Below are 55426 nucleotides of genomic sequence, written 5' to 3'. Positions count from 1 at the left end.
GATCGTCGACGTCGACGAGACCCGCCTGCGCCGCCGCGCCGGCAAGCGCTACCTCGACGAAGTGGAAACCGACCTCGACGCCGCCATCGCCAAGGTAATGAAGGCCAAGGAAGAGCGCCGAGGGTGGTCCGTAGGCTACGTGGGCAACGCTGCCGAGGTGTTCCCCGAAATCCTGCGCCGGCACAAAGCCGGCGAGCTGACGGTGGACATCGTCACCGACCAGACCTCCGCCCACGATCCGCTCTCCTACCTGCCCGAGGGCATTGCTGTGGAAGAGTGGCACCGCGAAGCCGAAGCAGACCCCGAAGGCTTCACCAAAAAGGCCCAGGCCTCCATGGCCCGCCACGTTCAGGCGATGGTCGAATTCCAGGACGTTGGCGCCGAGGTCTTCGACTACGGCAACTCCATCCGGGACGAAGCCCGGAAGGGCGGCTACACCCGGGCGTTCGAATTCCCCGGCTTCGTCCCGGCCTACATCCGCCCGTTGTTCTGCGAGGGCATGGGCCCGTTCCGCTGGGTAGCGCTCTCCGGCGATCCCGAGGACATCGCCGTTACGGACCAGGCCATCAAGGAGCTCTTCCCGGACAACAAGCACCTGCACCGCTGGATCGACGCCGCCGGTGAACGCGTAGAGTTCGAAGGACTGCCCGCCCGCATCTGCTGGCTCGGCTACGGCGAACGCGCCAAGGCAGGCCTGCTGTTCAACCAGCTCGTCAAGGAAGGCAAAGTCAAGGCACCGATCGTCATCGGCCGCGACCACCTGGACTCCGGCTCCGTCGCCTCCCCGTACCGTGAGACCGAGGCCATGGCGGACGGCTCCGACGCCATCGCCGACTGGCCGATGCTCAATGCCTTGCTCAACACCGCCTCGGGTGCTACCTGGGTATCCCTGCACCACGGCGGCGGCGTCGGCATCGGCCGCTCCATCCACGCCGGCCAGGTCTCGGTGGCCGACGGCACCGACCTCGCCGCCCAGAAACTGGAACGCCTCCTCACCAACGATCCCGGAATGGGCGTCATCCGGCACGCCGACGCCGGCTACGACCGCGCGCTCGACGTCGCCAAGGAACGCGGCGTCCGCATCCCGATGCAAGAGAACGCACCCAAGACCCGCTAAGCACTCATCGATTGCTCCATAACGGCCGTTTTCAGTCCCGAAAAGTGCACCTACGGAGCAATCGATTCCCCACCAGCCCTAGAAAAGAAGTGACCATGACCATCACAACCCACGAACCGCTGACCGTCACCCTCGGCTCCAGCGGCGTTACGCCCGAGGATGTCGTGGCCGTCGCGCGCCACAACGCCAAGGTGACAATCTCGCCGGAAGCCCTCGAGACGGTAGCGAAGGTCCGCGCCCACATTGACGACCTCGCCGCCAGCGACGTTCCGGCCTACGGTATCTCCACCGGCTTCGGCGCCCTGGCCAACCGCCACATCCCCAACGAGCTGCGCACCCAGCTGCAGAAGAGCCTGATCCGCAGCCATGCCGCCGGGATGGGCCCGGCCGTGGAACGCGAAGTGGTGCGGGGCATCATGTTCCTGCGCGCCAAGACCCTCGCCTCTGGCCGCACCGGCGTCCGCCCTGTGGTCCTGCAGACCATGGTGGACGTGCTCAATGCCGGCATCACCCCGCTGGTGCGCGAGTTCGGTTCGCTGGGCTGCTCCGGTGACCTCGCCCCGCTGTCCCACTGCGCCCTGGTCCTGATGGGCGAGGGCGAAGCGGCCGGGCCCGACGGCGAGCTCTACGGCACAGCCGGCCGCCCCGCCGTCGCGGAACTCTTGGCCCAGCAGGGCATCGAGCCGGTCACGCTCGCCGAGAAGGAGGGCCTGGCACTGGTCAACGGCACCGAGGGCATGCTGGGCATGCTCCTCATGGCTATTGCGGACCTTCGCCAGTTGCTGACGACGGCGGACATCACCGCCGCGCTGAGCGTCGAGGCCCTGCTGGGCACCGACCAGGTGTTCCTGCCGGAGCTTCACGCTGCGCTGCGTCCTCACCCGGGGCAGGCGGCAAGCGCTGACAACATGCTGCGCGTGCTGTCAGATTCACCGATCGTGGCATCCCACAAAGTGGGGGACTCCCGCGTGCAGGATGCCTACTCGCTCCGCTGCGCCCCGCAGGTAGCCGGTGCCGTCCGCGACACACTGGACCATGCAGCCCTGGTGGCTTCCCGCGAGCTGGCCGCGGCGATCGACAACCCGGTGGTCCTGCCCGACGGCCGGGTCAGCTCCAACGGCAACTTCCATGGCGCCCCGGTGGCCTACGTCCTGGACTTCCTGGCCATCGCCGTTGCGGACCTGAGCTCCATCGCAGAGCGGCGTACGGACAGGATGCTGGATCCCGCCCGCTCCCACGGCCTGCCTGCCTTCCTCGCTGCTGACCCGGGCGTGGACTCCGGGCTCATGATTGCCCAGTACACCCAGGCGGGGCTGGTCTCGGACAATAAACGGCTGGCTGTCCCTGCCTCCGTGGACTCCATTCCGAGTTCGGCCATGCAGGAAGACCACGTCTCCATGGGCTGGCACGCCGCCCGCAAGCTGCGGAAAGCGGTGGAGAACCTGCGGCGGGTGCTGGCGATCGAGCTGGTGACGTCGGCCCGTGCCCTGGACATCCGCACGCAACTCTCCGGTGGAGTGCTGACACCGGGACCGGCGGGCACCGCCGTCGTAGCTGCCCTGCGAGGGGTGGTGGACGGGCCGGGAACGGACCGCTACCTTTCCCCGGAACTTGAAGCGGCGGACCGGCTCGTCAAAGCAGGGGAGGTGCGCCGGGCAGCCGAATCTGCGGTTGGTCCGCTCGTCTGAAAACGAAGAATCTTCAGCACAGAAGTACAGAGCGTCCGCCTGGTGAAATTTACGACGACACGGTCATCGGGGGGACGAGGAGTGTAGTAGAACTGAAGGTGTAGTAAAAGTCACATCAAAGAGGCTGTGGCGCGGAACGCATACAAAGGGGTAGAAGTTCAAATGAAAGCACGTGGGGCAGTCTTATCGAGGCGCAGTGCCCATTCCGCCGCGGTTTCCGACTGGAGGACTCTTCAGGCCGGGGAACGCGTCGAGATCATCAAGCAGGCGCACGTGGTAGCCACCGGGGAGGTGGAAGAAGTATCCCAGAGCGGGAACGTTCTGTGGCTCGTGCCGGCTGGTCCGTCCGAGAAGGAGCTCTTTTTGAAGTCCGACGGCGTGCAGGTACGCCGCGGCTGACAGTCTCAGCAACCGCAAACAAAAGTCCCCGCCACTGCTCGACGCAGGGGCGGGGACTTTTGTTTGTGCGCGGAGAGGCATCCGTCGCAAACTGTCAGGCGGCGATGGCCTCGTAGGTCTCACCGAAAGGCACTGATTCATCCAGCGCTACCGTGTAGCGTCCCGGACGGAGCCGGGTGACAAGGATGCCGCATGCGGCGTCCTTGGCAGCTACCTCGATCAGCTCAGCGACTGCCTCTTCCAGGCCAGCGTGCATTGCGCCTGCAGTGGAAAACTCCAGGTCGATGGTCTGGCTCAGCGGCTCTTTCGTGGAGACGAAAGAGGCCGGAACGCGTTCCAGAGTGGCTGTAGACATGTACTGAACTTTCTGTGGTTTGTCCCCCAGGGCCTACCAAGTCTACCGGGTGCCCTGCCTAATGTCAGATGACTGCCCAATGGAGGGCAGGGAATGGCGCACGCGGAGCCTGCCTTCCGGAAAGCAGCACAGTCACAAACGGTGCGGTGGCGTAAGCGCTGCCGCCTCCGCCACGATGGTGGTAACCCATCAAGAGTCGGACTTCAAAAAGAAGGAAATCCTGTATGAAGATCATGCGCCTGGGGGACAACGGCAAGGAACAGCCCGCGGTCCTCACGTCATCCGAAGACGGAGCCGAACAGTACTTCAGCTTGCTGCCACTGACCCGGGACGTGGACGGCGCCTTCCTTGCAGCGGGAGGGTTGGGCAAGGTTCGGGCGGCGCTGGAGGCAGGTACCCTGCCAATCCTTCCGGAAGCGTCGGCCCTCCGCGTCGGCGCTCCGTTGGTCCGCCCCGGAGCAGTGGTAGGTATCGGCATGAACTACGCCGCCCACGCGGCCGAGTCAGGCTCCGCGCCGCCTGAGATTCCCGTGGTGTTCCTCAAACCGACCAACACCGTGACGGGACCTTACGACCCCGCCCCGCTTCCGCCGCACTCCAGCAAATATGACTGGGAGGTGGAGCTCGGCGTCGTGATCGGCAGGGAAGCGAGCTACCTCCGGTCAGTTGACGAGGCCGAGGACTGCATCGCGGGCTACGTCACCGCCAATGACTTCTCCGAGCGGGAATACCAGATCCCCGGGGCAGCCGGCCAGTGGACCAAGGGCAAGACCCTGCCCGGCTCCACACCCCTGGGGCCTTGGCTAGTTCCAGCGAACGCTGTTGACGGCGGGAACCTCCCGCTGCGCAGCTGGGTGAACGGTGAGCCGCGCCAGGACTCCTCCACCGCGCAGCTCATCTTCGACGCCCCCACCCTGGTCCACCACTGCAGCCAGTACATGCGCCTGGAACCCGGGGACGTGATCCTTACCGGAACGCCCGAGGGTGTGGCGCTCAGTGGCCGCTTCCCCTACCTCCAGCCTGGAGACGTCGTGGAGGTGGAGGTAGAGGGGCTGGGCCGCCAGCGCCAGGAGCTGTTTTGCGCCTAGCCGGCCTTAACAGCCAGGACGGGGCAGTCCGCCTCGAGCAGGATGCGCTGCGACACGCTGCCCATGATGAGCTTGCCCACCGGCGTGCGGCGGCGCAGCCCGATCACGATCAGTTCGGCGTTGTGCTCCTCCGCGGCGTCCAGGACCTCGGCGGCGGCATCGTGGCCACGGACGGGCTGCTTGATCACGTGCTGGATGCCCTGGGTGGCCAGCCGGTCCTCGATGCTCTGGATTTCCGGCTCCTGGGCGTAGCGGTTGTCCACCAGCGCGTCGCCCTTGGACGAGTTGATGACCAGCAGTGTTGTGTTGCTCTTCCTGGCTTCGGCGATGGCCTGGGTGAGGGCTGCTTCGCCCTCGGGGGTTGGGACGTATCCCACCACGATGGTCATGGTGTCTCCTTGTTCTGCTTGTCGTGAGTTACTGAATCCCGTATAGCCGTGCCGGCGGCTTCCTGGTCGACGCCGTCGCCATCCGCCTCGGTGGGGCTGTCGGCGCGGTGGCTGCCGTGGCTGACGCTGCCGCCAGCCTCCCTGGGTACGCTTGCCACAGAGCCGTTGCCGGGCACAACAGCAGCCGGACGGTTCCGCCGGACCAGCTTGAACAGCAGCGGCCACAGCAGGATGATTCCCACAATGATGTAGATAACGACGGCGATCGGCTCGCTGAAGAGCCCGGCCGGGTCGCCGGCACTAAGCTGCAGCGTCTGCCGGAGCTGCTTTTCGATGCGCGGGCCGAGGATTACGCCGAGGATCAGTGGTAGCACCGGAAGTCCGAAACGCCGCATCATAAAGCCCAGCGCGCCGAGTGTCAGCAGGAGCACCAGGTCAAACGCCTGCAGGTTCACCGAGTAGGCGCCCAAGGTGGCGAAGAACAGGATGCCGGCGTACAGGTATGGGCGCGGGATTTGCAGGAGCTTCGCCCACATCGGCGCCAGCGGCAGATTGATCAGCAGGAGCAGCAGGTTGCCGATGAAGAGGCTGGCGATGAGGGCCCATACCAGCGGTCCCTCGCTTTCGAACAGTTGCGGCCCGGGCTGGATGCCGTACTGCGTGAACGCTGCCAGCATCACCGCGGCCGTGGCGTTGGTGGGCAGGCCGAGGGCCAGCATGGGGGTCAGTGTGCCCGCGGCTGCAGCGTTATTGGCTGCTTCGGGTCCTGCCACACCCTCGATGGCGCCTTTGCCGAACTCTTCGGGGTGCTTGCTGAGGCGCTTTTCCGTGACGTAGGAGAGGAACGTGGGAATTTCGGCGCCGCCGGCGGGGAGTGCACCGAACGGGAAACCGTAAGCGGTGCCGCGGAGCCAGGGCTTCCACGACCGCTTCCAGTCCTGTTTTCCCATCCACGGGCGTCCCACGGGAATGACCTGCAGGGGATTGCGGCGCAGGTGCGCGGCCACCCAGAGGGCTTCGCCGACGGCGAAGATGGCCACTGCTACCACCACGATGTCCAGGCCGTCCGCCAGGAGCGGCACGCCGAAGGTGAGCCGGGCCTGGCCGGTGACCACGTCAAGGCCCACCAGGCCGATGGCGAGACCGAGGCCCAGTGATGCGAAGCCCCGAAGCCGAGATGAGCCCAGGACGGCCGTGACCGCCAGCAGGGCCAGGACCATGATGGCGAAGTAGCTCGGCGCACCCAGGCTGACGGCGAAGTCCACCACGATCGGCGCGCAGACTGCCAGGAGGGCCGTACCAATGGTGCCGGCAACGAAAGAGCCGATGGCCGCCGTCGCGAGCGCCTGTGCCGCACGCCCCGCCTTGGCCATTTTGTTGCCTTCAATCGCCGTCACCACTGACGACGATTCACCCGGCGTATTAAGCAGGATGGAGGTGGTGGAGCCGCCGTACATGCCGCCGTAGTAGATGCCGGCGAACATAATGAACGCGCTGGTGGGTTCCAACGCGTACGTGACCGGAAGCAGCAGGGCCACGGTCATGGCAGGGCCGAGGCCCGGGAGGACGCCGACGGCGGTGCCCAAAATGACACCGATGACGGCGTACATGAAGTTCATGGGGGTCAGGGCGGTGGCAAAACCGTCCATCAGGGAGGAAAAGACATCCATCAGAGAATCCCTTCCAGGAGCCCGGCGGGCAGGTTAATGCCAAGGCCCAGGTAGAAGCCATAAAAGGTCAGGAGGGACAAGGCAACGGAGATGAGGCCGTCACGGATGTAGTTCCGGCCGCCCAGCGCCCAGACGCTGCCCCAAAACAGGACGGTTCCCGAAATCACCCAGCCTGCCCAGTCGATCAGCAGGATGTTGGCGACGAAGGCTCCCACCAGCGGCAGGACGGTCTTCCAGTCGGCAGGGTGGGTCAGGTCCACGTCCTCGCCGCCTTCCGCCTCGCCCTGGCCGCCGCGAAGTACGTTGACGGCCAGGAAAACAGCGCAGACCAGCAGTAGGCCGCCCACAATGAACGGCAGTGTCTTTGGCCCTACGGGATCAGACTGGGAGTAGGGCGTAACGATGCGGGCCGCGTCCGCGATGACCAAGGCCCCGGCCGCCCCGAGCAGGAGGACAACCCCCAGCTCGGAGCGGCCTTTGAGCCGTGAGGCCAGTGTTGGTGAGGAGCTCACGCCAGGCCAAGCGTCGTGAGGACGTCCGCCACCCGCTTGTCCTGCTCGGCAAGGAAGCTTTCGAACTCAGCTCCGGTGCTGAAGGCGTCGGACCAGCTGTTGGTCTTCAGGGCTTCCTTCCAGGCCGCTGTGCCGTGCATCTTCTCCAAGGCGGCGATCAGGGATGCCTTGTCCTCTTCGCTGATGCCGGGAGGTGCCACAATGCCGCGCCAGTTGGTGAACACCAGGTCGATGTTGGATTCCTTGAGCGTGGGAGCATCCACGCCTTCCAGCCGCTTCTCGCCGCTGGTGGCCAGGACGCGGACTGCGCCTGACTCAATCTGCTTGAGGTACTCACCCGCACCTGAAGCGGCGAAGCCCACCTTGTTGCCCAGGATTGCGGGGAGAAGGTCACCACCGCCGTCGTAGGATACGAAGTTCACCTTGGTGGCGTCGATGCCCAGGGCTCCGGCCAGCTGCATCGGCAGCAGATGGTCCGGGCCGCCCGGCGAGGAGCCGCCGCCAACACTGATGGAACCGGGGTCGGCCTTCCAAGCAGTAACCAGGTCGTCGATGGTCTTGTAGGGCGAATCCTTGCTGACCATGATGGCGCCGGGCTCTTCGATGAGCCGGGCCAGGGGAGTGGTGGCCGTCAGCTTGGACTCGGACTTGTTGGTGTAGCTTGCGCCCACCACGCCCAGGCCCATCAGCATGGTGAGGTCGCCGTTGCCCTTTTCATTGACGATGCGGGCGAGGCCCACCGTGCCACCTGCCCCGGCGAGGTTGAAGACTTCGGGGTTCGTAGCGATCTTCTCGTCTTCGAGGACCTTGGCCGCAACGCGGGCGGTGGTGTCGTAGCCGCCACCCGCGGTGTTGGGGACCATTATCTGGAGGCCGGAGATTGGCCCGGCAGCAGCGCTGGAGCTTTCCGAACCAGTGGAGCTCTTTCCAGTGGCACCGCAGCCGGTGGCCATCAGGGCGATGCCGGCGGCGACGGCGGCGACTCGCAGTGCGCGGATCTGGCGCATGGTGTTCCTCTTCTCAGTGATGCAATTCATTACAGAATGACCAGCGAAACCTGATCTGTCCTTCGATGCTAGGCCCGGTGGTGATGGCCATCACTCTTGTGTACGCAGAGAAAGTTAAGTTCATTGCGTTCACGTTTCCGGCGCCCCAGATGGCTGGCCGAACCGGGATCGCGGCGGTATAGGTGGGATATAGTTCCCGGTACTGCCGCGGTCCGGTGCCGGCATCAGAAACAAAAGGAATCCACGCAGTGACTCGACGAAGAGGAATGTCCCTCGCCGGGCAGTACCTTGTGCTGCAGTTGCTGATAGTCCTGGCCGTCCTGGTGGCAGTCGTGGCTATCTCCCTTGCCCAGTCCGCCGCGGCGTTCGAACGGACCGAGGGCCGCCGGGCACTGTCCGCCGCCGAAGCGCTGGGCAACAACCCGGCCGTGCGGGCCCTGCTGCCGGATGCGCAGCCGCGCGGAGGCGCCGCCCTTCCCGCAGTTGCCGAATCCGTCCGCACCGTCTCCGGATCGTCGCAGGTGGCGCTCGCAAGACTCGACCTGACTGTGGTCGCAGCCAACGATCCCGGCCTGGTGGGTAATCCTTTGGAACTTGGGGCCAGCAGGGTGATGGAAGGGCGCGCCTGGACCGGCGTGCTGGGTGGGAGCGGCACTGCCGTCCTGTCCGCGCACGTGCCCGTACTTGACGACGCCGGAAAGATGATCGGCATCGCCTCCGTCAGCCGCGACTACCCCTCAACCCTTGAACGGCTGGGCGATGCCGTTCCCAACCTCCTGACCTACCTCGGCGTCGCGAGTGTCCTGGGTGTGGCGGGGTCCCTGCTGCTGTCCCGGCGAGTCAAAAGACAGACCCTCGGCATGGAGCCCAGCGAAATCACCGGGCTGGTGGAAAACCGGGAGGCCATGCTGCACGGCCTGAAGGAAGGTGTGGTGGCGCTGGACCCGCATGAGCGGATCACCGTGGCCAATGACAGCGCACGGAAACTGCTGGGACTCCCGCCGGACTGCGTTGGCAGGAGACTCGGTTCCCTTCCCCTGGATCCCGCGCTGAAGGCAGTGCTGACCCGCGAGCAACAGGACCCGGACCAGCTGGTGCTGGTAGGGGAGCGCCTGGTGGTGGCCAACCGCGTCCCCATCCGTTCGCGTGGCCGCGACATCGGCTCGGTGACCACACTAAGGGACAGGACGGAGCTGTCCTCGCTGGAGCGTGAGCTGGGCGCCACCCGCACTGCTACGGACACACTGCGCGCCCAGGCCCATGAGTTCGCAAACCAGTTGCACGTCATCTCCGGCCTGATCCAGATCGGCGAATACGATTCCGTGGTGCAGTTTGTCAACGGTGCCACCGTGGACCGCACCAGGCTTAATGATGAAGTCACCAGCCGGATCCACGATCCTGCGCTCGCCGCATTGCTGATCGCCAAATCCAGCCTCGCCACCGAGCGGGGCGTGGCACTGCAGCTCGATCCCGAATCCGTTTTGCGTCCGGTCAGCGATGACCTGTCCCGCGACCTCACCACGGTGGTGGGTAACCTCGTGGATAACGCGTTCGACGCCGTCACCGGACTTCCGCGCGCCGCTGTCCGGGTGCTGGTGGAGGACAGCCCGGACCACGTCACTGTCACGGTCAGGGACACCGGCGCGGGCGTCCCCGCGGAGGCTTTGGAGGATATTTTCCGGCAGGGGTTCTCCACCAAGGAAGCGGCACCGGCGGACGGCCGTGGCTTCGGCCTGGCTCTCTCGCGGGTGGTCTGCCGGCGGTCCGGCGGTGACCTCACGGTGGCCAACGATAACGGGGCGGTCTTCACCGCACGGTTCAAGAGAGGTACAACGCAGTGATCAAGGTGCTGATCGTCGATGACGACTTTATGGTGGCCAAGGTCCACGCCGGGTTCATCCAGCGCACGCCCGGGTTCGGTGTGGTGGGGGTAGCCCATACCGGCGCTCAGGCCGTGCTTGAAACGGAACGGCTGCAGCCCGACCTGGTGTTGCTGGACATCCACCTTCCGGACATCAATGGGCTGGACCTTATGCAACGGCTGCGGGACGTCGCCCCGGAGCTCGACGTGCTGGTGATCAGCGCTGCCCGCGAGGTGGAAACAGTTCGAAAGGCCCTGCGGGGAGGGATCGTCCACTACCTAATCAAGCCGTTTTCGCAGTCGGACCTGCAGGAACGCCTGGAGCATTACCGGAGCGCGTACCAGGGCCTGGATTCCGCCAAGGACGTGGCAGAGCAGTCGGACGTGAACCGGGTGTTCGGCCTGGACCGGACAGAGCGGCCACTTCCGAAGGGGTGCAGCATCGAGACGCTCAAGCTTGTGGAAGCCACGCTCAATGCGGCCGACGGTGATCTCTCCGCTGCCGAGGTGGCGGAACAGTTAGGGACATCGCGGGTCAGCGCCCGCCGGTACCTTGAATACCTGCATGACGAAGGAACGCTGGAGGTCCGGCTCAAGTACGGGGTGGGGCGTCCGGAGCGGCGCTACGTCCTCAAGGGCCAGTAAATTCAGCGCATCAGCGTGTTTATCAGGCGCGCGGCGACTTTTGCGGTCCTGCCGTCGATATCAAACGTAGGGTTAAGCTCTGCGACATCCAGGTGCAGCAGCTTCCCGGAATGGGCCACCTGCCGGCACACGGCGCTGATGACTGGCAGCGGCACGCCGTACGCTGCGGGTGCACTGACGCCGGGCGCCACCGCTGCCGGCAGCACATCAAGGTCGATGGTCAGATACAGGACGTCAATGTCGGCCAGGAATCCTGCCACGAACTCCCGCACGCGCTCCGCGCCGCAGTCCTCGTCCAGCAGGTACCGCACGCCCAGTTTCTGCGCGGTGTCGAAGAGGGCGCGTGTGTTGTTGGGTTCAGAGATTCCGACGACGGCGTAACGGAAGTCGCGGCCGGCGGCGGCTTCTGCCCGGGCCATCTGGAGGAACGGCGTGCCGGAGCTGGCTTCGGGCTCATCGCGCAGGTCGAAGTGGGCGTCGAGGTTCAGGATGCCCAGCCGCCGGCCGCCCTGTACAGCGGCAGATCCGGCTACGCCCAAGTAGCTGGCGTAGGCGGTTTCGTGGCCGCCGCCCAGCACTACGGGAAGGCGCCCGCCGTCGAGCATTGCCGCAACTGCCTGGCCGGTGCGCTCCTGGCCGGCCTCAAGACCGGTGCCGGAAACCACCACATCCCCGGCATCGGCAACGGGGCGGTCCAGGTGGAACGCCAGTGGGCCGAGGGCGGCGCGCAGTGCAGCGGGAGCGGCGGCCGCTCCCGCCCGGCCCTTGTTCCGCCGCACGCCCTCGTCGCTGCAGAAGCCGAGCAGGACGGCGGTCTTTCGGGCGGCCGGTGTTGGAAGTCCAGCGTCGTACGGCGTTACCGCCTGCCACCAGCGACGGTGCTCGGCGCTATCGCCGTCAAACCTTCCCGTCCAGGGCTTCGGCGGGACGTCGACGGCAGGGAGGAACGCAGGCATGCTCCAAGCTCACCGCATGCCGGCGGCGAAAACCAGCAACGCCGCCGTCGTAATGTCTGGCATCCAAGAATCCGCGCGGGGAAACCGAAGGGGCTATGGTGGATCAATCCCTTCCCGGGACTGATATGCCATCTTGCCGCGCCAGCAGGGCGCAACGACGATCCAGGCCGGAGAACAGAACGTGTTTGAAGCTCCCAACATCCTGTTTGCGGCCGCGGGACTTGCGGTGTTCACCGCCGCAGTGCTCCCCAAGCTGCTGCGAAATATGCCCTTTTCCATGCCAATGGTGTTCCTAGGGGCGGGGATGGGGGCGTTCGCCCTGATTCCCACCCTTCCCGACCCCGACCCGATAGCCAACAGCGACTTCGTTCTGCACCTCGCGGAAGTCTGCGTGATTATCTCCCTCATGGGCGCGGGGTTGGCCCTGGACCGGCCCGTGGGGCGCAAACGCTGGTCCACCACGTGGCGGCTTCTGGGGATCGCCATGCCCCTGTGCATCATCGCGCTGACCCTGCTAGGGCTGTGGTTCCTCGGTTTGGGCCTCGGCGCCGCCCTGCTGGTGGCCTCCAGCCTTGCACCCACGGACCCGGTCCTGGCGTCCGAGGTGCAGGTGGGTGAGCCGGCAGACAACGACGACGGCACCAACAAAGAGGACGAGGTGCGGTTCGGGCTCACCTCCGAAGCCGGCCTCAACGATGGCTTGGCCTTCCCGTTCGTCTACCTTGCCATCGCCATCAGCATCGCCGGGTCATCCCCATTGGCCTGGTTCCCGGAATGGTTCGGGGTGGACGTGCTGTGGCGGCTCGCCATCGGGCTCCTCCTGGGCGTCCTCACGGGCAAGGTGCTGGCCAGGCTTTTCTTCTCCGCCCGCGCCGAAAGCCTGCGGTTGTCGAACCATTCTGAAGGGTTCGTTGCGCTCGCGGCCACGTTCCTGGCCTACGGAGTCACCGAGATGATCGAGGGTTACGGGTTCATCGCTGTGTTTGTGTGCGCTGTGACTATCCGCGCCGCTGAACGCACCCACGGCTACCACCGGGTGCTGCACTCCTATGTGGAGCAGTTGGAGCGGCTCCTGACCGTGGTGATCCTGGTCCTGCTGGGCGGTGCAATTGCCCGCGGGCTGCTTGAAGGCATCGGCTGGGCGGAGGTGCTTGTTGCCCTGGCGTTCCTGCTGGTGGTCCGGCCGCTGGCGGGGTGGCTGGGGCTGCTGGGCGGCAAAACCGGGCCCCGCGAGCGGATCGCCCTTTCGTTTTTCGGCATCCGCGGGATCGGCTCGCTGTACTACCTCAGCTATGCCCTGGGCAAGGGCAAGTTCGCGGACGAGGCGGAGTGGCTGTGGGCCTTTGTGGGCCTGGTGGTGGCGCTGTCCATCGTGATCCATGGCGCCACCACCTCACCGCTGATGAACCGGCTGGACAGGCTCCGCGAGAGAAAGGCCCGCGCGGTGTCCGGTGATGAAGGACTGGCACCCAACACGCCGGTGTAGCGGTCCGGCAATCCGGCCAGGCCTGGGTTTATCCCGGGCCTGGCTACATGCCGATGGCAGCCTCGATCGGGCCAATCGCGAAGAACAGCAGGAATGCGCCGGCCACGGCCCACATCAGTGGGTGGATCTCCTTGATCCGGCCCTGCACGGTGCGGATCAGCACGAAGGCGATGAAGCCGGCTCCCAGGCCGTTGGCAATGGAGTAAGTGAACGGCATCAGAGTGAAGGTCAGGAAGGCCGGAATCGCGATGCCCCAGTCCTGCCAGTCGATCTTGCCCACCTGGGACACCATCATGAAGCCCACCACCACGAGCGCCGGGGCAACGGCCTCGAACGGAACCAGGTTGATCAGCGGGGTGAAGAACATGGCCACCAGGAACAGGAGGCCCGTGACGATCGAGGCGACGCCGGTGCGGGCGCCTTCGCCGATGCCGGCGCCGGCCTCGACGTAAATCTGGTTGGAGGAGACGGAAGCGCCGCCGCCGGCGATTGCGCCGAGCGCGTCCACCTGGAGGACCCTGTCGACGTCGGGAATGTTGCCGTGCTCATCCACCGTGCCCGCCTCGTTCGCCAGGCCCACCATGGTGCCCATGGCGTCGAAGAAGATGCTCAGCAGGATCACGAAAGCCAGCAGCGTAGCGGCCACAAAGCCCAGGTGTTCGAAGGCGCCGAACGGGTTGGCCTTACCGATTAGTGACAGATCGGGGGCAGCCCATTCGGAGAACGTCGGAGCCACCAGGGACCAGCCCTGCGGGTTGAAGGGTTTGCCTGGCTGGACGCTGGGGCCGATGTGCAGCGTCATTTCCAGGATCACGGCAATGACTGTGGACGTGATGATGCCGATCAGGATGGCACCCTTGACCTTGCGCACAACCAGGGCGATGGTCAGGATCAGGCCAAAAATGAATACCGCGGTGGGCCAGCCCAGGAGCTTGCCCTCATAGCCAAGTCCAACCGGGACAGTGGTGCCGGCCATGTCCGGTATGCGGCGGACAAAGCCGGCGTTAACCAGGCCGATCAAGGCAATGAACAGCCCGATGCCCACCACGATCGCCGTCTTGAGCCCTTCGGGTACGGCCTTGAACACGGCGGTCCGGAAGCCGGTGAGCACCAGGATCAGCATCGTGACGCCGGACAGGACCACCAGGCCCATCATGTCCGGCCACGTGAGGCCCGGGTTGGTGGCGACGGTGACCGCCACAAATGCGTTGACCCCCAGCCCGGTGGCCAGCGCGAAGGGATGCCTGGCCCATGCCCCCATCAGGATGGTGAGGATGCCGGCAACAAAGGCCGTGACGGCGGCGACCGCCGGGAAGCCCAGCGTGTTGCCGCTGGAGTCCGGAACGGAAAGGATCAAGGGGTTCAGCACCACGATGTAGCTCATGGCGAAGAAGGTGGCGAAGCCGCCGCGGATCTCCCGGGAGAGATTGGAGCCGCGCTCGGTGATCATGAAATACCGGTCCAGGGCAGAGCCTTGCTTAAGCATTAGTCCTCCGGGGGAGTCTGTGGGGATACCTGAATCCTATGGGGGCTCCGGCAGGGTCACCGTCAATTTCGCCTAGTCTGTTAGGAAGCCAACACAGAGGGAGCAGTCCAAGCATGCGTTCCATCCGCCGCCACTTACTGAGCTTTGTACTCGGGTCCTTCGTTTTTGCTGCCGCTGCCCTCGGCCTGGCCGGACCAGCCGCGGCGCACGACGCCGTCGAATCCAGCACCCCTGCCGAGGGCGCTTCGGTTGCGGTGCCGCCGGAGCAGGTAACAGTGACCTTCAGCAACAACCCGCTGGGCATTGGCTCATCCTTCTCAATCAAGGACGCCTCGGGAGCGGAGTGGGCGGACGGTCCGGTGGAAATCGTGGACAACGTGGCCAGCCAGAAGCTTAAGGCGGGCGGCCCGGACGGGCAGTACACAGTTGCCTGGCGGGTTGTCAGCTCCGACTCGCATCCCATTGAGGGAACCTTCACGTTCACGGCCTCCGCAGCAGCGGAAGGGGCTGGTCCGGCAGCGAGTCAGACGGCGGGCGCTACAGTTCCCGGAATGGGAACCGCTGAGCCCGGAGTGACAGCGGCGCCCGAGACCGTCGGTTCCGGGGAACCGTTCCAGTGGAGCATCGTTATTTTCGCTGCTGCCGCAGTAGGTTTGCTTGCCACCCTCGCCATCCTTGCCCGCCGCCGGCTCGCAGCGGGCGCCGACGACGAGGGCTGACAGGAGTTAGCAGGGCAGGATCGCCAGGCTTCGTGTGTACGGGGGAGCCTCGGCGTCCGGGTTGACCTTTGCGGAAATCGCATGGCCCACCGTCTTGGCCTGGCGCAGGACCTCTTTGGGGGATGGCGTGATCAGCTCTCCCACGCCCACCAAGTAGATGCCGATGGCGCGCATGGCGGCGACGAGGTTGCGGCCCACCGAGATGCCGAAGTCGTTAATCATCCGCCGCAGCTGGCTGTGGGCGCACCGCGTGAGCACAATATTGTCGGCAACCAGGATGCCCGTGGGCGTATGCACCTCCCATTGCCGGACGGCCGCTCCGGTGGACTTGCCGTCCACCATGGTCAATTGAACGGCCCGGGTGGTGTTGCGGACATCCACATCGTGACTGGCGGCATAGTTACGCAGGTGCCGGAGGATTTCGTTCCGTTCCCGGAGCGTTGCTGAGTCCGCCGCGTCGCAGCGCTGCAGCGAAGCGGTGTTGGCCGGCTGTGCGGCCCCCAGGAGGTCCAGCCCGTCCACCACTATCGAGTCCACCCCGCGGCGGCACAGCTCGGCGGCCACGGCCAGGCCGGACAAGCCGGTGCCAATAATCACAGTGGTGGTCTGCTCGGTCCCGGCATTCCCAGGCATGCTTGACACTACAGTTTCCTCCTTCGAAGCTTCGGCGGGTGCGGGCGTCCTCGCCCACGCGCGTCCCGTTACCCCCAAAGTCCGGCCGCAGTGCGTTGCCGGGCAGCTCTGACAGGAAGAGGCAGTAGGCGTCCCGGACCAACAATGTCCTGAAGACTACAGAAGATTTGCGGCGCTGGATAGCCCAATGCGTAAAGATTCCCCTGCTGGTGAACACGCTTTCCAGAGCTCCGCCCCGAGGCTGTGGATAACCGCCGCTTCCTGCCCTGGACAGGCTTGCTAAGCAACGGGGGACGGAGAATAGTGAGAACTGGAAGCGGGCCTTCCTGAGCAGCTGCGGTTGCGATACGGGTGCGCGGGGAACGGCCTGCTTTCTGGCAGAATAGCCGCAACATCAGGCAGTATCGCGAGGAGGCGGCCCCATGGGCGCACAAGAGTTGCATCCGGACCCGGCGCGGGACAGCGGTGGCTCCCATGCCGCCCCCGACGGGATCGTTGTTGGCGTGGACGGGTCGGACCACGGCCAGTGCGCCTTGGTCTGGGCGGCCAGGGAAGCCCAGCGCCGCCGTCGTCCACTGCATATCGTTACCGCTTACTCCGTGCCAATCTTCGCTGCGTCCGGCCTCGACGGCGGATACGCCACAGTAGATGACTCAGTGATCCGTGAAGGCGCCGAGGCCGTGGTGAAGCAGGCCCTCGAGAAGGTGTCGGCCTATGACATCGACGTCAGTGCCTCCGTCGAAAACGGGGACGCGTCCGGTGTGCTGTTGGAGATGTCCCAAACGGCAGAGCTTCTGGTCTTTGGCACCCGGGGCCGCGGCGGCTTCGTCGGGAGGCTCCTCGGTTCCGTAAGCAGCGCACTGCCCGCGCACGCGAAGTGCCCCACAGTCACAGTGCCTCTGGTCTGCTCGGACCGGCTGGGCGAAACCACGGAGGACCGGCGGGTCAAAGCCGAACAGGCCAAGGCCGGGCACCAGCGAGTGGAGAACGTGGTGGTGGTGGGCGTGGACGGTTCGGAACAGGCCCGGGTTGCTGTGCTCGAAGCCGCGGACCAGGCTGTACGGCTGGGTGCATCGCTCCGGGTGATCTGTGCGGTTCCACAATACAGCGGCTCGCTGGCGTGGGTTCCTGCTCCAATGGACCGTAAGGCGCTGTTCGCGGACATCCAGTTGACACTGGACGCAGGCATGGCCTGGCTGCGGAGCCACTACCCCAACCTGTCAGCAGAATCCGAACTGCTGGACGGCTCTCCGGTGGACGTTCTGGTGGACGCAAGCCGGCACGTGGAGCTGGTGGTAGTAGGGACGCGGGGGCGCGGCGGCTTCGCGGGCATGCTCCTGGGATCCACCTCGGACGGCGTCCTCCATCATGCCAAGGGCCCCGTTATGGTGGTCCCGGACCGTGAGGACCCGCGACTCGCCGACCGTGCCCGCTTCGGGCCGATCCTCGGCGCAGCCTGACAAACCCTGCCGGAGGGAGCGTCACGATGGCCGCCTACCCACCAGGAAAGACCGGAGGGAGTTCCCGCCAGCCGGACGGGAACACCGGTCCCGCCTTGATCCTGCGCCTCAGCCATGTTGACGGCAGCATGCTTCCGCTGGTGGGAGGCAAGGCGGCCAACCTTGGTGAGCTGATAGCAGCGGGGCTGCCCGTGCCCGATGGCTTCTGCCTGACCACTGAGGCCTACCAGGAGGCCGCCAGTGCGGTCCAGGACGGGGTGCTCGCAGAGCTCGGCGCCCTCCAGGCCGCACTGCCACCGGGAAGCCCCAGCCGGGCCGCGGAACTGGCGGTGGTGGCGGGCCTGGCACGGGAGGCCATCCGCGCCATCCCGGTTCCGCCGCGGATAGTTGCCGCCGTTGGGCTGGCGTACGCAGCGCTGGGGGAGTCGACTCCCGTGGCGGTAAGGTCCTCGGCCACGGCCGAGGACCTTCCGTTTGCGAGCTTCGCAGGCCAGCAGGACACGTACCTGAATGTCATCGGCATCGACGCCGTCCTCGAGGCCGTGCGCAACTGCTGGGCCTCACTCTGGACGGACCGGGCAGTGGCTTACCGAGCAGCCTTGGGCATCGCCCCGCACGAGGTAGCCCTCGCCGTCGTCATCCAGCGGATGGTTGATGCCGCGTCGGCCGGGGTGATGTTCACGGCCAACCCGCTGACCGGCAGGCGCCGGGAAGCTGTTATCGACGCCGCGCCGGGGCTTGGTGAAGCCGTGGTATCCGGGGCCGTCAATCCGGATCACTTTGTGGTGGACACAGAAAATGCCCAGGTCCTTGAGCGGAAGCTGGGCGATAAGCGCGTTATGGTGCGTCCCCTTCCGGGCGGTGGAACGGAGATTCAGGACCTGCCCGGCAGGCCGGAGGCCTCCAGCCTCACAGACGCGCAAGCCGTTGAACTCGCGGCCCTCGGCGTTCAGTCCGAACGGCACTTCGGCTCACCGCAGGACACCGAATGGGCTATTGACACCGGCGGAGCACTCTGGCTGACCCAGTCGCGGCCCATCACCACCCTGTACCCGATCCCGCAGAGCCGGCATCCAGTCACCGGGAGCAGGGTCTACCTGTGCTTCAGCCTGGCCCAGGGTCTCACCCGTCCCCTCACGCCCATGGGCCTGGCGTCGCTGCGGCTCGTTGCCTCCTCTGTAGCCAAGGCTGCCGGTTTTGCCGTCCCCGAGCCCCGGCACGGCCCTTCGCCGTATGCCGAGGCAGCCCAGCGCATCTACTTCGACCTCACCACGCCGGTCAGGAGCAACGTTGGCCGCCGGATCCTGCCACGGGTTTTTGACGTGATGGAAGCCCGGTCAGCCATGGTGTTGCGCCAGGTTTTCGACGACCCCCGGTTTTCGGTGACCCGCAGGACCCCGCTCGGACTGGTGCGCCATGTCCTGCCGGCAGCGGTGCGGGCCCGCGCCCCGGAATCGGTAGTCCGGGGACTGGTCCGGCCCAAGGCGGCGCTGCGCAGGCTGGACCGCTTCACCCGGCAATTTGCGGAGGATTTGGAGCTGGGGCCAGGGGCAGGACCGGTTGAACGGCTTGACCACGCCGAGCGGCTCCTGGAAGGCCGGCTCTTTGCGATCGTACCAGCCATTTTGCCCTTGCCCGCGCTGGGATTCGCGATGCTTTGGCTGGCGGGAAAGCTGCTGGGAGGCACAGATCGCGGGGAGGACCTGCAGAAGGTGCTCCGGGGCCTGCCGCAGAATGTGACCACCGAGATGGACCTCGAGCTGTGGCGCCTCGCATCAGCACTAAAGGATGACCGCGAGTCGCGCACGGTTTTGGAGGCGCGGCAGCCGTCCGAGCTGGCAGCGGAGTTCGACGCCGGGCGCCTGCCACCTGTCCTGCACGCAGGCCTGGTACGGTTCCTCGAGCGTTACGGGCACCGGGCTGTGGCCGAAATCGATGTGGGCATGCCCCGGTGGTCCGATGACCCCACCCACATCCTGGGTGTGCTGGCCAACTACCTGCGCCTCGCCGATCCCGCCATGGCACCGGACGCGCAGTTCAGCCGGGCAGGTGCAGAGGCAGACGCCGAAGTGGAGCGGCTGGTAGCCGAGGCGCGCCACCGGGGCCGGGCGCGTGCGCTCGTGCTGGGTGCCGCGTTGCGACGCACCAGGCTTTTCGCCGGGCTGCGGGAGCTGCCCAAGTACCAGCTGGTCCTGGGCCTCGCTGAAGTGCGGAAACAGTTAGCCCACGTGGGAACTGCGCTTGCAGCTGACGGCCAGCTGGAGAGCCCGGACGACATTTTTTTCCTCGACTTCGAGGAGGCCAGGCAAGCCCTGGCCGGCGGGAGCGTCAACGGTACCAGCCAACCCCGCAAGCTGCGCGAACTCGTCGTGGAGCGGCGCGCGGCCTATGCCAGCGAACTCGGCAGGCGGCATATCCCCAGGGTCCTGCTCTCGGACGGCACCGAGCCTGAGGTGCTGCACGCCGCGGGTGCCGGGATGGCCGACGGCGCGCTGTCCGGCAGCCCGGCGTCGGCGGGTTCGGTCACTGCTCCTGCCCGGGTCATCCTGGACCCCGTGGGCGCCCACCTTGAACCCGGAGAGATCCTGGTTGCGCCTTCCACCGATCCCGGCTGGACTCCCTTGTTCCTGACAGCCGGCGGACTGGTGATGGAGATGGGCGGGCCCAACTCGCACGGTGCGGTGGTGGCGCGGGAGTACGGCATTCCCGCCGTCGTGGGCGTTCCAGGGGCCACCGCCCGGCTTGCCACCGGGCAAAAGATAACGGTCGACGGCGGCGCAGGAACCGTCGTGTCCGCGTAGAGCCCCGGGGTACGCCGTTGGGCACGTGTAGGGAGCGGTCCGGAGGCGTACCCTTGGACTATGGGCTCCAGTGACGGAGACGGCAGGACTACGAACGGCCGGAGTATAAACGACCCGAACACGAGCAGGCTCGTGGGGAGCGGCATGAACCGTGCCTGGTTGCGATGGGTTCCTGCGGTGGCGGTGCCTGCAGTGATCGCCACCGGGGTACTAGTGGGATCCATTCCGGCGAGGGCCGGTGATCCGCTGCCTGACAAGACCCCGGCCGAGGTGATCGCTTTGCTCGCCGGCCACAGGACGCACACGTTTTCGGGCACCATTGAACAATCCTCGGAGCTCGGTTTGCCGGAGCTGCCGGCAACGGGACCCACATCCGGCCCGGCATCTGCCGGCGGCGCAGCCTCAGTCATGGAGTTCCTCACCGGTGAGCATACGGCGAGGGTATTTATGGACGGAAAGACCAAGACGCGCATCCAGGTGGTGGACCGGCTGGCCGAGCGGGACATCATCCGCCGCGACCACGACGTCTGGTTCTACTCGTCAAAGGACAACTCTGCCGCCCACCTGACCCTGCCCGCCTATGCCACTGACCTGCCGCTGACCGACCCCGGGAACACCGGGACGCCGCCCCTTGATAAGCCGCAGGCGGACGTGGAGGTCCCGCGCACGCCGCAGGACCTCGCCGAGAAATTCCTGGCTGCGGCCGACAGTTCAACTGCGGTGTCCGTCGGTCCGGACGTGGAAGCCGCCGGGCGCCCTGCCTACAACCTCCTCCTTGAGCCGCGCACCGGGGCCACGCTGGTGGGAAAGGTGGCCATCGCCGTCGACGCCGCCAGTGGCATGCCGCTCTCCGTGGAAGTGACTGCCCGCGGTGCGGCCCAGCCTGCCTTCAGCGCCGGATTCACCAGCCTGTCCCTCGATGCTCCGGACGAGGCGCTGTTCAACTTCGTCCCGCCGCCGGGCAGCACGGTGGAGGAGCTTCAATTCCGGCATCCTGAACGCTGGCCGTTGGGTTCAGGTTTGCCAGCCAATCCCGGGACCCATGTCAGTCCGGATGACCCGGCCGACGGCATTAAGGACAAGGTCCGGCCCTACCTGACCGGCGCCGGCTGGGAAACGGTGGTGCAAGTGCAGGCGGAGGCTGGTGCCGCCTCAGCCGCGAACACGTTGCTGTCCCGTAATCCGTTGCTGGCCCAGGCCGTCGTCGCAGTTCCCGGCGGGCGGTTGCTCTCCACTACGCTGTTCAACGTCCTGCTCACCGACGACGGCCGGATCTTCGCGGGCATGGTCCCGCCGGAGAGGCTGCAAGCCGCATCCGCAGCTCCGTGACAGGGGCCGCAGGAGGCCCCGGCTCCCGGACGTACGGCCTGACCATCGAAACCCAGGGGCTGACCAAGCGTTTCGGGCAGCAGGTGGCCGTGAATGACCTTGACTTGGCGGTGCCTTCCGGCGCGGTTTTTGGTTTCCTGGGACCCAACGGCTCAGGAAAGACCACCACCATCCGGATGCTCCTGGGCCTAGCGGCGGCCTCCGCGGGGTCCGTTCGCCTGCTGGGGATGGACATGCCGGGCAAATTCCAGGTTGTCCTTCCGCACGTGGGGGCGCTGGTGGAGGGGCCCGCCTTTTATCCCTTTCTCTCCGGGACCGCGAACCTCCACCGCCTCGACGCCGCCACCCGGCATGCCGCCCCCGCCACCCGCAAGATCCGGGTGAACCAGGCACTGGAACAGGTAGGGCTCAGTCATGCCGCAGGCAAGCGGGTACACGCCTATTCGCTGGGCATGAAGCAGCGGCTGGGCATTGCCAACGCGCTGCTGTCTCCCCGCGAACTGCTGGTGCTGGACGAGCCCACCAACGGGCTGGACCCCCAAGGCACACGGGAAGTGCGGAACCTCGTCCGTTCCCTCGCGGCAGACGGCACCACCGTTTTTGTTTCGAGCCACCTGTTGGCCGAGGTCGAACAGATCTGCACGCATGCAGCCATCATGAGCGCGGGCCGGCTCGTGGCCCAGGGCCCGCTTTCCGAACTGCGCCGGTCCGGAAGCGCCTGCATCCGGCTGGTGACACCGGACGCCCGGGCCGCGATGACAGTCCTGGCGCGCCTGGGATTGTCGCCGGAGCCTGCAGCCGCGCAACCGGACGGTGAGGTGGTCACGGCGGCGCTTGCCGAACCACATATCAAGGGGTATAGGCCCGGCCCGGATGTTTCTGCCTTGGAGGCCGTTACCCCTGCGGATGCCGCCCCTGAAGGTATCGTGGCCCACTTGGTGCAGGCGGGCGTCCGGGTCCGTGGGTTCGCGGTGGAACGGGAAAGCCTCGAGGACCGCTTTGTTGCCTTGACGGGGGAGGGGTTCGACGTTGCCCAGTAGCGCGCGGCAGGAGACCAGAGAAACAACAGGAACAGCAGAAACGAAGCCCGCGGGGGCGCCGCGCGGATCCGGGCTGTCCCTTCTGCTGTCGGAACTTCGGGTGCTGTTTGGGCGCCGGCGTACTTGGGCATTGCTGCTGGCGCTGGCCGCCATCCCGGTCCTGATCGCGGTGGCCGTGAGGATCTCGTCCGCAGTTCCGGCGGGGCGGGGTCCTGCTTTTCTGGACCGCATCACGCAGAACGGGCTGTTCGTCGCCTTCACCGCCATGCTGGTGTCTGTTCCACTGTTCCTGCCGCTGACGGTGGGCGTGGTGGCAGGGGACACTATCGCAGGCGAGGCCAACCTGGGAACGCTGCGGTACCTGCTGGTTGCTCCCACGGGCCGCGTGCGGCTGCTTCTCGTGAAGTACACGGGAGCGCTGGCGTTCTGCCTTGCTGCCCCGGTCACGGTTGCACTGGCCGGTGCCGCCATCGGGGCGGCGCTCTTCCCCGTGGGCCCCGTGACTTTGCTGTCCGGGGACGTGATCCAGCCACCGGAGGCCGCGCTGCGCCTCCTCCTGATTGCTGCTTACCTTGCCGTTTCGCTTGCGGGTCTCTCAGCGATAGGGCTGTTCCTGTCCACCCTTACAGTGGTTCCCGTGGGTGCCATGGCCGCCACGGTAGTGGTCTCGGTGGTGTCCCAGGTGCTTGACCAGTTGCCCCAGCTCGAGTGGCTGCACCCGTGGCTTTTCAGCCATTACTGGCTGGGCTTTGGCGACCTGCTCCGCCAACCGGTGCTGTGGGATTCGTTCGCCAGCAACGCCTTGCTGCAGGCAGGGTACATCGCCGTGTTCGGGGCACTCGCCTACGGACGCTTTGTCACCAAGGACGTGTTGAGCTGACCCTGGCCGGTTCGTGGCGGAGTCAGTAACGCGCCGCGTATCCGTAGAGCTGCATGCCAGCCATTGCGCTGAGCGAGGTGACGCCGATGCCCTCCTGCGGGTTCAGGGCGTGCACCACCTGGCCGTTACCGAGATAAATAGCCACGTGATAGAAGTTCGACGGCGATCCCCACACCAGCAGGTCACCGCGCCGTGCCTGTGAGATGGGTACGTGGACGGGAGCAGCCGCGTACTGCTGGGCAGCCGTGCGGGGAAGGTACTTGCCGGCGGCAGCGAATGCCGTTTGCACAAGCCCTGAGCAGTCGAAACCGTAGGCGCCGGTGCCGCCCCACTGGTAATAAAAGGGCGCACCCACCTTGCCCAGGGCCACCGAGATGGCAGCCTCATAGGTTCCGCTCCCAGTCGCGGGCGCGGGCGCGGGTGCTGGTGCCGGAGCAGGTGCGGGGGCTGGAGCCGGCGCCGGAGCTGCAGGCGCAGGCGCGGGTGCGGGTGCGGGAGCGCGAGCGGGGGCCGGTGCAGGAGCCGGTGCCGGTGCGGGTGCGGGAGCGGGTGCCGGTGCGCGAGCGGGAGCGGGTGCCGGTGCGCGAGCGGGGGCCAGTGCAGGCGCCGGCGCCGGAGCTGCGGGAGCGGGCACTGCATGAGCCGGTGCCGCAGGTGCCGCCTGGGCAGGCCGGTTACCCGGAGCAGCCGGCTGCTCCTGGATGGACCGCTCCGCAGCTGCCAGTGCCGCCGCGAGCCGGGCCTCCTCGCGCTGCCGGTCCAGGGCATCCACCCGGGCCGATTCCAGGGCAACTGTGGTGTTCCGGAGCTGGGCAAGCTGGTTCACCAGGATGGTGCGCTGGGCCTTGGCGTCCGCCACTGCCTTGGCCTGGGCCGCGTTGGCCTCTTCCGCTTGGGTCTTCCGGGCTTCCGCCGTCCTTGCGGCATCATCGGCCGCTCTTGTGGCATCCTCAGCCGCCGTCGTCAATGACTCCGAGGCCTGGGCTGCCGCGTCTGCTGCCTCGAAGGCCCGGCTCCGGCTGGCCGACAGGGCCTGCAGCGTGGCTGCCTGCTGCAGAGTTTCCGCGCTGCCGCTGACGAAGGTACCCAGGGTGGGGTTGAGCCCGCCGTGGCGGTAGAGGTCGCCCGCCAGTTGTCCTACCTGCTTCTTGGCTTTGTCCTGCTGTTCCTGGGCTGCAGTGGCCTTCGCCGAAGCGGCAGCCGCCGCTGACGACCGCTGCTGCAGCTCCACCAGGGCCTCGCTGTAGGCGTTGTTGGCCTGCATCGAAACAGCGAAGGCGGCTTGCTGTGAGCTTGCCGCCGCCTCGAGGATCCGTTCAATGGCGGAGACCTGGTCCGCTGTGGCGGACTCGCTGGCCTTGGCAGCGGCGATGTCCTCGGCCGACGGTACTTCTGGAGCTGCAGGTACGGAGATGCGCGGCGCCAACGGCGCTGTTACAGCTCCTGCCGGCGCCGCCAGCGTTCCAATGAGTACGGCGGCGGCGCACAGCACGGCCGCTTTGCGCCCGGATCCGGTCAAAACCATCTGCAGAAACCCCGAAGTGATAAGGCTGGGAGGTCCTGATCACGGCAGGGCGGTGCCCCTGGTTTGCTCCCCAGCAGTCCCGAGGCTACGTGAGCTTCTGCACTTTAGCAACAGCAGTCACATCAATAACATAAACCACAACAGTGTCATTCGGAGGGAGCCGAGCTGGCGTGTCGCAGCACTAGCCCGCGCCCACGAACAACAGGACCGCAGGCTAAGTAAACGGCTAGGCGTGCTGGTGCGCCTCGTGTTCGGAGTGCGTGGCCGGTTCCAGCTGGAACGTGCAGTGGTCGGTATCGAAGTGGGAGCCCAGGCAGGTCACCAGCTTGTCCAGCAGCTGGTCCGCTCCGCGGGCGGTCAGCACGCCGTCCTCCACCACCACGTGCGCTGAAAAAACAGGCACGCCGGAAGTGATGGTCCAGATGTGGATGTCGTGCACATCCGAAACGCCCTCCACGGACAGAATGTGTTCGCGGATCATTTGCACTTCCACGCCTTTGGGGCTGGCTTCGAGCAGCACATCCACGACGTCGCGCAGGAGGCTCCATGCGCGCGGCAGGATCAACAGGGCAATCACCACCGAGGCGATGGTGTCGGCGGCCTGGAAGCCGGTGAGCATAATGACCACAGCGGCAGCTATAACGGCGAAGGAACCCAGCAGGTCGCCCAGCACTTCAAGGTAGGCGCCGCGGACGTTGAGGCTTTCCTGGTGTGCGCCGCGCAGAATAAGGAGCGAAGCGATGTTGGCGGCAGCTCCCAGGACTGCGGCGAACAGCATGATGTCCGTCTGTACGTCAGGCGCGGAACCAATCCGCCGGATCGCTTCGGTAAAGATCACCACGGAGATCACGATAAGGATCAGTGCATTGGCCAGGGCTGCAAGGACTTCGGCCCGCTGGTACCCGTAGGTCCGCTGGTCGCTCGCGGGCCGGCCTGCAATCCAGACAGCAAGCAATGCGATGGTTACCCCGGCCGCATCGGACAGCATATGGCCGGCGTCGGCAAGCAGTGACAGCGAACCGGAGAGAGCTGCACCCGCCACCTGCACCAGGACCACAACAAGTGTGATGACGAGGACGGCCACAAGCCGCTTCCGGTGCCGGCCCGTTGCGGTAATGCCGTGCGTGTGGCTGTGGTCGTGTCCCATGCCTACAAGGCTAGCCCCAGCCGAGCTCGTGCAGCCGGTCGTCGTCGATCCCGAAGTGGTGGGCGATCTCGTGGACTACCGTCACCGCCACTTCGTGGATGACGTCCTCGCGTGAGGAGCAGATTTCAAGGATGGGCTCACGGAAGATCGTGATGCGGTCCGGCAGGGAACCGGCGTCCCACCAGGAGTCCCTTTCGGTCAGCGGCACTCCTTCATAAAGCCCCAGCAGGACCGTGTCCGGGTCCTCCCCGGGCCGTGGCACATAGTCGTCCTCGATGAACACCGCCACGTTGTCCATGGCCCTGGCCAGCTTGTCCGGGATGCTGTTGAGGGCATCCTGGACGGCGGCCTCGAACTCGTCCGCGGACATGGAGAAGCTCTGGTGTTGGGCGGAGTGGAGGGGTTCGCTGGGACCCTCAGGAACGACGGGCAGGCCCGGCGGCAGGCTGGCTGGCATACTCCGACTTTAGCGAAGAACCTTTTGGCCGGCGTCGCGTCCCGGCCGGGTCCTGCGCCGGGTCAATCCGACGCCCACAAGGCAGACCAGGCCGCCCATCAGGCCCAGTGCGGTGGGGATCTCGCCCAGGAGGAGCCAGGAGATGAGGATGGTGGTGCCGGGCACCAGGTAGGTGGTGGCTGCGAGCTTGCCGGCCTCGATCAACGAGAGCGCGTAAGCCCAGGTGGTGAAGGCAATGGCCGTGGGAAAGATCCCAAGGTAGACCAGGCCCATGGTTGCTTCAGGCGGTGCGGCCTGGACTTCGGTGATCAGCTGGCCCGTAAACGGCAGGCAGCACAACGCCCCCACCAGGATCCCGAACCAGGTGGCCTGCGCGGCGGGAAACTTGCGCAGCACCGGCTTTTGGATGATGACGCTGACTGCGGCGAGCACGGCGGCAAGGAGGCAAAGCAGCACACCCGCAACATCCGCCGTCGGACTTTCCCCTGGTGCGGACGGCTGGCCCGAGCCCACGGCGATCAGCGCCACTCCCGCGAAGGCAACCACGCTTCCGATGATCAGCCAGCGCGGGAAGCCCTCCTTGAGGAAGAAGCCGGCCATAATGGCCACGAGGATGGGATTGACGTTGATGAGCAGGGCGCTGGTTCCTGCGTCCAGCACGTGCTCGGCCGCGTTCAACGCCACGTTGTACCCGCCGAACCACATCACGCCGTAGCCGAGGATGGGCCACCATTCCCGGCCCCGGGGAAGGAGCCTGCTCTTCAGCAGTTGGGGGAGGACCAGCAGGGCCAGTACGACGGCGGCAATCCCCAGCCTGCCGAGCGTCAGGGAGCCGGGGGAGAAGTGGGGGCCGATCGCCCGGATTCCCACAAACGCTGAAGCCCAAAGGACCACGGTGACGGCCATGGCAGCCACGCCGAGTGCTTTGATCCGGGACGCGGGGGCGGGTAGGGGAGCCGTTGTGCTGACGGGGGTGCTTGATGCCATGGTGCCAATCTAGCCGGGGGCAGGGGTCCGCGGCTGGCGGAAATCGGCCACGTCTAGCCAAGTTCCTGCCAAAGATTAGCCAAAGTGCCTCAAAGGATATCGCGTTGCCGGTTAGGATGCGGGTTATGGTCTCAAACCTTGCTCCTCCACCTGATAGGGCCCGCCTGGTCCGGAAGGTCATCTGGATCGTCCTTGCGGCAGTGGTAGTGGCCGGCGTGGCCTGGTATGCCGCGCTGACCGTCGGGAAATCCCAGGAGTCCGCGCCGCCGGCCGCGGGTGCTGAACAACTTGTCCGGGGAGACAGTCACCGCTTGACCAGCCCGGCGGTGGAGAAGGCGCAACTGGTGGAATTCCTCGACTTCGAATGCCCCTTCTGTGGCTCCATCCATCCGGTCGTGGAGGAATTCAAAGCCGAGTTCGGGGACCGGATCACGTTCGTCCACCGGCACTTCCCCCTGTCAGCGCACCCGAATTCAGGCCAGGCGGCGCTGGCCGCGGAGGCGGCTGGACAGCAGGGCAAGTACCAGCAGATGGCCAACAAACTGTTCGAAACCCAGTCCCAGTGGGCGGGAAACCAGCAGTCCCAGGCTCCGCTGTTCCGGACTTACGCCAAACAGTTAGGGCTGGACCTTTCACAGTTTGACGCAGTGGTAGCCGATCCGAAAACGGAGGAGCGCATCCTGGCTGACATTGCGGACGGCACTGCCTTGGGTGTGACCGGCACCCCCACCTTCTTCCTCAACGGGGAAAAGCTCACCCTGTCCACCAAGGCCGATTTCCGGCAGAAACTCGCGGACGCCCTCAAGTAAAGCTAGTTCGCCCCGGACCACTCCAGCAGCCGTTCCACCGGCCACGTGGTGACGATCCGGTCGGCCGGAACACCGTTCCGGTCCGCCCGCTCGGCGCCGTACTGCAGGAAGTCCAGCTGCCCGGGCGCGTGCGCGTCGCTGTCGATCGAGAAGAGGCAGCAGGCTTCCAGAGCCAGCTGGATCAGTGCATCCGGCGGGTCCTGGCGCTCCGGCCGCGAATTAATCTCCACTGCCACGTTGTGTTCTGCGCAGGCGGCGAACACCTCCTTGGCGTCGAATTCCGACGGTGGACGCGTGCCACGTGATCCCTCCACCAGGCGCCCCGTGCAGTGTCCCAGCACGTTGGTCCGCGGATCCTGGATGCCTTGGAGCATGCGCCGCGTCATGGTGTTCCGGTCTGCGCGGAGCTTGGAGTGGACGCTGGCCACCACGATGTCCAGGCGGTCCAGCAGATCCGGATCCTGGTCCAGCTCGCCTGACTCCAGGATGTCGACCTCGATACCGGTCAACAGCCGCACCCGGTTCTCCTGCTGCCCGTCGGAGCTGGGATGCGTGCCGTCGTTGATGGCTGCCACGACGTCCAGTTGCTGCAGGAGGCGTTCCGCTGAGAGCCCGTTCGCGATGGTGAGGTTGGGGGAATGGTCCGTCAGGGCAAGGTAATCCCTGCCGAGGACCCCGGCGGCCGCCACCATTAGCTCGATCGGGGAACCGCCGTCGGACCATTCGCTGTGGCTGTGCAAGTCTCCCCGCAGCGCCTCCCGGATGGCCGCGCCTCCCGACACCAGTGGTTGGGCGCCCTTCTCCCGGAGGTCGGCGAGGTAATCCGGGACCTGGCCCTCCACCGCGTCCCGGATGACCTGGTAGGTCCGGTCGCCGATTCCCTTCATCGATTTCAGCCGGCCGTTCCGGGCCCGGGCTGCCACTTCTTCCGGCGGCAGCGGGGCGATCACCCCGGCGGCTTTCCGGAAGGCCTGGACCTTGAAGGTGGCAGCGCGCCCGCGCTCCAGCCAGAAGGCAATCTCGTTGAGTGCTGCAACGGCGTCCATTAGTCCATCTTTACCTGTTCCTGCCGCTCTGAGCGCGTGTTTTCGCCGATTTTGGATTATTCCTGAGTAGGCCCTATAGTTTTAGAGTCCAGTTCGGAGAAACCAAAGGACAAAGACGGAAAGCCTCGCTTGACGCCTTTTATTTTGTTCCGAACGGGTTCTGGCCCCCATCGTCTAGCGGCCTAGGACACCGCCCTTTCACGGCGGCGGCACGGGTTCGAATCCCGTTGGGGGTACGCAAGGAACTGGTCAAGCAGGCAAAAAATGTCTGGTAGGCTGGAAGCCTTGAAAAAAGCGGTAGAGATACCGCTAAAGCAAGAAACGCAAGGCCCTGTAGCGCAGTTGGTTAGCGCGCCGCCCTGTCACGGCGGAGGTCGCGGGTTCAAGTCCCGTCAGGGTCGCTCTGATTGTCGGAAGAAATTCCGGCTCTCATGGTGACTAGTCACCTAGGCTCTGTAGCTCAGTTGGTAGAGCGTTCGACTGAAAATCGAAAGGTCACCGGATCGACGCCGGTCGGAGCCACCACTGGGAAGCATCAGTTCTTCGGAACTGGTGCTTTTCTTCTTTAACCTGAATTCACCGGGGCTCCTGCTAAACGCCGGGCTTCCTTAATCGCTGCTCCTTCGCCGAGGCCAGCGCCGGGTCGACGCACTCCACGCTTCCGGTCGGCTTTCCTGCGTTCCGCTTTTACGGACGCCCTGCCTGCTGCCGTTAAGTCACAGCCAGGGGATAGGGTTGGGATCAATAGAAGGGGGAGTGCCTGATGGAATACCAGAACCCACAACCCAGCCAGGGCATCCAGAGCCGTGCCGTCCCGGTTCCTGTGCCAGTGCCTGGTCTTGGCCGAACAGTGATCTCCGAAACCGCTGTCGCCAAAGTGGCCGGAATTGCCGCCCGAGCCGTCCCAGGGGTTTACTCACTGGGCTCCGGACCGTCACGTGCGCTCGGGGCCATCCGCGACGCCGTCGGCAGTTCCGACCATGCGGCCGGCGTGCGTGCCGAGGTCGGGGAGACGCAGGTTGCAGTGGATATCAGCCTCGTGGCGAGCTATGGAACACCGCTCCACTCACTGGCCAACGAAGTCCGCGCGGCAGTTTACCGGGCGGTCGAGGAACTCGTAGGCCTGCAGGTGATCGAGGTCAACGTGGAAGTAACCGACGTCTTCGTGCCGCCTCCACTCAAGCCCACGGCCGGTTCCACTGAAAGGGAGGCGCTGCTGTGAGCCTCACCGTGGCCGGCACCGCTATGGGTGCCTTTGTGGCCTTTATGTCCCTGCAGTTCGGTTTGTGGGGCTTCCTTATATCCCTGCTGTTCATGGCCATCGGGGCGCTTCTGGGCCGCGCCGCGGAAGGGAAACTCGACCTTCGCGGCGTCCTGGACGCCATCATCGGCCGGCGCTCGTCCTCATGAGCTCCACCGCCCCGGCCATCCGGGGCCAGGAGCTGAGCGGACACAACCGCATCAGCACGCAGGCCCTGACAAGCCTCGCCAAAGCGGCAGCCGCCCAGTTCCTGGACGTGGATGCGGACGACGTCCGGGCTGACTGGGCGGACGACGACGGCATGCTGGCGCTGTCCCTCGTTACACCTATCAGCATCCCGCCTTTGAACGCCGTAGTGATGGACCCCTTGCGGGTGGAAGGCAGCGGGGGCTCCATCTGGGACCGCTCCGTGAGGGCAAAGGCCCGCATCCTCGCCACGGTGACAGAGCTGAGCGGTGCACGGTTGAGCCGGGTGGACATCAGGATCAGCGGAGCAAAAATCAGCGAAGGGGGACGCGTGCAATGAGCCGGCAGATGGAAAGCCAGGGCCCGGATATGGGCCGCGTCCTGCACCGGGAGACGCATTCCTCACGTGCGGTGGTGGCCACCGCTGCAGCGGTCCTGGTCATTGCACTTGCTGCCTACGGGCTCCTCGAAGCTGCTGTCCATGCCTTTGGGCAGCCGGCCTGGCTGATTGAGCCCCAGGTGGCAGCTGAACGCCTGGTGGCCCTGCCTGCAGGGATTTCGCCGCTGCTGCTGGGCGCCATTGGAGCAGTGCTGGCCATGTTCGGCCTGGTCTTTTTCCTCAACGGGGTTCTGCCCGGGCGGCGTGCCCGGCACCTTGTCCGCCGCAGCGGAGACGCCGGTGGCCCTGCCGTGGTGGTGGACGATGAAGTCATCGCTTCCTCGCTGGCGCGCCGCGCCCGGCTTGCCGCGAACGTCACACCCGAACAGGTCACGGTGGTGGTCTCGCAGCGGCAGGTAGTGGTAAGTGTCCGGCCCACCTCCGGAGTGCCCGTGGACCAGGATGCTGTGCTCAAGGCCGTCCAAAGCGAGCTCAACGGCATGGCACTGGATCCTCCACCTGAGGTGCAGGTCAATGTGGCGCCGTCAGGAGTGATTGGCGCATGAACAGCACCCCCACGCTTCTCAACCGGATTCTGATTGCGCTCCTGGGGCTCGTGCTGATTGCTGTGGGCGGCCTGCTGATGTTGCTGGCCGCCGTCCCGGCTGTGGCTTCCTGGTGGCATTCCTGGTCCCCCGCGGTCTGGAACCACGTCAACCAGGCCTTTAGCGCCACCAGGTTCCCCGGTCGGGGTGAAAGCTGGCTGTGGATCCTGGTGGCGCTGGCACTGCTGGTGCTGATTGGGCTAATGGTTGCCTGGGTTGCCCAGCAGGGCAAGGGCCGGGCAAACCTGCTGGCCGTCGAGTACGATCCCGGTGAGGTCCCGGGCGACGTGCGGATCGGCGGAGGAGTGGCCGAGCAGGCGCTCAAGCACGCCCTCGCGAACCGTCCCGATTTAGCCGGCGCCACCGTGACCACCTACGACGTCAAAGGCAGCCCGGCCCTGAAGGTGCGCCTCCTCCCGCGCCAAGGCGTGGCCCCGCACCTGCTCGCCGACGAGGTGTACGCGCTGGTGGCCGCACTGGAACAGGTGGTGGGAAAGAGGATTCCGGTGTTGATCCATATCGGAGCCGGCGCACGGACGCGCTTCAGCAGGGCTGAGCGCGTCCGCTGACCGCCGGGTCATTCAGTCTTTGGCGAGGTAGACAGTGCAGTCCACGGGCACTTCACGCATGCCCGCCCACTCGGCGGCAGGCCCAGGGTCACTGGAGAGAACAACGGAATACCCTTCCGGGACCGGGGCGGAGGCGAACCCAAGGTTGCCCAGTACCAGGATGTCCCCGTTCTGGAAGGCCAGCACGCCGCTGTCCGGCGCGTGGACCTCGGCCCAGCCAACGGAACCTGCACCCAGTCGCCGGGCGGCCCGGAAGGCAAGGGCAGCGCGGTAGAGCTCCAGGGTTGAGCCTGGCACTCCTTCCTGCTGGTCCGCCGCCAGAGCGCCAAAACTATCGGGCTGGGGGAGCCAGGGCTGCGAAGCCTCGCCGTCCCGGGCTATCGAAAAGCCGTGACCCGGCAGATCCGCGGCCCACGGCAAGGGGACGCGGCAGCCGTCACGGCCAATCTCTGCGCCCCCCGTCCGGAAGAACGTCGGGTCCTGCCGCGCATCCGCCGGAAGGGTGGTGTGCTCGGGGAGTCCCAACTCCTCTCCCTGATACAGGTACGCGGAGCCCGGCAGGGCAAGTGAGATCAACGTCGCGGCCCTGGCGCGGGCCAGCCCCAATGCGGCGTCAGGCTGTTCGTCATCTGCTCCGAGGCCCTTGGGGAACGTCGTGGGGTCCTTAAGGCCGAACCGCGTGGTGTGGCGGACTGTGTCATGGTTGCTCAGCACCCATGTGCAGGGAGCACCCACAGAGGAAGCTGCTGCCAGGGAGGCCTCGATGGACGCCGCCATGCGCTCCGCGTCCCAGCCTGCAAGCAGGAAATCGAAATTGAAGGCCTGCTGCATTTCGTCCGGGCGGGTGTAGCGGGCCAGCCGTTCCGCCGGCTCCACCCAGGCCTCAGCCACCATCATGCGGTCGCCGTCATACCCGGCAAGCACGCTGTGCCAGTCGCGGTAGACGTCGTGCACCCCGTCCTGGTCAAAGAACGGCGAGGGCGGATAAACCGGGGAGACCGCGCGGTGGGGCTCTTCGGCGTCGGTATGGGCTCCCGGTGCGTCGCCGGGGCGATGACCTGCTTCCCGGCTCACTTCCGCAGTGCCTTCAACCATTGCGGCAACGCCTTCCCAATCGGGCAGGCCGGGCTCCTTGATCAGGCCGTGGGCCACGTCTACCCGGAAGCCATCCACGCCCCGGTTCAGCCAGAAGCGGAGCACCGAGCGCATCTCCTCGTGCACCTCGGCGTTTTCCCAGTTGAGGTCCGGTTGCTTCGTGTCGAAAAGGTGGAGGTACCACTCGCCGGGAGACCCATCAGCCTCGATGATACGGCTCCAGGCTGGCCCGCCGAAGATCGATTTCCAGTTGTTCGGGGCGAGGTTGCCATCACCGGAGCCGGGAACTTCGTCCTTGCCGGCCCGGAACATGTAGCGGGCCCGTTCAGGGGAGCCGGGCGGTGAAGCAAGCGCCTCCTGGAACCACACATGCTCGTCGGAGGTGTGGTTGGGTACCAGGTCGACGATGACTTTCAGCCCGCGCTGGTGAGCTTCCTGCAACATGGCATCGAAAGTCTCGAGCGACCCGAAGAGCGGGTCCACCTGGCGGTAGTCGGCCACATCATATCCCCCGTCGGCTTGCGGGGATTTGTAGAACGGGGAGAGCCAGAGGGCGTCCACTCCCAGCTGCTGCAGGTAGGGCAGGCGGTCCCTAACGCCACGTAGGTCGCCCATGCCGTCACCGTTGCCGTCCGCGAAGGACCGGGGGTAGATCTGATAGACAACGGCGTCCGCCCACCATTCCTGGCGGGCTGGGCGGTCAACAGGAACGTCCGGCTTGGACATTTGGTTCCTCTCAGATAACTTTTTGATGTAAACGCTTGCATTACCCGCAGCAACATTACTAGTGTGAGCGTCACCACATCAACTTCACCTAGCAAACGCATGTAGACCTACTTGTCACTCAGCGAGGAGCTTCAAGCTTATGAAAACCCCTAGATTCCTACTTCCGGTCGCAACCGCCGGTGTCCTGGCCCTGACCCTGACTGCATGCGGCGGGGGCGGGGGCGGTACCACCGGCGGCGGCGGTGGCGGCGGGGACGCCGAAGCCAACATCGACAGCCGGGGTCCAATTACGTACGTGCAGGGTAAGGACAACAGCAACGTTGTGCGTCCCCTCATTGAAAAGTGGAACGCTGCTCACCCCGATGAGAAGGTCACGTTCAAGGAACAGACTGACCAGGCGGACCAGCAGCACGACGACCTCGTCCAGAACTTCCAGGCCAAGAATGCGGACTACGACGTAGCCAGCGTTGACGTTGTCTGGACCGCGGAGTTCGCTGCGAAGGGCTGGCTCCAGCCGCTCAAGGACAAGATGGCCGTCGATACCGCGGGCATGCTCGAACCCACGGTAGAGGCGGGCTCATACAAGGGCACGCTTTATGCGGCCCCGGTCTCCTCGGATGGCGGCATCCTCTACTACCGCAAGGACCTGGTTCCCGAGGCGCCCAAGACCTGGGACGAGATGATGGAGATGTGCTCCATCGCCAAGGCCAATAAAATTGGCTGCTACGCCGGGCAGTTCAAGCAGTATGAAGGACTTACCGTCAACGCTTCCGAAGCCATCAACTCGGCTGGTGGTTCCGTCCTGAACGACGAGGGAAAGCCCAACCTGAACACTGCTGAGGCCGAGGAAGGCTTGAACAACCTCGTCGAAGCGTTCAAGAACGGGAACATCCCCGCCGAGGCGATCACTTACCAGGAAGAGGAAAGCCGCCGTGCGTTCCAGGACGGCAAGCTGCTGTTCCTCCGCAACTGGCCTTACGTGTACAACCTGGCCACCACTGAAGGCTCCTCAAAGGTCAAGGACGTGCTGGGCATGGCTGCCCTGCCAGGCAAGGCCGGCCCCGGTGCTTCCTCCCTCGGTGGCCACAGCGCGGCCATCAGCGTCTACTCCGACCACAAGGCGACCGCCCTGGACTTCGTAAAGTTCCTCGTTGAAGAGGAACAGCAGAAGTTCTTCGCGACGCAGGGTTCCCTGGCTCCGGTATTCGGCGCTCTCTATGACGACAAGGAACTGGTCGCCAAACTGCCGTACCTGCCCGTCCTGAAGACGTCCATCGAGAACGCTGTTCCCCGCCCCGTGACTCCGTTCTACCCGGCTGTCACCCAGGCCATCCAGGAAAATGCCTACGCGGCATTGAAGGGTGAGAAGCCAGCCAAGGACGCACTGTCCGATATGCAGAAATCCATCGAGACCGCCGGCGCAGGATCGTAACCAGCCATGGCTACCGAATTGGGCCCGACGCCGGTCAAAGGGCCGGCGTCGGGCACTACCCCCGTCCATCATGGACCCAAGGGCGTAGGCGAAGACAACAAGATCCTCAGCCAGGGCAAGTGGGCCTCGTGGCTACTTGCCCCGACCATCATCGCGCTCGGCATTGTGATCGTTTACCCGATCATCAGCGCTATGATCATGTCCTTCCAGAAGGATGCTGGTCTGGACCCAGTCACCGGCCTCTTTACTGAAGGCGGCCCGGCAGGCATCCAGAACTACGTGAACTGGCTGGGGCAGCAGTGTGCTGCCCAGGGCGGCGGCACCGTCGCCTGCCCGCCTGGCACCCTGGGCGGGCAGTTCTGGACGGCGACTGGCACCACTTTCCTCTTCACTGTTATCACCGTTGCCTTCGAAACGGTCCTCGGTTTTTGGATGGCCATGATCATGGCCCGGACATTCAAGGGCCGCGGCCTGGTCCGGGCGGCCGTGCTCGTTCCGTGGGCCATCCCCACTGCCGTGACCGCGCAGCTGTGGCTCTTTATGTTCGACTTCAATGGCATCATCAACAAGCTGTTCAACGTCTCCATACTGTGGACCGGCAGCGAATGGCCCGCAAAGTGGGCAGTGATCATCGCGGATACGTGGAAGACCACGCCGTTTATGGCGCTGCTGATTCTGGCAGGCCTGCAGATGATCCCTGCCGAGGTCTATGAGGCTGCGAAGGTGGACGGTGCCACCGCTTGGCAGCGGTTCCGGATGATTACCCTTCCGCTGGTCAAGCCGGCGCTGATGGTTGCCATCCTGTTCCGTACCCTCGACGCGCTGCGTATGTTCGACCTTCCGTACATCCTCACCGGCGGCGCCAACAACACCACTACGCTGTCCATCCTGGTGATCAACCAGATCAGGCAAGGCTTTAACTCTGCTGCCGCCTTGTCCACCATTACGTTCATCATCATCTTCCTGGTCGCGTTCATCTTTGTCCGCTTCCTCGGAGCGAATGTTGTGGAACAAAGCGGAGCCACCGGCAAGGGGAAGAAATGACAACCACAACTGCCTCCACGGCATTGCGGGCACAGCAGGACAAGGGGCGCAAGGCCGCGCAGAACCGGGAAAAGTGGGCAAGCGTCCGCACGTACGTCAGTGCGGCTGTCATCCTTATCTGGTGCCTTGCACCTGCTTACTGGATGGTGGTGACGGCGTTCCGCGAAGTGGGCTTCACCTACGACACAACGCCCTGGCCCACCCACGTGACAATGGACAACTTCATCACGGCCTTCGATACCTCGTTCGGCAACAGGTTCGGCCAGGCCTTGCTGAACAGTATTTTCATTGGCGTGACGGTAACGGTGATCTCGCTGGTGATCGGAGTGTTCGCGGCGTACGCCTTGGCACGCCTGAACTTCCGGTTCAAGTACCTGGTGCTGGGCTTCATCCTGGGTGCGTCCATGTTTCCGGGCGTTGCCCTCATCACCCCGCTGTTCCAGCTGTTCACCAACATTGGCTGGATGGGCACCTACCAGGCACTGATCATTCCGAACATCTCGTTTGTGCTGCCCCTCACCGTTTACACGCTGACCTCTTTCTTCCGGGAAATGCCCTGGGAGCTGGAGGAATCGGCGCGGGTTGACGGCTGCACCCAAGGACAGGCGTTCCGGAAGGTGATTATGCCTTTGGCCGCTCCGGCGATCTTCACCACGGCCATCCTGGCTTTCATCTCCTCGTGGAATGAATTCCTGATTGCAAGCCAGCTGTCGAACGAGGCTACGAAGCCAGTTACGGTTGCCATTGCCAGCTTCGCCGGCGCGCAGCCCAACCAGATCCCTTACACGGCCATCATGGCCGCGGGCACCATCGTCACCATTCCGTTGGTGATTCTGGTACTGGTCTTCCAGCGCAAGATCGTTGCCGGCCTTACGGCAGGTGCGGTCAAGTGACAGGCGATGCTTCCCGCTCCCGGTCCGCCGGGGCGGGAAGCAACCGCCGCCGGATGAGGTCCGGTGAGGACTTTGACATCATCATCGGGTTCCTCGGATTCTGGGCGCTTTTGCTGCTGGTGGTCACTGTCTGGATGGAGGTGACGGCGCAGCCGGCGCTTGGTTGGGCGCTGGGCCTTCTGGCCACGCTGCTCGCACTCTACGGAATGGTGCGGCTGCGCCGGCGCCTGCCGGACCGGAGGTAGCGGACACGGCGTTCCGCCGGCGTCGGGCACCCGGCGCGGAGGCAACACCGCGCGAAGTAACACGGCGCGAAAGTAACACTGCGATGCAGGCCGGCGCCCAAATTACTATGGCCCAGGGGTATCGCGCGAAGCAGGGCGGATGCCTGCAGGGAGTACATGAGGGGACACCGTGGCACGCACAAGTGAAAGGTCGCAACGGGGCGGCCACAGCGGCGTCAGCATCGAGGACGTCGCCGCCGCCGCTGGAGTATCCACTGCCACGGTGTCGCGTGCGGTCCGGGGCCTGCCCCGGGTCTCACCCGCAACGAGGCAGAAAATTCTCGAGGTAGCGGGAGACCTGGGCTACGTAGCCTCCAGCTCCGCTTCCGGCCTGGCAACCGGCCGAACCAAAACCATCGGTGTACTGGCGCCTTTCGTCAGCCGCTGGTTCTTCTCCAAGGCCATCGAAGGCGCAGACCGGGAACTCCACGCCCGGAACTACAACCTCTCGCTGTTCAACCTCGGCGGCCATGGCAGCAACCGTGAGCGGCTCTTCAGCAAGACCATGGTCTACAAGCAAATCGATGCCCTGCTGGTCCTGTGTATGGCGTTGTCCCACGACGAACTGGAACACCTGCAGAAGATCGACATCCCGCTGGTGGTAGTGGGCGGCCACGTGGAGGAGTGCGCCTACATCGGTATTGACGACTACGCCGCCGCCTCCACTGCCGTCCGGCACCTGATCGACCTGGGCCACCGGGACATCGCCCTGCTTCACGGTGACGACGAAACAGACCTGAACTTCGATGTTCCCCGCGTCCGTATCCTCGCCTTCAAGGACGTTATGACTGCGGCCGGCCTCCCCACCCGCCCCGAATGGGACGAATGGGGGGACTTCACGGTCAGCAGCGGACAGGAGGCCTTCCGCCGCCTGTGGGCCAAGCCGGGCGACAAGCCGACAGCCATCTTCTGCGCATCGGATGAGATGGCCATGGGCGTCATTTTTGAAGCTTCCCGGCTCGGCGTCCTCGTGCCGGAGGAGCTTTCCGTGGTGGGCATCGACAACCACGATTTTGCTGACGCCATGGGCCTCACCACCGTGGGGCAGCGGCCCGACGAACAGGCCGAACTGGCCACCAAGATGCTCCTCGACGAACTGGACGGTGATGCGGGAGCGGTGCAGTCCGCCGTCGCGCCCCATGAACTGATTGTCAGAAGGACGACGGCGCCGCGCCAGTCCTAGCGCCACCACGGTCCTGACGGCAAGTTAGGAGGCGCGCGCCAGCTGCCGGATGGGGATCCAGCGGGAAGCCAGGCGGCGGTACGCTGCGGCGGCGCCCGTCATGTCCCCCTCGGCCAGGCATTCGATGCCCAGCCGGATGTCCATGGGCGAATCGTCCGGGTACACCTTGTCGGCAACAGCCCCATAGTCCAGCTCCACCATCGAGTTCACATGGAAGAGTTCCAGCCACTCGGTGAGCTGCGCCAGATCGTCCAGCATGTCCAGGTCCGGTGCCGCCAGTGCCAGGTTGGCCACAGCGTAACGCGCCCGCTCCAGGGCTTCCGTGATGGGTGCCCACACCCGGACCGTGAGGATCCGGCCGGAAGCCTCCACTACGTCTTTATGGTCTGAATCCATAAACAGGGAAAACCAGCTGAAGGGGATTCCCCAGGTGGACGCCCGGGTGTGGACGCGGATGGCCCCGTCGCGGGCCTTCACCTGGTCGATCCGTTCCTGGTGCTTGTCCCGCTGCTCCTCCGGGATCAGCAGTTCGGCCAGTGGGCCGTGGATTCCCTCCATCAGGGCGTTCGCGGCCAAGCCGGCCCGCAACACCAGTTGGCTGGGACAGTACAGCAGGTCAGGCTCGGCGTCAGCGGCGTCGTCGGACGGGCCTCCTGTGCCTTCTCCCGAAGCCCGGGCAGTGGTGACCCGCACCAGGTCCGTCCGCCCCGTGGGGAAGGGGTCGCCGCCGGACCGGGTGATCCGCCCCAGGGAGGCCAGCAGTTCCGCGTTTTCGACGGCGGCACGCGAGGCAGCCTGCGCTCCGGCGGCCGCGATGGCTTTCCGCTGCTCTTCGGGGAAGGCGTGGAGCGGTTCGTAGACGCGAAGTGTTGAGGAGAATGGCAGGCCTGCCTGGCCCCGGTAGAGGTTTCCCGTCATCACGGTCTCCTTGAATGGGTCCAGGATGATGTCATCAGTCTGCCAGTTCCACCAGCACGGGTGCGTGGTCCGACGCGCCCTTGCCCTTGCGCTCCTCGCGGTCTATCGAAGCGCCGGTCACTCGTTCGGCCAGGGCCGGGGAGCCCAGCACGAAGTCGATCCGCATGCCTTCCTTCTTGGGGAAGCGCAGTTGGGTGTAGTCCCAGTAGGTGTAAACGCCCGGGCCCGGGGTGTACGGGCGGACCACATCGGTGAAGCCGGCAGACTCAAAGGCATGGAAAGCGGCGCGCTCCGGCGGGCTGACATGGGTGTACCTGTTGTTGACGAACAGGTCGATGTCCCACACGTCCTCGTCGAACGGTGCGATGTTCCAGTCACCCATGAGTGCCACTTGGGCTTCGGGGTTCTGCGTGACGAGTTCCTGGGCGTGCGTCTTGAGGCTTTCAAGCCATTTCAATTTGTACGGCATGTGCTCGTCGTCCAAGGAGCGGCCGTTGGGGACGTAGAGGCTCCAGATCCGGACGCCGGCGCAGGTGGCAGCCATGGCGCGGGCTTCCTGCACGGGGTCCTTGCCGGCCTTGCCGAATGAGGGCTGGTCCAGGAAGGTCCGCTCAACATCATCCAATCCCACCCGGGACGCGATGGCCACGCCGTTCCACTGGTTCACGCCGAAGTGGGCAACCTCGTAGCCCATCCGTTCGAAGAGTTCCCAGGGAAAGTTATCGTCTTTGCACTTCGTTTCCTGGATGGCCAGGACATCACAGTCGCTGCGCTGCAGCCAGGCCTCCACACGGTCGGCGCGGGCACGGAGCGAATTTACATTCCAGGTAGCAATCTTCACAGCTCCTAACTTACCGTGGCCGCGCGGATTGCGGGGCCGGGGCAGTGGCGCCGAATCGGGGCACAATGGCACGGACACGCCTGTGCTTCTGGCCCGGTTCGCGGTACCAGGCAGCAATGTGCCCCACGACGGCGGCGCCCGCCAAAGCGCCACGGGCGCGGTGGAGTTTAGTTGGAGGTCCGAGTATATTCGCAACCAGGAATGACCCGGATCACACGCGAAGGAGCTTCCGGCCATGGTGCGCGAGCTTTCCCACTACGTCGGCGGCCAACACGCGTCCGGCACCTCAGGCCGTTTCAGCGACGTCTTCGACCCCTGCACGGGGGCTGTCCAGGCCCGTGTACCGCTGGCCGGTGGGGACGAGGTAACCAACGCGGTTGCTGCCGCCGCCAAGGCGCAGGAGGAATGGGCGGCCATGAACGCCCAGCGCCGCGGCCGCATCCTGCTCCGGTTCGTGGACCTGGTGAACCAGGACATGGACGGACTGGCGCGGCTGCTGTCCTCCGAACACGGCAAGACCCTCGCCGACTCCAAGGGCGACATCCAAAGGGGACTGGAAGTAGTGGAGTTCGCAGCTGCCGCCCCGCACCTGCTTAAGGGTGAGTTCTCCACAGAGGCCGGACCGGGAATCGACATCCATTCCCTGCGCCAGCCCCTGGGGGTAGTGGCAGGGATTACGCCGTTCAACTTTCCCGCCATGATTCCTTTGTGGAAGTCCGGTCCCGCCCTGGCCGCGGGCAACGCGTTCATTTTGAAGCCCTCGGAGCGGGACCCCTCCGTGCCGCTGCGTCTCGCCGAGCTCTACTCCCAGGCGGGCGTTCCGGACGGCGTATTCAACGTGCTCAACGGGGACAAGGAAGCCGTGGACGCGCTCCTTGAGGATCCCAGGGTCAAAGCCATCGGGTTTGTGGGCTCCACCCCTGTTGCCCAGTACATCTACGCCACGGCCGCAGCCCACGGCAAGCGGGCGCAGTGCTTTGGCGGCGCCAAGAACCATATGGTGGTGATGCCGGACGCAGACCTGGACCAGGCCGCGGACGCCCTCATTGGTGCCGGGTACGGCTCGGCAGGGGAGCGTTGCATGGCTGTTTCGGTGGCCGTTCCGGTTGGACCGGAAACGGCCGACCGGCTGGTGGCGAAGCTCCGGGACCGCGTAAAGGGGCTGAAAGTGGGCCACAGCCTGGACCGGGGCGCTGACTTCGGCCCCGTGGTAGCCGCCTCCGCCAAGGAACGAATAGAGGGGCTTATCCAGGCGGGTGTGGACGAAGGCGCCAGCCTCTTGGCGGATGGCCGGGGCATCACGGTGGAAGGCTACGAGGGCGGTTTCTGGGTGGGACCGACCCTCTTTGACCACGTGACGCCGGACATGGGCATTTATCGGCAGGAGATCTTCGGCCCCGTCCTCAGCGTGGTGCGGGCGGCCGATTACGATGAGGCGCTTCAGCTGTGCAGCAGGAATGAGTTCGGCAACGGCGTGGCCATCTTCACCCGTGACGGCGATGCAGCCCGCGATTTCGCCAGCCGCGTCGACGTTGGCATGGTGGGCATCAACGTCCCCATCCCGGTGCCCATCGCCTACTACACGTTCGGCGGCTGGAAGGCGTCAGGCTTCGGCGACCTGAACCAGCACGGAGGGGACGCCTTCCGTTTCTACACCAAGACCAAGACGGTCACCACCCGGTGGCCCTCAGGAATACGGCACGGAGCCAGCTTCGTGATGCCGGAAGGAAGTTGATGACGGACAGCTTGAAGAACGGTGCGGACATCCACAACGAGGTGTTGTTTGAGCGCCGCGGCCGGCTGGGGGTCATCACCCTCCACAGGCCCAAAGCCGTCAACGCCCTGACCGCCGGGATGGTGGGCGCGCTTCTGGAGCAGCTCACCGCATGGGTGGACGACGACGGCGTTGCCACGGTCCTGGTGCGGGGCGCAGGTGAAAGGGGGTTGTGCGCCGGCGGCGACATTGTGGCCATCTACGAGGAAATTCCCGCAGGTGGAGGGCAAACGGCGGACTTTTGGCAAACGGAGTACCGGGTTAATTCCCTGATTGCCCGCTACCCGAAGCCTTACGTCGCCTTGATGGATGGGCTGGTACTGGGCGGCGGCGTAGGCATCTCGGCGCACGGCTCCGTCCGGGTGGTCACCGAACGCACCCGGATGGGTATGCCGGAAACCACCATCGGGTTTGCGCCCGACGTCGGCGGGACCCTTCTCTTGTCCCGCGCACCGGGGGAGGCGGGAACCCATGCCGCGCTGACCGGCGCCCATCTCAGCGCGGCTGATGCGCTGCACCTTGGCCTCGCCGACCACTACGTCCCGTCGGACAGGCTGGACGACCTGCTGGAGGCGCTGGAAAGCGAAACCGCGGAAGCCGCCGTCGTGCGTTACACGGTAGACGCGCCGGGCTCCGCGCTCGCCGGGCAGCGTGACTGGATCGACAACTGCTACTCCTCCAACGACGCCGAGGAGATTGTCCGCCGGCTCCGCTCCTACCGTGGTGTAGACGGCGGCGGAGCCGCGGAGGCTGCCCGGGCTGCTGACACCATCGAGGCGAAGTCCCCCACGTCCGTCAAGGTCACGCTGGCCTCCCTCCGCCGGGTAAAAAACTTCACTCTTGATGAAGCCCTGGCGCAGGAATACCGGGTGGGGCTGCGGTTCCTGGAAGCACCGGATTTCCGGGAGGGCATCCGGGCGCAGGTGGTGGACAAAGACCGCGCACCCCGCTGGAATCCGCCCACCCTGGCTGAGGTGCTGCCGGAGCAGGTGGAGCGCTTTTTTGAGCCGCTGGGCCACAGAGAACTGGATTTGCAGCTAAAGGAGACGGACCATGCCTGAGAACCACACCGTTGCCTTCCTGGGCCTTGGCCATATGGGCGGCCCCATGGCGGTGAACCTGGTCAAGGCGGGGTATGCGGTAGCCGGCTTCGATGTGGTGCCTGCAGCACTGGAGGCTGCGCGCACCCATGGCGTTCCAGTCTCAGCCGACGCTGTTACAGCAGTATCCGGGGCGGACGTGGTCCTCACCATGTTTCCCAGCGGCCAGCACGTCCTCGACGCATATCAGGGAACCGACGGCGGGCGGGGACTGCTGGCAGCGGCGGCCGCCGGAACCATGTTTTTGGACTGTTCCACCATCAATGTGGAGGAAGCCCGGGAAGCAGCCAGGTTGGCCATCGAAGCAGGGCACCGCTCGGTGGATGCCCCGGTATCCGGAGGCGTGGTGGGCGCCGAAGCCGGGACCCTCACCTTTATGGTCGGCGGCGATGCGCAAGACTTCGAGGCGGTCCGGCCGCTGCTGGAGGTGATGGGCAAGCGGGTGGTGCACTGCGGCGCGCACGGGGCCGGCCAGTCTGCCAAAATTTGCAACAACCTGATCCTGGGCGCCTCCATGATCGCCGTCAGCGAGGCCTTTGTGCTCGGTGAGAAGCTGGGCCTGAGCCACCAGGCGCTGTTCGATGTGGCGTCGGCGGCGTCCGGGCAGTGCTGGGCGCTCACCACCAACTGCCCCGTGCCCGGCCCCGTCCCCGCCAGCCCGGCCAACCGCGATTACCGGCCCGGCTTCGCAGGAGCATTGATGGCTAAGGACTTGAGGCTCGCGGTCAACGCGCTGCAAAGCACCGGGGTTGCGGCCCGGGTTGGACCGCTTGCGGCCGAAATTTACGATACGTTTGCCGCGGAAGGCGGTGCTGGCCGGGACTTCTCCGCGATCATCACGGATATCCGGCACAAGTCGGACGTAAAGGACAAGGCCGACCTCCCGGACAAACCGGGGGACACGGCAGCATTGGGAAGCCGTGCGGCCGCCGGCGTTCCGCACGAGGCAGCACAGCATTCACCACATCAGGCAGCGCAGGACGACGGGAGCCCGGAATGACGGAATACACGAACATCCTTGTGGAGCAACGGGGCAGGGTGGGCCTGGTGACGTTGAACCGGCCGCAGGCGCTGAATGCCTTGAACAAAGCCACCATGGAGGAGCTCGTGTCGGCCGTGCGCGTCATGGATGCTGACCCTGGGCTGGGGGCGGTGGTCATCACCGGCTCGGGCAAGGCCTTCGCTGCCGGGGCTGACATTAAGGAGATGGCGGCCCAGGGTTACATGGACATGTACGCAGCAGACTGGTTCCGCGGCTGGGAAGACTTCACCAGGCTGCGCATACCCACGATTGCCGCAGTGTCCGGATTCGCCCTGGGCGGAGGCTGCGAACTGGCCATGATGTGCGACCTCATCATCGCTGGGGACAACGCGAAGTTCGGGCAACCGGAAATCAACCTGGGTGTGCTGCCGGGCATGGGCGGATCGCAGCGGCTCACCCGCGCGGTGGGCAAGGCCAAGGCGATGGACCTGATCCTCACCGGCAGGTTCATCGGGGCAGAGGAAGCTGACCGCTGCGGCCTCGTGTCCCGGGTGGTGCCCACCGAGGATGTGGTGGACGAGGCGATCAAGGCCGCCGAGGTGATCGCGTCCAAGTCCAAGCCCGTGACCATGGTGGCGAAAGAGGCCGTAAACGCGGCCTTCGAAACCGGGCTGGCCCAGGGCGTCCTCTTCGAACGCAGGTTGTTCCACTCCCTGTTTGCCACGGAAGACCAGAAGGAAGGGATGGCGGCGTTCACGGAGAAACGCCAGCCGGAGTTTGGGCACCGATGAGGGAGATGGACTCCCGGTAGCCGCCCGCGTCCGCGGCCGATTCCTCTGCCGCCATGCGGCGCTTCTTGACGCACGTTCAGCCGGGCCGGCCTCGTCCTGGTCACAGCCTTTACGCAGGTGCGTAAGGTAGACAGGGCAGACCAACTTTGGACGCGGACGGGGAGTTGTATGTGGGGAACGGCGGCGGATGCAGGCGGCTCAACCGATAATCTGACCGGACTTGTGGGGGTAGCCGCCCGGGGCATCGAGCAGCTGGGCGAATGGGGAGTAGGGCTCTTCACCCTTGCCGAAACCGTGGTGCCGCCCATCCCCAGCGAAGTGATCCTGCCGCTGGCCGGTTACCTCGCCCGGCAGGGGTCCTTGAACCTGGTCCTCGTTTTTGTCACCAGCACGCTGGGAGCCTATCTGGGGGCGGTGTTCCTTTACTGGCTGGGCGTCAAGCTGGGATTTGAGCGTTCCATCCGCGGCCTGTCCCGGCTGCCGTTGGTGGACCGCGAAGACTTTGAGCACGCGGCAGGCTGGTTCCGCCGCCACGGACGGTCCTCCATCTTCTTCGGCAGGTTGCTGCCAGGTGTGCGAAGCCTGATCTCTCTTCCTGCCGGGGCCTCCGCTATGCCGTTCGGCACGTTCAGCCTCTACACCCTGGCGGGCAGCGGCCTGTGGAACGGGGCGCTCCTGGGACTCGGCTACCTGCTGGGCACCCAGCATCGGATTATCGAGGAGTACTCCCGGTTCCTGAATTACGCCGTCTACGCCGCCCTGGGCGTCACGGTGGTGCTGCTCGTCGTCAGGCGCGTCAAGCGTGCCAAGGCAACACGCTGATCCTGCAGGAAGCCCCCTCCAGGAGAGCAGCGCAACCAGGGCGGCCGGTCAGGAACCGAGGAAGTCGCCGGCATTGCGGCGGAAATCCCGCAGGATCCGGATCAGCTGATCTATATCGTCCGGCTCAAACCCGGGGTCGCTGAATACCCCGGTGTTCAGTGCCGCCGTCGAACGCTTCGCCAGGGTACGGCCCTCGGCAGTGAGCTCAACCAGTGTGGTGCGGCCGTCGGTGGGATGCGGGGAGCGGCGCACCAGCCCCGCATCCTGGAGCCGGTCAACCGCGTTGGTGATGGAGGTCGGGTGGACCTGGAGCAGGGTGCTCGCCTTCTTCATCGGAAGGGAACCGTTCCTGGCGAAGCTCAGGAGCGCGAGCAGCTCATAGCGGGCGAACGTCAGCCCGAATGGCTTGAGTGTGAGTTCGATCCTGGCGAGGAGAATCTGCTGGGTCCGCATGATGGCCGTGATGGCGGCCATGGAAGCAGCGACGTCTGCCCAGCCGTGCTCTTCCCAGTTGCGGCGGGCATCAGCAATGGGATCACGGGATAGCGGAGTGCCCACAGCCAACCTTTCCGCAGGTGATGTACCTCACTCAGATGATGGACCTGTGCAATATACTAGGACATCCAATGGTTCAACAGGGCGGTTTGGCGCAGAGGGGGCGACGCGATGCACCCCCCAGCACCTGGCGCCGGGGCTCTGCCCTTTCCGGACGCTGACCTGATGTACATCGTGGACCTTCTGCCACCGGCTGAGCGTGACAGGTACTTCAGTATCCGCCGGTTCCTCCAGTCCTCCGTCCGGCAGCCCTCCATCGAGTACTGGAACCGCGAGGAGTTTCCCTTGGGCCTGCTGGCGGACATGGGAAAGCACGGCCTTGGTGCCCTCCAGTTGGATGGCAGCTCCACCCTCTTCAAGGGCCTTATGTACGTGGAACTTGCCCGGGCGGATGTCTCCCTATCTGCGCTGGCCGGGATCCACAATGAGCTGATTCTCGGCATGATCAGCCAGTTGGGGTCGGAGGAGCAGCGGGCACGGTGGCTGCCGGGCCTGAAAACCTTCCGCCACCTCGGGGCCTTCGCTTTGACGGAGCCGGACCATGGCTCTGACATTTCCGGCGGCTTGGAAACCTCAGCCAGGCTGGCGGGTGGTGAGTGGCTCCTCAATGGAGCCAAGCGCTGGATCGGCGCCGGCACCATCGCCGATTTCGCGCTCGTGTGGGCACGGGACGAGGCGGACGGGGAGATCAAGGGTTTCATCGTGGAGACTGACCGTGCCGGCTATACGGCAACGAAGATCTCCAACAAAATCGGCCTGCGGATCATGCAGAACGCCGACATCGTTCTGTCGGACGTACGCATCCCCGCTGCCAACCTGCTGCCCGGGGCCACGAGCTTCTCCCGGACGAATGAACTGCTGCGGGACTCCCGCGCCTGGGTTGGCTGGCAAGGCGCCGGGATCCAGCTCGCCGCCTTCGACATCGCCCGCGCTTACGCCCTGGACAGGCGGCAGTTCGGCAAGGAGCTGGCCCGGTTCCAGCTCGTCCAGCAGCAGCTCGCGGACATCCTGGGCAACGCTTCGGCCTCGCTGGCCCTGATGGCGCAACTGGCCCGTATCCAACAGGAGGGGAAGCTGGAGATGGCGCAGGCGGCCATGGCCAAGGCCACCATCACCCGATTGGCACGAGCCTCGGTGGCGATGGGCCGTTCACTGCTGGGCGGCAATGGCATCAGCAGCGATTATGAAATGGGCAAGCTGTTCGGTGACGCCGAAGTCCTCTACACCTACGAGGGCACCTATGAGATTAACTCGCTGATCGTGGGCAGGGCCGTCACCGGGACATCCGCTTTCCTCTAAGGTTCCGCTTTCCTCATTCCAACCGGTGCCTGACCGTTGTTCCGCAGGCCCGGCGTAGGTAGCATCAAACACTAAGCCTGCTTAGTTTTTTGGGATGTTCGTGTGAAGGGGAGCGGGAATGGGCGTCAAGAATTCGGTTGTCGTGATCACTGGCGCATCCAGCGGGATCGGGAGGGCCACCGCCCTGCGCTTCGCCGGCAAGGGGGCCCGGCTGGTCCTGGCTGCCCGCGGAGCGGAATCCCTTGAGGCCGTGGCTGCAGAATGCAGGAAACGCGGCGCGAAGGCCATCGCCGTGCCCACGGACGTAGCCGACGCGGACCAAGTGGAGGAACTGGCATCCCGTGCAGTCAAGGAGTTCGGGCGCCTGGACGTGTGGGTCAACAATGCAGCGGTGGGCGCTTTCGGGCTGGTGACCGAGATTCCCCCAAAGGACTTCCAACGGGTACTGGACATCAACATCACCGGCTACGTCAATGGCGCCCGGGCGGCCCTGACCCGTCAGTCAGCACAAGGCTCAGGCTCCCTGATCAATGTTGCATCGATTGTCGCGGCCACCCCGCTGCCCTACTCCGCCGCCTATTCCATTTCCAAGGCCGCGGTGCGTGCCCTCAGTGTCAGCCTCAGCTCGGAGCTGGCCCGCGAAGGCGTCACCGGCGTGAACGTGTGCACGGTCCTGCCAGCCACCATTGACACCCCCTTCTACCAAAACGGTGCCAACTACACCGGCCGCCGGCCCATGGCGATGCCTCCCGTCTACACGCCGGAACGGGTGGCGAAAGCGGTGGTGAAGCTCGTGGCCCACCCGCGCCGGGAAACAGTCGCGGGAGGACTTGCGGGCCGCCTCCTGCTCCTGCAGCACAAGGTCACGCCGGGCGCCGTCGAAGCTGCGACGGCCCGCCAGGTGGACAGGCGCCAGCTCTCCCGGCGGCAGTCCGCCCCAGCGACTTCCGGAAACCTTCACCAGGCGTCCCAGTCGATCCGGAAGGCATCTGTCAGCGGGGGCTGGCACGGACGTCGGCGGACCGCCCAGCGCACGTTGATGGGCGCCGCGGCTTTGGCAGGCGCAGCCGTCGCCCTGTGGAAGCGGCCGGGCTGATTGCCGTACGCAGTGCCCGGCCCCCAGATGCCGGGGGCCGCCGTCGTGCCCGGCGCTCCCTCCTAGAGGTTCCGCTCGGCGTAGACACGCAGTGCGTCACGCACGAAGCCCGCTCCTGCTTCGCCGCCGTAATTCGCGGCGAACCGCGGGTCGACAACATACATTTCCGCCAGCCCGATTACATAGCCCCTGACGTCGCCGCCGCTCTCCGAAGCAGGAGTGCCTGGGATGGAGGTCAACCAGTCGACGTGGCGCCGGGCCAGGTCCTGCGCTTCGGGGCTGTCCGCGGCAAGTCCTGATCCCGAAGCGGCGATCCAGTCGGTGCCAAGTTTTTCGGCGCGCACCTTCCACGCTCGTTTTTGTTCGGTTCCCAAGCCGCGCCACCAGGCGTCGCTTGTGGCGTAGGCCTCCTTGCCCCAGCGTTGCTCCACCTCGTCCTTGTATTCGGTGTGGTCGAAGCCATCAAACATTTTTCCGGCCATGAGTTCGCCTCCTCCTTTCACTGTTGCGATTGTGTGCTGGACGGACAGAACCTGCCGGGAAAGCCGCTCCTGCTCCTGCCGGAGCCAGTCCAAGTGGCGGCTGAGTGCTTTGACGGCGTCCGTCTCGTGTTGGAAAACCTCGGAAATGGCCGACAGCCCCAGCCCGAGTCCCCTGAGCAGGAGGATCCGCTGCAGCTGCAGGAGGGCTGCGCCGTTGTAGTAGCGGTAGCCGTTACTCCCAACGCGGCTGGGCTTCAGCAGCCCGATGTCGTCGTAGTGGCGCAGGGTCCGGCTTGTTGTGCCTGCCATCCTTGCAACATCCTGGATGGACCAGTCCATGCCTGCCTCAGCTCCGATTGCTTCCATGCTCCGAGCGTAGGGGCTGACGCAGCGTCAAGGTCAAGCAGGTGTTCCGGGGTATTTATGGCGCAGTTGCCGTTTTTGGGGCGAGCGCGTCCGGGCCTGAGCGACGAGGCGCGTGAAAGCGAAGATGAAGGCCGCCTCGATGAGGACCATCAGCGCCACAAGCAGCCACTGTTCCTCGGCAACAAAAACAACGCACCCTGCCAGTGCCAGTATGGTTCCAAGCACCAAAGCGTAGACGGCAAATCCGACGGCGACGCGCGCGCTGCGGACTCCGGTCCGGAAACCGAAACCGTGTGGTTCCCCGCCGGGCTGCCCCGGGACGCGGTCCGGCCCGGCAGGTGGAAGCGTGTCGAACTCCTCCCACGGATCCTTCTCTGCGTCGTTGCCCGGGACATTGCCCGGGTGTTGTCCGGTCATAGTCCAATTATCCCAGCACCCTGCAGGGAAAGGGAGCCGGGACGGGGAACCGGAAAGCGAGCAGGGAAAGGGAGCCGGAAGGGCGGGACTGGAACGGCAGCCAAAGTTGAGGGCGGGGTGCAGTGGACACAAAAACAGCGGCCCCTCCAACTGATGTTGGTGGGGCCGCTGCCGTGGCGGGTTCCTCCTTGCAAGTGCGGGAGGGAAGCCGAAGCCTTAGAGCGGGCGGATGTTTTCCGCCTGCGGGCCCTTGGGGCCCTGGGTCACATCGAATTCAACCTTCTGGTTCTCATCGAGTGAGCGGTATCCGCTGCTGGAGATTGCGGAGTAGTGGGCGAAAACGTCAGCGGACCCGTCATCGGGGGCAATGAAGCCAAAACCCTTTTCGGCGTTGAACCATTTAACTGTGCCTGTTGCCATGGCTGCATTCCTTCGTGTGACTCTGATTCTCTCCCCGGGCCATCGGCCCGAGGTGCGCGGAGAACGTCCCCCGCAGTCCCCAACGTACGGGGCGGACGCCATCCTTGCAAGGGTATTGGCCAAAAGTGTTGTCAGCGCATGCCCTCACGGCGGATTGCGGTGGCAATGGCAGCTGCCCTGGTGTCCACTCCTAGCTTGGCGTAAATATGCGCCAGGTGGGTCTTGACCGTGGCCTCAGAGATGAAGAGCCGCTTTCCGAGTTCCCGGTTACTCAGGCCCTGCGTCAGGAGGCTGAGTAGTTCGGCTTCGCGCGGGGTCAGGATCTCGTCGGGGTTCCGCAGCTGCTGGAAAAGCCGGGATGCGACGGGCGCGCTCATCACGCTCTTGCCTTGGACCGCCCCGCGGATGGCCGCGAAAATCTCGTCAGGTGCCGCGTCCTTCAGGAGGTATCCCATGGCACCGGCGTCCACTGCCCGCACTATGTCCGCATCTGAGTCGTACGTGGTGAAAACCAGGATGGCCTGGCTATGGTTACGCTCGCGGATAAGCCGAATGGCCTCGATCCCGTCCATGCCCGCGCCCATCGCGAGGTCCATGACCACTACCGCGACGGCGTCGTGTTCCAGGCGTTGCAGGGCCTCCTCACCGGATGCTGCTTCAGCGACCACGGCCATATCAGGCTGGGTGCCCAGCAGGGCGCGCAGGCCGCTTCTCACCACCAGGTGGTCATCGACCAGCAGCACTGTGATGACGCTCATGCAGACTCTTCCGGCCCTGCAGGCTGATGAGGTTCTTCCGGCGCGGGCAGCTGGGCTGCCACGATGGTCCCGTCGCCGGGTGCACTTTCCACTGAGAAAACGCCGCCCAGCTGCTCCACCCGCTGCCGCATGGCACGCAGTCCGTACCCTCCCGCATCCGACGGCGGTGCTGCCGCCGCGGGATCGAAGCCAGCGCCGTCGTCGTGGACATCGAGGGTGACGGCGTCGGGAAGGTAGCTCAGGGTCAGTGTGGCGGTGGCGGCGCCCGCGTGGAGCACGATGTTTGATGCTGCACTTTGGACTAGCCGCAGCAGGGCATGGCGGACATCCGGCGGCACGGGCCGCAGTTCACCGGTGACCAGGAGCCTGGCGTCCGGGACGTACTGCCGTGCAGCGAAAAGCAGGGCATCAGGCAAGGGTGACGCGTCCAGTCCGGGGGAGGCAAGTTCATGGACCAGGCTGCGGGTTTCGGACAGGTTGACCCGCAGCAAAGCGGTGGCCTGGGCGAGTTCGGCTTGGGCTGCAGGGCCCGGCCACGCCCTGCCGGCCGCTTCCAGCAGGAGCAGGCTGCTGGCCAGCCCCTGGGTCACGGTGTCGTGGATTTCCCGGGAAACACGCTCCCGCTCGGCAATGGTTCCCGCCCGGCGTTCACTGGCCGCGAGCTGTCCTTGCGCGAGGGAGACTTCCGCGTGCAGGCGCCGCTGTTCCTCGGCGTCGTGCTGGATTTTGTCGTAGATCAAGGTCAGCATCACGCCGACGGCGAGCGGGCCGAGGAGCATGGCAAGGTCGGTGCCGCTGCTCAGCCGGAACAAACCTGCGGCGGTAGCAGCAGCAGTGGCTCCTGCCGCTGCATACGCGGCCGCACCGCTCAGTGCACTGCGGCAGAGGAAGAAGAGTGCGAACGAGCACCAGGCAAAGCTCGGAGCCGCGATGACCAGGACCGCCCACACCGCAACCAAAGTGAACACCCACGGCGCCCCCGGCTTCCCGCGTGACGCAAGGACGGCCACGATGAAGTACAGCAGGCAGGCGGCTGCAGCAAGGGCCAGGACCAGGACATTGTCCGCGGGGCTGTGCCGCATCACGTAGCGGACCAGGGACGCCACCAGCAGGACCGCAAAACCAAGATGCACTGCTGCGTCAATGGTGCCGAAGCGGGCGCCGGCGTTGTTCGTGGCCGCGGTGGTTCCATTCAAAGCCGTCCCGGCCGGGCCGGTCCCGCCGGCAGCGGTTGAGTCAGGGACGGATGTGGCCTGTGCGGCGTTGGCTCGGGTAGGCATGGGAATTCCGGTTCCGGTGGGGAATGCTACCCACCAATGCTATGGCCCCCGCCCTTGCTCCGTCTCTCACCCTTTTGGCTGATACGGCTGGCTTATTGGGGCAGGGCGGTTCCGCCAAAGGCCCGATGGCAGGAACCCGGGGTCCCGGAAGGATTGGAGCGTACGCCCCTCCCAACGCTTGTTTGGGGCTCCGAGCAAAGGAAACAGCATGAAAAAGTCCACAAAAGTTCTTGCCGCTGCAGCCGCAGGCGCGCTCGCCCTCACCGCCGGTGTAACGGCTGCCGCGAATGCCGGCCCTGCTCCAACTGCCGGCCCTGCTGCTGATATCCAGCCGGTTCCGGAGAACCTGGTGCAGCAAAACCGCATCTCGGTTGGCGCCTCTGCCAAGGCAGTGCAGGCAGCGCTGGCCACATGCCAGGCGGACAAACTGCCGTTCGTGACGGTAGCGGTCGTGGACCGTTTCGGGACGGTACAGGCGCTGCTGCGGGGCGACAACGCGGCCGAGCACACCATTGAGGCAGCCCAGCAGAAGGCTTACACCGCAGCCGCCTTTGGCGCCCCCACCAGCGAGCTGGCCAAGCGGATCAACGGCTCCGGCCCCAGCATCGCCGATCTCCCCGGCACCCTCTTCCTTGCCGGCGGCGTCCCGCTGAAGGTGAACGGGGTTTCGGTGGCCGGCATTGGCGTCGGCGGCGCTCCCGACGGCGCGCTTGATGAAGCCTGTGCTGCAGCAGGTGCGGAGACCATCGCAGGTGCCGGTGCCACTAAGTAGGCTAGGCGCATGAGGTGGTTCGGGGCCCTGTTTCTGGTCCTCTGCTTGTCCATGTCGATAACAGCGTGCCAGGGTCCGGGGGAGCCAGGGGAACCGCGGCCGGCGTCCCCTCCGGCGTCGGTCCCGGCCAGCCCCGACGCCCGGCCGTCCGCCGCGGATCCGGCATCACCCGCGCCTTCTTCCAAGCCGCCGGCACCTGTGAGCACGCGTCCTGCGCTCTCCGCCGAAGCGCAGGCACAGCTTGACCGGGAGCTGATCGTCGCCGCCAAAGCCAACAACGTTCCGTTGGCCAGCGAACTGATTCAGCGAGGCGGCAACGTGAACGCCAAGGACGCCATCCAGGATTCGGCCTTCCTCTATGCGGGCGCCGAAGGATTCAATGAGGTGCTTCGGCTGACGTTGGCCGCGGGGGCAGACGTCGCCAGCACCAACCGCTACGGCGGAACAGCCCTTATCCCGGCCAGCGAACACGGCCACGTGGAGACGGTACAAATCCTTGTCGACGCCGGAGTGCCCGTGAACCACGTCAATAACCTCGGCTGGACTGCAATGCAGGAAGCCATCCTGCTGAACAGCGGCGGGCCCAGGCAGCAGGAAGTGGTGCGCCTGCTCCTGGCCGCGGGCGCCGATCCGAACATCAGGGATGCGGAGGGACGGACGGCGTTGCAGAACGCCGAACGGCTGGGCTTCGCGGAGATCGCGGCCATGCTCCGAGGCCGGGGCTGACCTCGCGACACCACCCCCGCTGGAGTTCCCCACCTTTTGCCGGAAAGTACGTCGGCGCGCCGCACTTTGGGTGCGGCGCACCGACGTCGTGGTTGAAAGGTGGGAAAACCCAGCTACGCTACACGGCCTCGAGGACGCTGACGTAGTTGGCGATGCCCACGCCGCCCATGTTCTGGACTGCGGCACGTCGCGGGTTGGCAAGCTGCATGCCGCCCGCGGTTCCGGTCAGCTGCATGGCGGCGATGACGTGCTGCGAGACGCCGGTCGCTCCCACTGGATGGCCCTTGGCCTTCAGGCCTCCGGACACGTTGATGGGCAGCTTGCCGTCCTTGTACACCCAGCCTTCCTCGATGGCTTGGGCGCCCTGGCCCGGTTCGGTCAGGCCCATCGCCTCGTACATCAGCAGTTCGGCGATGGTGAAGCAGTCATGAACCTCGGCGAAGTCGAGGCCCTCCAGCCCGATGCCGGCCATTTCCAGCGCGCGCTGCCAGGACACCCGGGTGGCGTTGAAGGCAACCGGATCCCGGCGGGATGCCGGGAAGAAGTCGTTGGCGTGGCCAAAGCCGGCAAGCCGCACCGGGGAAGTGGCACCACCGGTCGGCGAGGTGGACAGCACGACGGCGGCGGCGCCGTCCGACACGGGGGAGCAGTCGGTGCGGCGCAGCGGATCGGCCACCATCGGGTTCTTGTCAGAGACCGTGCGGCAGAACTCCTCGCCAAGGTCCTTTCGAAGCTGGGCGTACGGGTTGTCCACGCCGTTGCGGTGGTTCTTCGCCGCGATGCTGCCCAGGACGTCACCCAGGTTTCCGGCGCCGTAACGCTTCCCGTAGTGCTTGGCCACCTCGGCAAAGAGTCCGGTGAAACCGGTGGTGGATGCC

56 protein-coding genes and 3 tRNA genes (2 of these 59 running past the window's edge) are annotated in these 55426 nt (G+C 65.6%); 36 read left to right on the top strand and 23 right to left on the bottom strand.

Annotated elements, in window-relative coordinates; translation table 11 throughout:
• From CXQ88_RS06280 to CXQ88_RS06270, 3 genes are all read left to right on the top strand, one after another.
• On the top strand, positions 1-1117 hold the 3' portion of the coding sequence (locus tag CXQ88_RS06280) for a urocanate hydratase (RefSeq protein ID WP_104043291.1). It extends 593 nt beyond the left edge of the window; the window shows 1117 of its 1710 coding nt (coding positions 594-1710); the start codon falls outside the window, past its left edge; its stop codon occupies positions 1115-1117.
• Positions 1118-1212: 95 nt separating this feature from the next.
• A complete protein-coding gene (gene hutH / locus CXQ88_RS06275; protein ID WP_104043290.1) occupies positions 1213-2805 on the top strand; it encodes a histidine ammonia-lyase in 1593 nt (530 codons plus the stop codon).
• 162 nt (positions 2806-2967) lie between these two features.
• Positions 2968-3204, top strand: coding sequence for a hypothetical protein (locus CXQ88_RS06270; RefSeq protein ID WP_104043289.1), 237 nt, complete (start codon positions 2968-2970; stop codon positions 3202-3204).
• A 94-nt stretch (positions 3205-3298) separates the two neighbouring features.
• On the opposite strand, the gene CXQ88_RS06265 is transcribed toward CXQ88_RS06270, so the two are convergent.
• The gene (locus tag CXQ88_RS06265) at positions 3299-3559 is read right to left on the bottom strand and encodes a hypothetical protein (protein WP_104043288.1); all 261 of its coding nucleotides are present in this window, start codon (positions 3557-3559) and stop codon (positions 3299-3301) included.
• Positions 3560-3783: 224 nt separating this feature from the next.
• Between CXQ88_RS06265 and CXQ88_RS06260 the strand changes: the two genes are divergently transcribed.
• On the top strand, positions 3784-4647 hold the full coding sequence (locus tag CXQ88_RS06260; RefSeq protein ID WP_104043287.1) for a fumarylacetoacetate hydrolase family protein: 864 nt from the start codon (positions 3784-3786) through the stop codon (positions 4645-4647).
• Here the strand turns inward: CXQ88_RS06260 and CXQ88_RS06255 are convergent.
• Genes CXQ88_RS06255 through CXQ88_RS06240 form a run of 4 tightly spaced genes read right to left on the bottom strand, consistent with a single transcriptional unit; the run spans position 4644 to position 8225 of the window.
• A complete protein-coding gene (locus tag CXQ88_RS06255) occupies positions 4644-5036 on the bottom strand; it encodes a universal stress protein (RefSeq protein ID WP_104043286.1) in 393 nt (130 codons plus the stop codon). The genes CXQ88_RS06260 and CXQ88_RS06255 overlap by 4 nt on opposite strands.
• Entirely contained in the window at positions 5033-6706 is a 1674-nt protein-coding gene (locus CXQ88_RS06250) for a tripartite tricarboxylate transporter permease (protein WP_104043285.1), read from the bottom strand. Before CXQ88_RS06250 ends, CXQ88_RS06255 begins: the two co-directional genes overlap by 4 nt.
• The gene (locus tag CXQ88_RS06245; protein ID WP_104043284.1) at positions 6706-7218 is read right to left on the bottom strand and encodes a tripartite tricarboxylate transporter TctB family protein; all 513 of its coding nucleotides are present in this window, start codon (positions 7216-7218) and stop codon (positions 6706-6708) included. Before CXQ88_RS06245 ends, CXQ88_RS06250 begins: the two co-directional genes overlap by 1 nt.
• A complete protein-coding gene (locus tag CXQ88_RS06240; RefSeq protein ID WP_104043399.1) occupies positions 7215-8225 on the bottom strand; it encodes a Bug family tripartite tricarboxylate transporter substrate binding protein in 1011 nt (336 codons plus the stop codon). The genes CXQ88_RS06245 and CXQ88_RS06240 overlap by 4 nt, the downstream gene beginning before the upstream one ends.
• A 266-nt stretch (positions 8226-8491) precedes the next feature.
• On the opposite strand from CXQ88_RS06240, the gene CXQ88_RS06235 reads away from it, so the two are divergent.
• Both CXQ88_RS06235 and CXQ88_RS06230 read left to right on the top strand, forming a co-directional pair.
• On the top strand, positions 8492-10066 hold the full coding sequence (locus tag CXQ88_RS06235) for a sensor histidine kinase (RefSeq protein ID WP_104043283.1): 1575 nt from the start codon (positions 8492-8494) through the stop codon (positions 10064-10066).
• A complete protein-coding gene (locus CXQ88_RS06230; protein ID WP_104043282.1) occupies positions 10063-10731 on the top strand; it encodes a response regulator in 669 nt (222 codons plus the stop codon). Before CXQ88_RS06235 ends, CXQ88_RS06230 begins: the two co-directional genes overlap by 4 nt.
• A gap of 2 nt (positions 10732-10733) precedes the next feature.
• Here CXQ88_RS06230 and hutG read toward each other — a convergent pair whose 3' ends face one another.
• The gene (gene hutG, locus CXQ88_RS06225) at positions 10734-11687 is read right to left on the bottom strand and encodes a formimidoylglutamase (protein ID WP_104043281.1); all 954 of its coding nucleotides are present in this window, start codon (positions 11685-11687) and stop codon (positions 10734-10736) included.
• Positions 11688-11868: 181 nt separating this feature from the next.
• On the opposite strand from hutG, the gene CXQ88_RS06220 reads away from it, so the two are divergent.
• Complete coding sequence (locus CXQ88_RS06220) at positions 11869-13173, top strand: cation:proton antiporter (RefSeq protein ID WP_104043398.1); 1305 nt, start codon at positions 11869-11871, stop codon at positions 13171-13173.
• Positions 13174-13216: 43 nt separating this feature from the next.
• On the opposite strand, the gene CXQ88_RS06215 is transcribed toward CXQ88_RS06220, so the two are convergent.
• Positions 13217-14659, bottom strand: coding sequence for an NCS2 family permease (locus tag CXQ88_RS06215; RefSeq protein WP_104043280.1), 1443 nt, complete (start codon positions 14657-14659; stop codon positions 13217-13219).
• Positions 14660-14772: 113 nt separating this feature from the next.
• On the opposite strand from CXQ88_RS06215, the gene CXQ88_RS06210 reads away from it, so the two are divergent.
• On the top strand, positions 14773-15378 hold the full coding sequence (locus CXQ88_RS06210; protein ID WP_104043279.1) for a copper resistance CopC family protein: 606 nt from the start codon (positions 14773-14775) through the stop codon (positions 15376-15378).
• Between the two features lie 6 nt (positions 15379-15384).
• On the opposite strand, the gene CXQ88_RS06205 is transcribed toward CXQ88_RS06210, so the two are convergent.
• Positions 15385-16011, bottom strand: a complete 627-nt coding sequence (locus tag CXQ88_RS06205) for an FAD-dependent monooxygenase (protein ID WP_104043278.1) — start codon at positions 16009-16011, stop codon at positions 15385-15387.
• 422 nt (positions 16012-16433) lie between these two features.
• Between CXQ88_RS06205 and CXQ88_RS06200 the strand changes: the two genes are divergently transcribed.
• The 5 genes from CXQ88_RS06200 (at position 16434) to CXQ88_RS06180 (ending at position 23521) form a co-directional block, all read left to right on the top strand.
• The gene (locus CXQ88_RS06200; RefSeq protein WP_104043277.1) at positions 16434-17471 is read left to right on the top strand and encodes a universal stress protein; all 1038 of its coding nucleotides are present in this window, start codon (positions 16434-16436) and stop codon (positions 17469-17471) included.
• 26 nt (positions 17472-17497) lie between these two features.
• On the top strand, positions 17498-20272 hold the full coding sequence (locus tag CXQ88_RS06195) for a PEP/pyruvate-binding domain-containing protein (RefSeq protein WP_104043276.1): 2775 nt from the start codon (positions 17498-17500) through the stop codon (positions 20270-20272).
• A 144-nt stretch (positions 20273-20416) separates the two neighbouring features.
• Positions 20417-21601 (top strand): LolA family protein, encoded by a 1185-nt coding sequence (locus CXQ88_RS06190; protein ID WP_104043275.1) that lies wholly within the window; start codon positions 20417-20419, stop codon positions 21599-21601.
• A complete protein-coding gene (locus tag CXQ88_RS06185; protein WP_104043274.1) occupies positions 21598-22641 on the top strand; it encodes an ABC transporter ATP-binding protein in 1044 nt (347 codons plus the stop codon). Before CXQ88_RS06190 ends, CXQ88_RS06185 begins: the two co-directional genes overlap by 4 nt.
• Positions 22642-22714: 73 nt before the next feature.
• On the top strand, positions 22715-23521 hold the full coding sequence (locus tag CXQ88_RS06180; protein ID WP_104043397.1) for an ABC transporter permease: 807 nt from the start codon (positions 22715-22717) through the stop codon (positions 23519-23521).
• Positions 23522-23543: 22 nt separating this feature from the next.
• Here the strand turns inward: CXQ88_RS06180 and CXQ88_RS06175 are convergent, their stop codons facing one another.
• The 4 genes from CXQ88_RS06175 to CXQ88_RS06160 all read right to left on the bottom strand — a co-directional run bounded on the left by CXQ88_RS06175 (position 23544) and on the right by CXQ88_RS06160 (position 27637).
• Positions 23544-25046 carry a C40 family peptidase gene (locus tag CXQ88_RS06175; protein ID WP_104043273.1) on the bottom strand — a complete coding sequence of 501 codons (1503 nt, stop codon included), beginning with the start codon at positions 25044-25046 and terminating at the stop codon, positions 23544-23546.
• A gap of 226 nt (positions 25047-25272) precedes the next feature.
• Positions 25273-26193: a cation diffusion facilitator family transporter gene (locus tag CXQ88_RS06170; protein WP_104043272.1), complete on the bottom strand. Its 921-nt coding sequence runs from the start codon at positions 26191-26193 to the stop codon at positions 25273-25275.
• 10 nt (positions 26194-26203) lie between these two features.
• Complete coding sequence (locus CXQ88_RS06165) at positions 26204-26650, bottom strand: metallopeptidase family protein (RefSeq protein ID WP_104043271.1); 447 nt, start codon at positions 26648-26650, stop codon at positions 26204-26206.
• Between the two features lie 9 nt (positions 26651-26659).
• A complete protein-coding gene (locus CXQ88_RS06160) occupies positions 26660-27637 on the bottom strand; it encodes a DMT family transporter (protein WP_104043270.1) in 978 nt (325 codons plus the stop codon).
• 125 nt (positions 27638-27762) lie between these two features.
• Between CXQ88_RS06160 and CXQ88_RS06155 the strand changes: the two genes are divergently transcribed.
• Complete coding sequence (locus CXQ88_RS06155; protein WP_104043269.1) at positions 27763-28446, top strand: DsbA family protein; 684 nt, start codon at positions 27763-27765, stop codon at positions 28444-28446.
• Positions 28447-28448: 2 nt separating this feature from the next.
• Here CXQ88_RS06155 and CXQ88_RS06150 read toward each other — a convergent pair whose 3' ends face one another.
• Positions 28449-29492, bottom strand: coding sequence for a PHP domain-containing protein (locus tag CXQ88_RS06150; RefSeq protein WP_104043268.1), 1044 nt, complete (start codon positions 29490-29492; stop codon positions 28449-28451).
• 163 nt (positions 29493-29655) lie between these two features.
• On the opposite strand from CXQ88_RS06150, the gene CXQ88_RS06145 reads away from it, so the two are divergent.
• From CXQ88_RS06145 to CXQ88_RS06110, 8 genes are all read left to right on the top strand, one after another.
• Positions 29656-29728, top strand: a tRNA-Glu gene (locus CXQ88_RS06145).
• A 91-nt stretch (positions 29729-29819) separates the two neighbouring features.
• Positions 29820-29893, top strand: a tRNA-Asp gene (locus CXQ88_RS06140).
• 48 nt (positions 29894-29941) lie between these two features.
• Positions 29942-30017, top strand: a tRNA-Phe gene (locus CXQ88_RS06135).
• 238 nt (positions 30018-30255) lie between these two features.
• Complete coding sequence (locus tag CXQ88_RS06130) at positions 30256-30714, top strand: Asp23/Gls24 family envelope stress response protein (RefSeq protein WP_104043267.1); 459 nt, start codon at positions 30256-30258, stop codon at positions 30712-30714.
• A complete protein-coding gene (locus CXQ88_RS06125; protein ID WP_104043266.1) occupies positions 30711-30902 on the top strand; it encodes a hypothetical protein in 192 nt (63 codons plus the stop codon). Before CXQ88_RS06130 ends, CXQ88_RS06125 begins: the two co-directional genes overlap by 4 nt.
• Positions 30899-31279: a hypothetical protein gene (locus CXQ88_RS06120; protein ID WP_104043265.1), complete on the top strand. Its 381-nt coding sequence runs from the start codon at positions 30899-30901 to the stop codon at positions 31277-31279. Before CXQ88_RS06125 ends, CXQ88_RS06120 begins: the two co-directional genes overlap by 4 nt.
• The gene (locus CXQ88_RS06115; RefSeq protein WP_104043264.1) at positions 31276-31884 is read left to right on the top strand and encodes a DUF6286 domain-containing protein; all 609 of its coding nucleotides are present in this window, start codon (positions 31276-31278) and stop codon (positions 31882-31884) included. Before CXQ88_RS06120 ends, CXQ88_RS06115 begins: the two co-directional genes overlap by 4 nt.
• Positions 31881-32492, top strand: coding sequence for a hypothetical protein (locus CXQ88_RS06110; protein WP_104043263.1), 612 nt, complete (start codon positions 31881-31883; stop codon positions 32490-32492). Before CXQ88_RS06115 ends, CXQ88_RS06110 begins: the two co-directional genes overlap by 4 nt.
• Before the next feature lie 12 nt (positions 32493-32504).
• Here CXQ88_RS06110 and CXQ88_RS06105 read toward each other — a convergent pair whose 3' ends face one another.
• Complete coding sequence (locus tag CXQ88_RS06105; protein WP_104043262.1) at positions 32505-34313, bottom strand: glycoside hydrolase family 13 protein; 1809 nt, start codon at positions 34311-34313, stop codon at positions 32505-32507.
• 139 nt (positions 34314-34452) lie between these two features.
• Here CXQ88_RS06105 and CXQ88_RS06100 point away from each other — a divergent pair, with 139 nt between their 5' ends.
• The 5 genes from CXQ88_RS06100 (at position 34453) to CXQ88_RS06080 (ending at position 39149) form a co-directional block, all read left to right on the top strand.
• A complete protein-coding gene (locus tag CXQ88_RS06100; protein ID WP_104043261.1) occupies positions 34453-35745 on the top strand; it encodes an ABC transporter substrate-binding protein in 1293 nt (430 codons plus the stop codon).
• A 6-nt stretch (positions 35746-35751) separates the two neighbouring features.
• Positions 35752-36789: a carbohydrate ABC transporter permease gene (locus tag CXQ88_RS06095; RefSeq protein WP_104043260.1), complete on the top strand. Its 1038-nt coding sequence runs from the start codon at positions 35752-35754 to the stop codon at positions 36787-36789.
• Entirely contained in the window at positions 36786-37682 is an 897-nt protein-coding gene (locus CXQ88_RS06090) for a carbohydrate ABC transporter permease (protein WP_104043259.1), read from the top strand. The genes CXQ88_RS06095 and CXQ88_RS06090 overlap by 4 nt, the downstream gene beginning before the upstream one ends.
• Complete coding sequence (locus CXQ88_RS06085; protein WP_104043258.1) at positions 37679-37927, top strand: hypothetical protein; 249 nt, start codon at positions 37679-37681, stop codon at positions 37925-37927. The genes CXQ88_RS06090 and CXQ88_RS06085 overlap by 4 nt, the downstream gene beginning before the upstream one ends.
• A gap of 169 nt (positions 37928-38096) precedes the next feature.
• Positions 38097-39149, top strand: a complete 1053-nt coding sequence (locus CXQ88_RS06080; RefSeq protein ID WP_104043257.1) for a LacI family DNA-binding transcriptional regulator — start codon at positions 38097-38099, stop codon at positions 39147-39149.
• Positions 39150-39173: 24 nt separating this feature from the next.
• On the opposite strand, the gene CXQ88_RS06075 is transcribed toward CXQ88_RS06080, so the two are convergent.
• Positions 39174-40067 (bottom strand): hypothetical protein, encoded by an 894-nt coding sequence (locus CXQ88_RS06075; RefSeq protein ID WP_104043256.1) that lies wholly within the window; start codon positions 40065-40067, stop codon positions 39174-39176.
• A gap of 34 nt (positions 40068-40101) precedes the next feature.
• Positions 40102-40908, bottom strand: a complete 807-nt coding sequence (locus CXQ88_RS06070; protein ID WP_104043255.1) for an exodeoxyribonuclease III — start codon at positions 40906-40908, stop codon at positions 40102-40104.
• Positions 40909-41143: 235 nt separating this feature from the next.
• On the opposite strand from CXQ88_RS06070, the gene CXQ88_RS06065 reads away from it, so the two are divergent.
• The 5 genes from CXQ88_RS06065 (at position 41144) to CXQ88_RS06045 (ending at position 46377) form a co-directional block, all read left to right on the top strand.
• A complete protein-coding gene (locus CXQ88_RS06065) occupies positions 41144-42643 on the top strand; it encodes a CoA-acylating methylmalonate-semialdehyde dehydrogenase (RefSeq protein WP_104043254.1) in 1500 nt (499 codons plus the stop codon).
• A complete protein-coding gene (locus CXQ88_RS06060; RefSeq protein ID WP_104043253.1) occupies positions 42643-43743 on the top strand; it encodes an enoyl-CoA hydratase/isomerase family protein in 1101 nt (366 codons plus the stop codon). Before CXQ88_RS06065 ends, CXQ88_RS06060 begins: the two co-directional genes overlap by 1 nt.
• Positions 43736-44782: a 3-hydroxyisobutyrate dehydrogenase gene (gene mmsB / locus CXQ88_RS06055; protein WP_104043252.1), complete on the top strand. Its 1047-nt coding sequence runs from the start codon at positions 43736-43738 to the stop codon at positions 44780-44782. Before CXQ88_RS06060 ends, mmsB begins: the two co-directional genes overlap by 8 nt.
• A complete protein-coding gene (locus CXQ88_RS06050; protein WP_104043251.1) occupies positions 44779-45555 on the top strand; it encodes an enoyl-CoA hydratase in 777 nt (258 codons plus the stop codon). The genes mmsB and CXQ88_RS06050 overlap by 4 nt, the downstream gene beginning before the upstream one ends.
• Positions 45556-45723: 168 nt before the next feature.
• The gene (locus CXQ88_RS06045) at positions 45724-46377 is read left to right on the top strand and encodes a DedA family protein (RefSeq protein ID WP_104043250.1); all 654 of its coding nucleotides are present in this window, start codon (positions 45724-45726) and stop codon (positions 46375-46377) included.
• 48 nt (positions 46378-46425) lie between these two features.
• Here CXQ88_RS06045 and CXQ88_RS06040 read toward each other — a convergent pair whose 3' ends face one another.
• Positions 46426-46935, bottom strand: coding sequence for a MarR family winged helix-turn-helix transcriptional regulator (locus tag CXQ88_RS06040; protein ID WP_104043249.1), 510 nt, complete (start codon positions 46933-46935; stop codon positions 46426-46428).
• Between the two features lie 108 nt (positions 46936-47043).
• Here CXQ88_RS06040 and CXQ88_RS06035 point away from each other — a divergent pair, with 108 nt between their 5' ends.
• Both CXQ88_RS06035 and CXQ88_RS06030 read left to right on the top strand, forming a co-directional pair.
• Positions 47044-48231, top strand: coding sequence for an acyl-CoA dehydrogenase family protein (locus CXQ88_RS06035; protein ID WP_104043248.1), 1188 nt, complete (start codon positions 47044-47046; stop codon positions 48229-48231).
• A 118-nt stretch (positions 48232-48349) separates the two neighbouring features.
• On the top strand, positions 48350-49327 hold the full coding sequence (locus CXQ88_RS06030) for an SDR family oxidoreductase (RefSeq protein WP_104043247.1): 978 nt from the start codon (positions 48350-48352) through the stop codon (positions 49325-49327).
• 62 nt (positions 49328-49389) lie between these two features.
• Here the strand turns inward: CXQ88_RS06030 and CXQ88_RS06025 are convergent, their stop codons facing one another.
• The 5 genes from CXQ88_RS06025 to CXQ88_RS06005 form a co-directional block, all read right to left on the bottom strand.
• On the bottom strand, positions 49390-50148 hold the full coding sequence (locus CXQ88_RS06025) for a MerR family transcriptional regulator (RefSeq protein ID WP_104043396.1): 759 nt from the start codon (positions 50146-50148) through the stop codon (positions 49390-49392).
• 60 nt (positions 50149-50208) lie between these two features.
• On the bottom strand, positions 50209-50592 hold the full coding sequence (locus tag CXQ88_RS06020) for a hypothetical protein (RefSeq protein ID WP_104043246.1): 384 nt from the start codon (positions 50590-50592) through the stop codon (positions 50209-50211).
• A gap of 216 nt (positions 50593-50808) precedes the next feature.
• Positions 50809-51012, bottom strand: a complete 204-nt coding sequence (locus tag CXQ88_RS06015) for a cold-shock protein (protein ID WP_069950491.1) — start codon at positions 51010-51012, stop codon at positions 50809-50811.
• Between the two features lie 131 nt (positions 51013-51143).
• Positions 51144-51770 carry a response regulator gene (locus tag CXQ88_RS06010; protein WP_104043245.1) on the bottom strand — a complete coding sequence of 209 codons (627 nt, stop codon included), beginning with the start codon at positions 51768-51770 and terminating at the stop codon, positions 51144-51146.
• A complete protein-coding gene (locus CXQ88_RS06005) occupies positions 51767-53050 on the bottom strand; it encodes a sensor histidine kinase (RefSeq protein ID WP_104043244.1) in 1284 nt (427 codons plus the stop codon). Before CXQ88_RS06005 ends, CXQ88_RS06010 begins: the two co-directional genes overlap by 4 nt.
• A 208-nt stretch (positions 53051-53258) precedes the next feature.
• On the opposite strand from CXQ88_RS06005, the gene CXQ88_RS06000 reads away from it, so the two are divergent.
• Entirely contained in the window at positions 53259-53822 is a 564-nt protein-coding gene (locus CXQ88_RS06000) for a GlcG/HbpS family heme-binding protein (protein WP_104043243.1), read from the top strand.
• A gap of 198 nt (positions 53823-54020) precedes the next feature.
• On the top strand, positions 54021-54548 hold the full coding sequence (locus CXQ88_RS05995) for an ankyrin repeat domain-containing protein (protein ID WP_373637709.1): 528 nt from the start codon (positions 54021-54023) through the stop codon (positions 54546-54548).
• A gap of 118 nt (positions 54549-54666) precedes the next feature.
• Here the strand turns inward: CXQ88_RS05995 and CXQ88_RS05990 are convergent, their stop codons facing one another.
• Positions 54667-55426, bottom strand: partial view of an acetyl-CoA acetyltransferase gene (locus CXQ88_RS05990; protein ID WP_104043242.1) — the 3' portion only. The gene runs 431 nt beyond the window's last position; the window shows 760 of its 1191 coding nt (coding positions 432-1191); its start codon lies off the right edge, out of view; it ends in the stop codon at positions 54667-54669.

This window comes from Arthrobacter sp. ZGTC412, from assembly GCF_002929215.1.
In the GTDB taxonomy this organism is placed as follows: Bacteria; Actinomycetota; Actinomycetes; order Actinomycetales; family Micrococcaceae; genus Arthrobacter.
The sequence above is the reverse complement of the archived record's forward strand: the minus strand, read 5'-3'. Positions and strand labels throughout refer to the sequence as shown.

Excerpts from the sequence above, each read along its gene's own strand:
- hutH (WP_104043290.1), top strand. The coding sequence starts at position 1,213 with ATGACCATCACAACCCACGAACCGCTGACCGTCACCCTCGGCTCCAGC.
- CXQ88_RS06270 (WP_104043289.1), top strand. The coding sequence starts at position 2,968 with ATGAAAGCACGTGGGGCAGTCTTATCGAGGCGCAGTGCCCATTCCGCC.
- CXQ88_RS06265 (WP_104043288.1), bottom strand. The coding sequence starts at position 3,559 with ATGTCTACAGCCACTCTGGAACGCGTTCCGGCCTCTTTCGTCTCCACG.
- CXQ88_RS06260 (WP_104043287.1), top strand. The coding sequence starts at position 3,784 with ATGAAGATCATGCGCCTGGGGGACAACGGCAAGGAACAGCCCGCGGTC.
- CXQ88_RS06255 (WP_104043286.1), bottom strand. The coding sequence starts at position 5,036 with ATGACCATCGTGGTGGGATACGTCCCAACCCCCGAGGGCGAAGCAGCC.
- CXQ88_RS06250 (WP_104043285.1), bottom strand. The coding sequence starts at position 6,706 with ATGGATGTCTTTTCCTCCCTGATGGACGGTTTTGCCACCGCCCTGACC.
- CXQ88_RS06240 (WP_104043399.1), bottom strand. The coding sequence starts at position 8,225 with ATGCGCCAGATCCGCGCACTGCGAGTCGCCGCCGTCGCCGCCGGCATC.
- CXQ88_RS06235 (WP_104043283.1), top strand. The coding sequence starts at position 8,492 with ATGTCCCTCGCCGGGCAGTACCTTGTGCTGCAGTTGCTGATAGTCCTG.
- hutG (WP_104043281.1), bottom strand. The coding sequence starts at position 11,687 with ATGCCTGCGTTCCTCCCTGCCGTCGACGTCCCGCCGAAGCCCTGGACG.
- CXQ88_RS06215 (WP_104043280.1), bottom strand. The coding sequence starts at position 14,659 with ATGCTTAAGCAAGGCTCTGCCCTGGACCGGTATTTCATGATCACCGAG.
- CXQ88_RS06210 (WP_104043279.1), top strand. The coding sequence starts at position 14,773 with ATGCGTTCCATCCGCCGCCACTTACTGAGCTTTGTACTCGGGTCCTTC.
- CXQ88_RS06205 (WP_104043278.1), bottom strand. The coding sequence starts at position 16,011 with ATGCCTGGGAATGCCGGGACCGAGCAGACCACCACTGTGATTATTGGC.
- CXQ88_RS06200 (WP_104043277.1), top strand. The coding sequence starts at position 16,434 with ATGGGCGCACAAGAGTTGCATCCGGACCCGGCGCGGGACAGCGGTGGC.
- CXQ88_RS06195 (WP_104043276.1), top strand. The coding sequence starts at position 17,498 with ATGGCCGCCTACCCACCAGGAAAGACCGGAGGGAGTTCCCGCCAGCCG.
- CXQ88_RS06190 (WP_104043275.1), top strand. The coding sequence starts at position 20,417 with ATGAACCGTGCCTGGTTGCGATGGGTTCCTGCGGTGGCGGTGCCTGCA.
- CXQ88_RS06175 (WP_104043273.1), bottom strand. The coding sequence starts at position 25,046 with ATGGTTTTGACCGGATCCGGGCGCAAAGCGGCCGTGCTGTGCGCCGCC.
- CXQ88_RS06170 (WP_104043272.1), bottom strand. The coding sequence starts at position 26,193 with ATGGGACACGACCACAGCCACACGCACGGCATTACCGCAACGGGCCGG.
- CXQ88_RS06165 (WP_104043271.1), bottom strand. The coding sequence starts at position 26,650 with ATGCCAGCCAGCCTGCCGCCGGGCCTGCCCGTCGTTCCTGAGGGTCCC.
- CXQ88_RS06160 (WP_104043270.1), bottom strand. The coding sequence starts at position 27,637 with ATGGCATCAAGCACCCCCGTCAGCACAACGGCTCCCCTACCCGCCCCC.
- CXQ88_RS06155 (WP_104043269.1), top strand. The coding sequence starts at position 27,763 with ATGGTCTCAAACCTTGCTCCTCCACCTGATAGGGCCCGCCTGGTCCGG.
- CXQ88_RS06150 (WP_104043268.1), bottom strand. The coding sequence starts at position 29,492 with ATGGACGCCGTTGCAGCACTCAACGAGATTGCCTTCTGGCTGGAGCGC.
- CXQ88_RS06130 (WP_104043267.1), top strand. The coding sequence starts at position 30,256 with ATGGAATACCAGAACCCACAACCCAGCCAGGGCATCCAGAGCCGTGCC.
- CXQ88_RS06120 (WP_104043265.1), top strand. The coding sequence starts at position 30,899 with ATGAGCTCCACCGCCCCGGCCATCCGGGGCCAGGAGCTGAGCGGACAC.
- CXQ88_RS06115 (WP_104043264.1), top strand. The coding sequence starts at position 31,276 with ATGAGCCGGCAGATGGAAAGCCAGGGCCCGGATATGGGCCGCGTCCTG.
- CXQ88_RS06110 (WP_104043263.1), top strand. The coding sequence starts at position 31,881 with ATGAACAGCACCCCCACGCTTCTCAACCGGATTCTGATTGCGCTCCTG.
- CXQ88_RS06105 (WP_104043262.1), bottom strand. The coding sequence starts at position 34,313 with ATGTCCAAGCCGGACGTTCCTGTTGACCGCCCAGCCCGCCAGGAATGG.
- CXQ88_RS06100 (WP_104043261.1), top strand. The coding sequence starts at position 34,453 with ATGAAAACCCCTAGATTCCTACTTCCGGTCGCAACCGCCGGTGTCCTG.
- CXQ88_RS06095 (WP_104043260.1), top strand. The coding sequence starts at position 35,752 with ATGGCTACCGAATTGGGCCCGACGCCGGTCAAAGGGCCGGCGTCGGGC.
- CXQ88_RS06090 (WP_104043259.1), top strand. The coding sequence starts at position 36,786 with ATGACAACCACAACTGCCTCCACGGCATTGCGGGCACAGCAGGACAAG.
- CXQ88_RS06075 (WP_104043256.1), bottom strand. The coding sequence starts at position 40,067 with ATGACGGGAAACCTCTACCGGGGCCAGGCAGGCCTGCCATTCTCCTCA.
- CXQ88_RS06065 (WP_104043254.1), top strand. The coding sequence starts at position 41,144 with ATGGTGCGCGAGCTTTCCCACTACGTCGGCGGCCAACACGCGTCCGGC.
- CXQ88_RS06060 (WP_104043253.1), top strand. The coding sequence starts at position 42,643 with ATGACGGACAGCTTGAAGAACGGTGCGGACATCCACAACGAGGTGTTG.
- mmsB (WP_104043252.1), top strand. The coding sequence starts at position 43,736 with ATGCCTGAGAACCACACCGTTGCCTTCCTGGGCCTTGGCCATATGGGC.
- CXQ88_RS06050 (WP_104043251.1), top strand. The coding sequence starts at position 44,779 with ATGACGGAATACACGAACATCCTTGTGGAGCAACGGGGCAGGGTGGGC.
- CXQ88_RS06045 (WP_104043250.1), top strand. The coding sequence starts at position 45,724 with ATGTGGGGAACGGCGGCGGATGCAGGCGGCTCAACCGATAATCTGACC.
- CXQ88_RS06035 (WP_104043248.1), top strand. The coding sequence starts at position 47,044 with ATGCACCCCCCAGCACCTGGCGCCGGGGCTCTGCCCTTTCCGGACGCT.
- CXQ88_RS06030 (WP_104043247.1), top strand. The coding sequence starts at position 48,350 with ATGGGCGTCAAGAATTCGGTTGTCGTGATCACTGGCGCATCCAGCGGG.
- CXQ88_RS06025 (WP_104043396.1), bottom strand. The coding sequence starts at position 50,148 with ATGGACTGGTCCATCCAGGATGTTGCAAGGATGGCAGGCACAACAAGC.
- CXQ88_RS06020 (WP_104043246.1), bottom strand. The coding sequence starts at position 50,592 with ATGACCGGACAACACCCGGGCAATGTCCCGGGCAACGACGCAGAGAAG.
- CXQ88_RS06015 (WP_069950491.1), bottom strand. The coding sequence starts at position 51,012 with ATGGCAACAGGCACAGTTAAATGGTTCAACGCCGAAAAGGGTTTTGGC.
- CXQ88_RS06010 (WP_104043245.1), bottom strand. The coding sequence starts at position 51,770 with ATGAGCGTCATCACAGTGCTGCTGGTCGATGACCACCTGGTGGTGAGA.
- CXQ88_RS06005 (WP_104043244.1), bottom strand. The coding sequence starts at position 53,050 with ATGCCTACCCGAGCCAACGCCGCACAGGCCACATCCGTCCCTGACTCA.
- CXQ88_RS06000 (WP_104043243.1), top strand. The coding sequence starts at position 53,259 with ATGAAAAAGTCCACAAAAGTTCTTGCCGCTGCAGCCGCAGGCGCGCTC.